Raw genomic sequence first — 57,671 nt, 5'->3', positions numbered from 1 at the left:
CCTCCTCCGATTGCTGTACAAAGCTCACATAATTGGTTATTGCTGCTTTGAGATCCGACTGGACCTCCAAAAATTCAATCTGTTTTCTCCGGATCAGATGAAAGAGATAGTGTATACCCCGTTTCAGCATATTCTCTCCTTCCTCCTCCCGACACAACTGTTGATACGTATGCGCCAGGTTATTACAGGAAATAAGAAACACCTGTATGAAAGGAATTTTCAATCGCATACAGTCCCCGATATGGTCATTAAGCACCTCAGCCCTGTACAGTGCGTCATTATACAGCGACAGTGCCCGTTGCCAATCTCCCTGCTCAAAAGCTCCGTTGGCCGATACGGTCAATGTCTGCCAATGCTCTTCCACATGCTTCATACAGCTATTCTCCATTTTACTTCAAGTTTTTATTTGCAAAATCCCAATTAACCACCTCCCAGAAACCCTCTACAAATTTTGGTCGTGCACGTGTCTTTGATCAAGCCATTCAGGTTATTGACATAAGTAGCATAGTGCTTTCCATAATGGTAGTCAAATGTTTCGGCCGTGATGACCGGATTCAGCGCTCCGTTATCATAAGGGAGTTCAGGCAGTGTTAACGTAATGTTCATTGTTGCCTATTTTTCTGTTTTAATATTTTTATTGCTCTTTTTAGCTGGCTGATCTGTTGCATACTGGCTGTAGCCGTTTTCAGATTCTTTCTCATCAGATCTTCATCGCGGATCTGTCGTTCCAGATAGTTTTTATTTTCTTCCAGCAGGTCTATTACAAAATCCATTCGCGCTTCCTTTTTACCAATTAGCTCAACAAACTTACAAAGTTAGAACTACCTAACAAAATAGTTTAAACAAAAAAATATCTCGAAAAATGCAAATTACATTATCATGGGATTAGCAAATTTAATACTGTCCGTCTACACTAACCGTCTTAAGAGCCTATTCGAGGGGGATTTTGTGGCATATTCCTATTTATTTAGGAATGAATTACTTTTCATTAGCGAGCCGTATTATAACTACGCGTAAAAATCCTACATTTTTTCGTTCAGTTTGCAGTAGTTTATTGCTAACTTACGGTAATCAACTTTTAAACTAAGCTATTAACTATTTAATTTAAGCCCTATTATGACTGCATTTCAGATTATTGAATCTACGGAGCATTACGACGCTATAGTGGTCGGTTCCGGTGCTGGAGGTGGTATGGCCGGATATATACTGGCACATGCGGGACTCAAGGTTCTCATGTTGGAAGCCGGCCCTTTCTACGATCCCGCCATAGATGCCCTGCAACTGCGCTGGCCCTGGGAATCACCTCGACGGGGTGCGGGCACGACACGCCCCTTCGGAGATTTTGACGCCGCTTACGGCGGTTGGGAGATTGATGGCGAGCCCTATAGTAGAGCAGATGGAACCGAATTTGAATGGTTCAGGGCACGTATGTTGGGTGGCCGTACCAATCATTGGGGCCGCATATCCTTACGGATGGGGCCAGATGATTTTCAGCCCAAAGATGGTGTTACTGATGCCTGGCCTATTACTTATGATGAAGTCAAACCTTTTTATGACCGTGTAGACCGTATGATTGGCATCTACGGCACAGTAGAAGGTATCCATAATGAACCCGACGGTATTTTTCTGAGACCGCCGAAACCCCGTCTTAATGAGCTCTATATCCGTAAAGGCGGTCAAAAAGCGGGGGTACCTGTTATTGCAGGCAGGGGTTCAGTACTGACCGAAGCCCTACCTGGCGTTAAGGGGCGGGGCACTTGCTTCTACTGCGGCCAATGTGGCCGTGCCTGCAAAGTATACGGAGATTTTTCTTCTTCCTCCTGCCTGGTAATTCCGGCAATGAAAACGGGTAATCTAAAAGTGATAGACAATGCTATGGTCCGCGAAGTGCTCACCAACGATGAGGGACTTGCTATCGGTGTCTCCTATGTCAACACCAAAGATCTTCAAGAATATAGTGTTAAGGCAAAAACAGTAATTCTTGGTGCCAGTGCCTGTGAGAGTGCCCGCCTGATGCTTAATTCCAAATCATCAGCCCATCCAAATGGCGTAGGTAACAGTTCGGGACTAGTCGGAAAATACCTGCACGATTCCACAGGTGCAGGTCTCAGCGGATTTCTCCCTCAGCTCCTCGATCGCAAGCGGTACAATGAAGATGGCGTAGGCAGTGTGCATATTTACTCACCATGGTGGTTAGATAATAAAAAGCTCGATTTTCCTAGAGGCTACCATATTGAATATGGAGGCGGGATGCGTATGCCGTCCTACGGAATTTTTGGCGGAACGGCCGAACTTGGCGACAAGATCCCGGGCAAAGATGGCAAACCTATGGGAGAAGCCGGTTACGGAAAAGCTTTAAAAGAGCAATACCGAAGATTTTATGGTGCAGGTGTAGGTATGGCTGGACGTGGTACAGCCATCGCAAGATTGGATAATTACTGCGAAATCGATTCCAATAAAGTCGACAAATTTGGAATCCCCGTGTTAAAATTCCATTACAAATGGGCCAATGAGGAAGTCCTACAGGCAAAACATATGCAGGAGACCTTCCAGTCGATCATGCATGAAATGGGTGCAGTCATCACCTCTAAGATCCATGGTCCCGAAACAGCCTATGGCCTAGAAGCGCCGGGCAAGATTATACATGAGGGTGGTACCACACGAATGGGTAACGATCCAAAAAAATCGGTGCTCAACAAATGGGGACAGGCCCATGATTGCAAGAACCTATACGTAGTCGATGCCGGCCCTTTTGTGCAGCAGGGCGACAAGAATCTAACCTGGACTATTTTAGCGCTCTCGATGCGTACAGCAGAATATATATTACAGGAAAACAAAAAAATAAACGGATAAACCTATGAACAGAAGAGAATCACTCAAAGCATTGGGATTACTTGCCTCCGGGACAGGTCTGCTTGCAGCTTCGTCCTGCGGTCCCGAAAAAAACAAGGCTATAGATCATAGCGACAAGCCTCTTGCCGAAAAACTCCCCGGAGTACAAGACTTTGAACATGAACGAAATCAAAAACTACAGGAGGAACAATTTTTTTCTACCCACGAGATGGCCACCATCACCTGTCTTGTCGACTATATTATTCCCAAAGATGAATTCTCTGGCAGCGCTTCCGAAGCCGGAGTTCCAGATTTTATAGAGTTTATAGTCAAAGATATGCCCCATTATCAAATCCCTATGCGAGGTGGTGTTAAATGGATGGATATCCGATCCCAAAAAAAGATGGGAAAGGTATTTATCAACTGCACAGCAGATCAACAGATCACATTATTGGACGAAATAGCATTTCCCTCGCGAAGTACAGCAGAGGTAGCGCCAGGGGTTAATTTTTTCAAAACGCTGCGCAACCTGACAGCCTCTGGGTTTTATACGTCAAAGGTTGGAATTGATGATTTGGGGTATGTAGGTAACCGACCCGGAGTTTGGTCAGGCGTACCCGCAGACGTATTACAGGCACATGGCTTTAAAACAGACGAGGGATAACAAAACACATTCCTGACTCCTGTTACAACCTCTCTTCATCTGTAATGTATCATTTCACCAAGTGCAATTGAACAAAGCCGTTATGGACTTCACAACCTGCTAAGCTAAACTTTGAATTAAGCGCATGATTGCTGACCAGGTGTCCACCATCGCCGGTAATAAGAGGACTGATGTTGAAATATATATCCGTTACGAGGTCGCGGTCCAAAAAAGCATTGAACGTACCGATACCGCCTCCGACAGCGATTTCGGCAACACCCTTAGTCGAGAAATAAGCGATGGCTTCTTCGGGTGTATGTACTACCGTATATTCAGGTGAAGCAAGAGGGGCAGCAGAAAGTACGACCATATCGATCGTTGCAAACAATGCTTTTACATGTTCGGGAAACTGCTGAAAGTTTTCAAAAGTCTTCGCACCAATTACCATACTCCCTACCCGTTCTGCCATCCCTACATAGAAATCCATTGCTTCCTGCGGAAGCGAATGGTGGGGATTGTCCGATACCAACGCTTTTCCGTTGGCTGAAATATTTGCGACAAGTATTACCTTCATTATCTTTATCTTTTAAAAATTCAACAGCAAAACTATGAGGTATTAAGTTTATATTCACTATTGATTACCTTTAGGAAAGTTACTTTATATGGGATGTACAGCGAAGAAACCTTCAAAAGAAAACATATTAGCATTAGGGGATGCCCTAGAATTACTTCGTGGAAAATGGAAAATCAGCATTCTCCGAAACCTATCGTATGGGGAAATGCGGTTCAAAGATTTGCTGGAATCTGTAACAGGTATTTCGCCTAAAGTTCTTTCCAAAGAATTACAGGTTCTGGAACAGCACTTATTGATTACCAGAACGGTTAATAATACGAAGCCTGTTACCGTTTCTTATGCCATTACAGAACATGCCAGCAAAACAATTCCTCCCATTATCAACGCTTTACTTGAATTCGGATTGAACCACAGAAAAAACTTTCATGATTCCTTTGGATCATAAACAGCGATGAACCGAACCCGATTATAGCGGGTGAGCTCTTGAATGCCTTCAAAAAAGAATAATGTCATGAAAAAAGTTCTTGATGGCCATTAAAAACATACACTTTCAGAAAAAAAATAAAAGAAGGGTGTTAGCCTCCTCTTTTATTTTGCCGTTTTGTTCTGATAACAGGGCTCGAACCTGTGTCCATCCGGTCCAGAGCCGGACGCTCTACCACTGAGCTATATCAGAAATCCGAGATAGGTGTAGGGCTCGAACCTACGTCCATTCGGATAAAGAGCCGAACGTTCTACCACTGAACTAACCTATCTAATTGCTTTCAGGATATAATGGTTTCGCATTTTTACCTGAATAATACCGATGTCTTTTTAGCACTGTTGCCAAAAACGGATTAGCAACAGTAACGCCGTGAACAAGTTCTGGTGTAGGTTTAAACTCCGCCACACCGTGTACTCTCGGGGCTATCCAACCTGATTTTTCCGGGTCGATTCCTGCCTGCTCACAATATTGAACTACCAACTCTTTGTTACATTGCGCTTTATTCTGGAATACTTCCCAAGGCAATGGTATCTTATTCCATACTTCCGTATTCGGATCGAGTTTTCCGCCTGTTGAAAAATGCCAAGCAACCACATCCGCTGCCATAAGTCTTAATACCTTACCAAAGCAAATCTCTTCGAGGATATAATCCAAACCTAAGGAATAAATCAAATTCATCCAATTATCTCTGGCTTTATTCCAAGCTCCTGCCGTATTATTCCAAGTTGTAGAGTCATTCCCCCTTCTCACAACCATTGTTTCTCTGTTAATATTACTAGCCGTCCAAACCTCGTCCAATAGTTCAGCGATATCCTGCAAAACAGTTGTCCACTTACCCAACAAAGTTCCTTTTTGCTCATCGGTCAAGTTGGATAAAACCAGCTGACCGGTATAAATATGTGATATCGCCCACCAGTTGGTACTATTGGGTTTTACTGTTTTGTCCTTTCTTAAAACATCCAAAAAATTGCTTTCTTCTCCAGTACATCTTTTCAGAAGTATGTCACTTATTTCGTCAAATGGTCTCTCTTGGCTCTGATTGGTGAAAACACTTCTAAGATTGCATCGTGAATTGTAATAAGCAATAAAGCAGGCCGTGTTAAGATCGGACGAAAAATCTTCAAAAGTAATCGTATGTGCTAAACCATGTTTTGCAATTTTCTGAAACTCATTTTTCTTACCCTCCCGGATAAACTTCAATAGTTTTTTTTCTATTCGGGTGAGCAGTCGCCATTTCTTGTTATAGTTACGTTTTGACAGGTCGAGTCCGCTTTCTTTTCGCTGCGATTTATTCAGTCGGTCGGTTTTAAAATCATTTTTCCCGACTGTTTTATGAATCATCGGCGAAACAAAATTGATAAAATCCGCTATATCTTTCTGATTATTGTAATCCGATTTACCATTGTCGTCCAGTTTGAAGATTTCTATGGCTTTAGTGATTTGCTTACCTGCTCCTTTCGCTTCTGCAAATACCTGCAACATCGACGTATAGCCAAACACATTTCTTGCCAATGAACCTTTGGCAGCTTTTTCCAAAAGAAGTCTCTCTTCAGTTGTCAGACCGTCTGCTGTCAATTCAATAACAATTTGCGCAACGTCCTCTGGTCGTCTCCGTTCGCTTAAAGTTTGATATAACTGTTCAATTGTCGCCATTTCGATTTGTCACGCTGTTGCAGCCGATGCTTGTTTTAGATAAACGAATTTAGCGAAAAAAATCTGCCTTTCCCTCTGCTTAGCTATAAACCTGTGATCCCTCCGGCTGAAAGCAATTACACAGCGTGTTTCGCAGAATCTGAGAAGTGGCTGGCTCCCAATTAAAACCAGATTTCGCCTGTTTCTCCTCCTTACCTTTCGTATATAGATAGGAGAAGCTATACTTCCGGGCCGGCACTCCAGAGAAAATCGGAAACGGCACACCGGATATGAGCTTGCTCTATAGCTAAATCTAGTTGTGCTCCATGACGTCATTTAACATGAATAGTAGTCTGCGTGAAGGAGCGACTTTTCGTTAATGTTTAAAAAATCAATATTTTTACTTTAGCTTTAAGCCGATTTTTGCGAAAGCAAATAGAGATGAGAGAGCCAAATACACATATAGATGAATTAGAGCTAGTCCAGCAGATAAACCTCGGAAACCACCGCGCTTTCGACACACTGTTTCAATGTTACAAAGAGCGTCTCTATCGTCATGCCTACCAAATGATACCCGATACTGACATCTGCAACGATATTATTCAGGATGTATTTGTCGCGATCTGGACCAAACGGAAATCTTTCACGATAAAATCATCCCTATTTGCTTACTTGGTCCAATCGGTCAAAAATCGAATACTCGACCATATCACACACGAGAAGGTCGTAGATCGCTATCTGGAAAGTCTTTATGACTTTGAGAAGAACGGTAAATGTTATACCGAAGAATCTGTACTGGAGCAGGAACTCCTAGCGACCATTGAAAAAGAGAAGACTCAATTGCCTGCGCGCACGCGCGAGATTTTTGAACTAAACCGCGAACAACAGCTCAGCTATAAAGAAATCGGTCAAAAGCTCAACATTTCCGAAAAAACCGCTAAAAAACAGGTCCACAATGCGTTAAGATACCTTCGAACCAAACTAACTACCCTTCTGTTTTCTCTAATTTTATTTTTTTCATTTTTTTAGTACTCCCTTTTATCAAGTTGTCCGTCTATCATTTACTAACCCTAAAAAAAGTGGTGGGTAAACCTAATTACAGATGGAGAAAAAAGATATACAACACTTAATAGATAAATATCGTTCCGGAGCGATCTTAACACCTCAGGAACAACTTTGGCTAGATAGTTTTTATTTGCACCAGGCAAAACAGGCAAAACACGAAATATCCGCGACGAGTCTGGAGGAAAACCTAAGTAAGGTAGAGGTGGCTTTATATAAACAGACTTCTAGTCGCCGGTCGAGAACAATGCGGACATGGTGGTATAGTGCTGCGGCCTCTGTGCTGATAGCCGCCTCGGTATCGCTGTTAATGTATAATTCTGTATCTAAATCTACTCACGATGTCGGACAACGTGCCCAATTTGAGTCTATAACCGCAGGAAGCGATAAGGCTTTGCTCGTCCTGGCAAATGGCGATCAGTTTGTATTAGATGGTGCCAATAACATCACCAATGGTCAGGGAGATATCAGTATCGATGGGCAGCAGCTGGGATTAAGTACTAGAGGCATAATTTCCTCCGCCTTCAATACCCTGCAGATTCCGAAAGGTGGACAGTTCAAGATCGTATTAAGCGATGGCTCTGAAGTGTGGCTCAATGCCGGATCCCAACTGCGATACCCGACTACTTTCGATGGGGATAAACGTGAAGTAGAACTGATCGGCGAAGCCTATTTCGAGATTACCCATAATCCTAAAAAGCCATTTATGGTACGTACCAAAGATCAATACGTGCAGGTATTGGGCACAGGATTTAATATCAGTTCTTATCCTAATACCACCACGACCACCACTCTAGCACATGGCAAAGTACGCGTGGCTAGTGCATCCCATAGCCAGAGCCCTGCACTAATCCTTAGCCCGGGCGAGCAGGCCTTTTTAACAGGTAAGACTTTGGAGAAAAAAACGGCGGATGTCGAATCCATACTCGCGTGGAAAAATGGCGTATTTAAGTTCAAGAAAAGCAGTCTAAAAGATATTACAGCACAGCTAGAGCGCTGGTATGATGTCGATTTCGTATTCCGTAACAAGACGATCCCGACGCATCAAATCACAGGAGAAATCCAACGTAAAGTAAATCTTTATGAGATCATTGAGATCCTTTCTTACTTCGGTATAGACTGTAAGATAGACGGCCGTACCGTATACCTCGATCAAAAAAAATAACTTAACCGCAACTATAATCATGAAGTACAAAAAAATCAACAAACACCTATGGAAGCTCTGGGCTGCCCCATTGATTTCCTCCGTCGTGTTATTCTCCTCCAATGCTTTTGCGCAGATCACGCTTAAGGTCAAACAGGCGAATGCGAAAAGCGTAATTAACGCTATTGAGCAGCAAAGTGGCTATCGCTTTGTATACGACGAGAGTAGTATCAAATTTCCGTCACTCAATGCAGATCTTAATAATGCTTCGATAGAAAAAACACTAGCTGCCGTATTTGCTAATACAGCGATTGAATACAAGATTGTCAAAAAAAATATCTTATTAAAAAACAGTAATACAGCGGCATCGTCCAATTCCGTTTCTACCACTGCTAATGAAGATATTGTACAAAACTATTTGTTTACAGGCCGAGTGATCAACGAAGCCGGGACAGCATTAAGCGGTGCAAGTGTAAAATTAAAAAACACTGCTATTGCTACTTCTACAGATGAAAACGGGGAGTTTAAATTGGAAAGTCCCGTACGCACAGGCACACTACAAATATCCTTTTTAGGTCATCAAACCATCGAAGTGGCAGCAAGAACACAGATGACCTCTATCACCCTTCCCCTTTTGCCTGCTGAAATTGAGGAGATAGCGGTCAACGTTAGTACGGGTTATCAGACTATCCCCAAAGAAAGAGCTACTGGAGCATTTGGTTCATTGCCAAAAAAAAGTTTAGAACAGCAGCGGCTTAATAATTTAAGCACGCTATTAGAGGGCCGTATTGCTGGATACCACAAAAATACCCTACGCGGCACCACATCCATGAATGGTATGACCACTCCGCTATATGTTGTCGATGGCTTCCCTATTGAGAATACGAAATCTTCCTCCTTTGGCAGTATCACCGAAGATCTACCAAATCTTAATTTAGAAGATATCGAGTCCATCACTGTACTCCGCGATGCGGCGGCGGCCTCAATTTATGGTGCACGCGCAGCAAACGGTGTCGTCGTGATCGTAACAAAAAAGGGAAAAAAATCAGGCATAGAGATTAATGCTTCCGCTGTAATGACCCATACCCCATACTACTTCAATACAGATCGTCTGACATCATCTGCAGATATCATCGATATAGAGCGTGAATGGGCGGCCCGCAATTCCAACTTCACAAATATGGATCCCGATTATCCAAAAAATGCGTTGGATAATATGTTGTATTATTCCCGTGGTATTCAAACGATTCTTCGTGAAAAAGCAGGAATGATCACTTCGGGCGAAAAAGAAGCTACCCTCAATGAACTAGCGAATAGTGGGTACCGATATTATGATGATGTTGCTAAATATGGCAAACGCAATCCTTTCTCACAGCAGTACAATATTAATCTCTCTACAGGTAGTGAAAAAAATAGCTTTTATTCCTCTGCTACCTATCAAAAAGACTTACTGGAGGACCCAAATAGTAGAAATGATCAGCTAGGGATAAATCTTCGTAATATTACACAAATCAACAGCTGGCTTTCGGCAGAATTGAGTACATTTCTACGTTACGGAAAAAACAATCAACAGACCTATAATCTGATGTCCCCTAGTTTTGCCTATCTTCCTTATGATGGTCTAAAAAATCCAGATGGCTCTAATTTCATTAGTACGGCGGCATCTCGACTGGACAGCAATCGTCTTGGGCAAATACAACAGTTTGGTCTCTACGACATGGATATCAACCCATTGGAAGAAATGAATAGAAATATCCGTGGTACAAATAGTTTTTCAAACCGGAGCTTTATTCGTCTTAATGCAAAAATAGCGGAATGGCTGAATTACAGCGCTGCATTTCAATATGAATATGGACAAGATGATAGTAAATTGCTATATGATAAAAGCTCCTATTATGTGCGCAATCGTGTCAATTCTATGGCCGAAGACAATAATGGAATTGCTAATTTCCTGATCCCTTACGGCTACATTTTTAACAGCTTGGATCAATCCCTGCATGCATATAATTTTCGTCAACAGCTAGATTTTGTAAAAACATTTAAAGACAAACACCACATCAATGCCATTGCAGGTTTAGAAATCCGTGAAAATAAAATCTATGCTTCGGATCAAACCTTGTATAACTACGACCCGGTATCTCTTCAACACGAAATGCTGGACAAAAATATAACGTCCGCCGGAACAATGTGGGGGGCGACTTTTACTCAAAACACGGACTTAGGGCGGATAGCACAAGATATGCCGAGATTTGTATCCGTATATGCAAATGCGGGTTACAGCTACGAAAACAGGTTTCTTTTGACGGGTAGTACTCGTTGGGATAGGTCTAACCTTTGGGGCACCAGTTCCAAATACCAAGATAAACCCGTATGGTCGCTAGGTGCCGGATGGAATATCCATAACGAACATTTTATGAACGTTAGTTGGATTAACCAGTTAAAAGTACGGGGGTCGTACGGTATAGGCGGTAACATAGATAGAAATACCTCACCCTTCATGACCGCTTATTATAGTATTAATCCCAATGTAGGTGGATTGCAAGGCAATCTAGCACAAAGACCAAACCCTTTATTATCTTGGGAAAGTACGACAACACTAAATATTGGTACAGACTTTACAATTTTGGACAACCGACTTTACGGAAGTTTAGACTACTATCAAAAACGTGGCAAAGATCTACTAGCCAACACCATGGGGGTTCCTACCGAGGGTTTTGGCTATGTGACATACAAAATTAATAACGGGCAAATGACCAATAACGGCTTTGAGGCTACTATAGGTGCAGATGTTATAAAAAAAGATGCCCTAAGATGGAATACAAATATGCTTTACGCTTATAATAAGAATAAAGTAACCTATGTCAATGTCAAAGCTCCTTATTACATATTACAACTTGATCAATCGCAAGCCTATCCACGCATCGGCAATCCTTATCAGTCTATTTATGCCTATTCATGGGCAGGCCTAACGGATACTGGGATTCCGCAAGTTTATAATGAAAATGGTGAGGCGGTAACAAGAAATCCTTCCAATTTAGAATCCATCGTATATGCTGGTAGCATGGTACCTTACCATACGGCATCTTGGACAAATAGCGTTAGCTACAAAAATTTTGATTTTTCCATCATGCTAAGCTATGAGGGTGGACATCGTATTCGTAATACAGATCTTCCTTACATCAGTACTCGAGACATCAATTGGACGGCACACACCAATGTGACCACAATGAATAAGGACATTGCAAATCGTTGGAGACAGGCTGGAGACGAACAAAATACAGATATACCAAGGTTGATTTTTCCAGAGGATCTAGAATTATATAATTACGATAGTAGTACATTGTATCACAATGCCGACATTAATGTAATCGATGCGAGCAACTTTCAGATCCGCAATATCAGTTTTGCTTATCGTGTGCCTACAGTATTTCTAGCAAACGCAAAGATAAAACAAGCGCGCCTCCAATTTAATGCGGAGAATGTGGCGATGTTTGCTAAATCCAAAAACGCCCGCTATATGTTAGGCGGTTACCGTGCTCCCAACTATGTGATGGGTGTTTATTTAACTTTTTAATTTGACAGCAATGAAAACGAATAAAATAATATATGCAATCATCGGAGCCGTTTGCTTGGTATCAACCTCTTGCAATGATTATTTGAACATATTGCCCACCGGCAAAAAGATACCGACAAGCTATAGTGATTTTGAAGCCCTACTTCGCGATGAATCCGGTGTACACAGTGTACCTGTACGACAAGCCAGTATGTTACTAAATGATTTTTTCGTATCTGCTTCGACATTAAGTTTTGAACGACTATCTGAAGTCAATTACAATTGGAAAGAATCGGATAACCGTATTGTCTTTAACAATGCTGACGAATCAACCTATTATCAAGGATATGCAAGTATATCTACCTGTAATCTATTGATTGAGTATGCGCCAAATATGACTGACGCCACAGAATTGCAAAAGAACCAATTAGTAGCGACAAGCAAAGTGATACGTGCACTCAACTATTATACACTTGCCAACTATTATGCGGCTACATACGACGTAGGTACAGCCGAGACTTTAAAATCTGTTCCATTAATTGAGAGCGCTAACATAGAAGCTCCTCATAAACAAGTTACGATTCAAGAATTATACGACTTTATGATCAGTGACATCGAACAGGCACTTCCTACGTTAAGCAACCAAGGACTTACCGTGCTACATCCCGGGAAAGGCGCTGCGCATACCTTGTTGGCAAGGATCTATCTGCAGATGGAAAATTATCCAAAAGCATTGGAGCATGCGCAAAAAGCTTTAGCCATAAAAAATGAACTCTATGACTGGAATGCCTATTACGAAAGTGAGAAGGCTCGTCTCGAAAACCCAACCCTGTATACACGCAAGTTGACTCCACTCAATCATAACTATGTTGAAACCTACTATTTCAGACATGGTACCAGCCCTAATTTTCCATCATCAGAAACTTCTGTCCGTGTTGATCGCGCCGCACGCTTTGAAACTAGAGATTCAAAATTTGCCTCTCGTTGGAAGCTACGTACCGTTGGTAATGACACCTATTACTATAGCATGATGACCGGCTACTACAATACCCATGGTCTTACTACGGCAGAAGCGTACCTTATCGAAGCGGAATGTCTTGCGCGTACCAATAAGGTAAGTGATGCGATGAACGTCCTAAATAAAGTCAGGAAAACGAGAATTCTCCCTGATGCTTATCAAGATCTTTCTGCTTCAACGATTGTAGATGCCGTAAAACTAATCCAACGCACCAAGCAAAATGAGTTTATTCAATCCATCGTACCATTTGCAGACCTCCGTCGGTTGAATAAAGATCCTCAGTACGCGACAACACTAACCAAAACAGAGAATGGTGCACAACTGAGCTTATCACCATCTTCGCACCTGTGGATCATGCCATTTCCTCAAGGGGCTATTGAAAATCCAGGCAATGGAACTATCGAGCAAAATGTAAACAAATAATATATGAAAAAAATACTAAGCAGCTTCGTCGCACTTGCTTTTGCTACGGCCGCATTTTCACAATCCTTCCAGGTCAATGGTATTATCCATGGACTACCTGACGGCAGCGTCCTCGAGTTAGTCCCTGCAGCGACACACCAGGATGAAAAACCTATTGCCAGTGCAACGGTAAATCAAGGAAAATTTAAACTAAGTGGCACTATCGATGCTCCACAATATTTTTTCCTTTCAGTCAAAGATACCTACGGTGGATGTTCTATTCTTTTGGACAAAGCAGATCATGCCGTCATTGAGGCTACGGTTAAACTAACCGGACAGCCGGACAACAAATTCTATAATTTTGAAAACAAAAAAATAACTGGTGCGCCCCTCAATGATCTTTATGAGGTAAAGATGGCCCCTCGTCAGGAGCTAGACAAACAACACAGTGCGATACAGGAAAAATTCGCTGCGATATCACAAAAGATGAGTTCAGCACGCACAGCGAAAGACTCGCTCTTGGCGGCACAGATTGAACAATCTGATGAATGGCAGGCTTATGAAAAAGCAGAGGGCGAGTTCTTTAAGAATGCGGAATCCGTCATCGGCAAAATCATCTCCGACAACAAAGAATCGTGGTGGGGTCCACTTTTGACGCTCAACGTGTATAACTTTTTCCCTCCGCAGAATGAGCATTTGTACGATAACTTATCCGAACAGGCCAAAAATAGCTATTACGGTCAGATTCTGAAAGAGCAGGTCCGTCCAGAGGGCTTTCTAAATAAATCGGCACCGGTAATATCAGCGAAAACAGAAACAGGACAAAAACTGGACTTGCCACAGGTATTGTCTAAAAACAAGGTAGTCCTAATTGATTTTTGGGCATCCTGGTGTGCTCCTTGCCGAAAAAAAATACCCGAATTGAAAGCTCTTTATGAAACGTATAAAGGCCAAGGGCTAGAGATCGTAGGGATTTCTATCGATAAGAAAGAAAGCGATTGGCGAAAAGCACTGGGTGAAGAACAACTTCCGTATCCCAACTATATCGATGCGGGTGAGACGGCCAATAACTGGAAGGTACGCGCTATTCCCGCACTCTTCCTGGTGGACAGTACAGGAAAGATCATAGCAGAAAACATTGCGCTAAGCGAAATAGCCAAGTATTTAAATTAAACACACTAGATCGTCATATTCCTAATGAAGAAAACACTAATCACCGCATTTGCATTATCAGCAAGTCTGGCATATGCACAGCAGAAAGAAACCGACAGGTTTCAACAATATCAGCCCATTTGGGAAAATGGTACCCTTGCACAGAAAGACTCGCTGGCCAGCGTCTTATTGAGTGAGGTCAAGACCTACAAAACAGAAGCCGAATACCGGACTACCCTCAATCTTTTGCACGCTTTGGGCCACGAGGATCAGATGGCTTCGATAGAGGCCGTAGCGAAAAAGAAATTTCCAAAAGGTAGCCTTACACGCGATGCCTACCTACATGAGGTGTATTATAAATTGGAGACTACTTCAGAAAAAGAAAAGGCCTATCGTGAGCTCCTTAAAAAATGGCCTGCAACTAAGTTTCCCGGTGATGAGCTGACCTATGATTATGCAATAGCCACGTTGGCAGGATCATACGCAAAAGATGGAAATGCATCGAAAGCTACAAGTTATCTAAGTGAAATGAAGGAACGTTTTTGGAGAGGCAATGGATACCTACCAGTAGCGCAGACTTTGCTGGCAGCGGGCGACACCAGCAGTGCCACTCCGATCCTCAAGACAGTCCTAGACGATGCTTACTATTATATCACGCTACCCGAAGAAGAAAAAGATAATAAAGCGCGTTTTGCATCTATGGGATATGCTGGCTCGATGTCTACATATGTGAACATTTTAGTCAATCAAGGCAAATACACCGAAGCATTGGGGCTCATTGAAAAAGCATTACAAATAGCTCCAGAACAAGGAGATGCCCTTTCTAATGTCTATTATAAATCCTTAATGGCTACAGGACGCAAGTTAGAGGCATACAACATTTTAACGAAGCTATATACCAAGGGACAATTCAATGTCGAACCTGATCTAAAAGCAGTCTATGCGGACTTAAATGGATCTATGCAGGGGTATGAAGGCTTCAATGCCCGTCTCAAAGAAGACCTTGTCAAATCCATCCAGGACCATATCAAAGAGATGGCCACCTTCAAAATAGCACCTGCTTTTGAACTGCTTAATTTAAAAGGAGAGAAAGTATCATTAGCAAGTTTAAAAGGTAAAGTCGTCGTTCTAGATTTCTGGGCCACTTGGTGTCAGCCCTGTATCCGTTCATTCCCAGGTATGCAGGCTGCTCAAGCCGAATATGCAAATGACAAAGATGTACAGTTTCTATTCATCAACACCTGGGAGCGCGACAAGGAGTACAAAAAAAATGTGGTGTCCTTTATTGAAAAAAACAACTATCCATTTGAGGTCCTATATGATGACCAAAAAGATGCCGTTACAGGGCAAGTCATGGCTGCTAAATATGGTGTAGAGGGAATTCCTGCTAAATTTATAATTGACAAAGAAGGTAATATCCGTTACTTTCTTACCGGTTCAAGTCCCAATGTAGATTACATCAAAATGGAGATGAAAGAATTGATCGAATCCGCTAAAAAACCGTACAAAGGGTAACAAGCTCTAGACGCACTACTGTTGGATATATATATCATTGATAAAAGCAATATCAGAAAATTAAGATTCAATAGAATCTGATCTTTACGATAATAAAAACGGGTTAACATTATTTTGTTAACCCGTTTTTGTACGTATCAGTTTTAAAAACTATTCATTTTTAACCAATTAGTGATAATTGTTAATACCTCCGGGGCAAGACCAATTTTCTCTCTGTTAGTCCCATCGTATTGCTTATTCAATTCCTCCGGTTGCAGCAAGTGATTAAGTCCTAATAACAGGTGAGTTTCTACCTGTTTGTTTTTTCCTCTCCCGGCATACTTCTTCCACATCTCAAGATTGTGTGGTACAACCATATTGTCTCTGTCACCGTTGATTGCCAATATAGGAGCCATCACATCACCGAGATACATCTCAGCATTATACCGAACGAAATACCTGTACCAAGGTGTTGCAACCTGTGGTGCATAGCGATGTATCGGAAAGCGAAAGGTATCGAACTTATCTTCTTGTAAAGCAAAAAATGCAGAATCTCTTTTCCTCCAGTTTTCATATACTTCATTCATTTTCTGCTCTGTATTTGTAGAATCAGCATATTGATAGGCTTTTGCGAACATCAAGGCATTGACCTCATGAAACCGCTTTTTTTCCCTATCTTTCAATGGTGCTGCATTGACCAAGGATTCATTCTGCGTGATTAATGCATCCAGTCCATTCATTGCAAGCCCAGATAGCGATATCAGAAATTTCACATCTTTACTTTGCGAAGCCGCAATAGAAATCGCTGCCCCCCCTTCACTATGCCCTAGCAAACCAATTCGCTCCGGATCTATCTCTGGATACTTTTTTAAAAATGCTACTGCCTGTAAGGCATCCTGTGCAAAATCATAGGTAGTTGCTACCTCGTATGCGCCGGTCGTCTGCCCGACACCACGATCATCCATACGCAATACGGCGTACCCATTTTTGGTCAGATGATCTGCCAAAATAGTAAACCATTTTGTTCCGCCCATCGTACCTTCCCTATCCTGAGGTCCGGTACCAGACACAATCACAATAGCGGCAAAATTACTTCCCGTGTTGGGTTTCGTAATAGTCGCACCATATTGCAAGGTATCAATTGAACTTTTAAACACAACCGAGTCAGCTATATATTCCTGTGCGTCCACTGTAAGGATCAATAGACTCAACACCATTGTTATAGTTAATCTAAGAAAAAACCTCATATTAATTCCCTTCTTTCAATACCCTTACCATTTCAATGATTTCATCTGCCAATTCGGAGGCACTTCCCATGTAACCCACCTCAGAAAAGCGCATCTTTCCATTGGGACCGACTACGATCTTGTGTGGAATAGCACCAACGCCGAAGCTCTTTGAGACTTTACTATCACTGTCCAAAAGCACTGTAAAAGGATAATTGTTCTCTTTCATATAATTTGTCACATATTCTTTGGCATCAGCACGTTTCTCTTGGGTGTCTACAAAGTAAAAGACAACATTGGGATCATTTTTAAAATGGTCGACTGCTAGTTTCATTCCTGGGAATGCAGCTTTGCAAGGCGCGCACCAAGAAGCCCAAAAATCAAGGATAACGACTTTCCCCTTTTGCTGTGCTAAAGAGACCGTATTACCAAACTGATCCTTAAGCTGAAAGGCCGGTGCGTCTTTGCTTATCAATAACTTTTGCACTTTGGCTTTTAATTCCTCTCCTTTGCTCGCATCTTTTAAGTTGCTCAAATAAACATCATAGCCTGTCTCCGATCCTTTGTTCGCAATGTAAATTGCTTTCATCAGATCCAACATATAGGGCGAACTCTGATTTGCCCGGTAACTTGCTTCTAGGCTCGATTTGAGTTCTTTAGTTTTCCCTTGTCCATGTAGAATCCGGGCATAGGTATCGTTTAAATCAGCATCTTCAAAACCTTTAGTATTCAATGCCGCTGCCGCGTAGACAAAAGCTTCGTCATATAGTTTATTATCTGTCAAAATTTTAGCAAACAAGGCCGCATTACCATAGTAAAGGCTCGAATACTCATCACCTTGATAGTTATCTTTATAATAATTTAACCGCTCCAATACGACCCGTGTATAAGGTAATATCTCCGCCGCTGTCATTGAATTTTGAGAAATATAAGGAACAGACAGCGTACGATAGATAACATTTGAGAGCGCCATATAAGGTTCTGCCTTAGAAATGTATTTCGTATAGGTCGCCAGGTCTTTCTGCATACTGGTGTACACAGAAATAATCCAATAGGCCGTGATATGACTGATCCGATGTGCATCGTCAAACTCCTTATTAGATTCACTGTATGGATGCCTGTCAATAAAATCTATCGCTGCCTTTAAACGGGAGGCATCGTCTTTTGCTTCATTTATCTTTTGAAAATCGGCCAATCGTTTTTCATTGCCTACCAACTGCCCATTTGGAAATTCCGCTTTGATGCGATCCTCTAACGCTTTTGTAGCTACTGTATCTAACAGCACATTTTTATAGACCTGCATAACCTGAAGAAGATCATCTTCTTTCACATTTGGCATCCCCTGTAAAGCTTTCAATTCATTATTTAACTTAGCCAAAGATTCAGGAGTATCCATATGCTTGAGCGCACTGGCTGCTGCGTACAGCACTTTAAAGCGATTTTCGGGATGCTGTTGCAATTCATACTTGACCCACATTAACAATATCTCGTCGGTCTTATAAGAAGCGGAATCTACCACATAAGGCACACCTTTAGCAATATGTGGCGTACGTAACAGCCCCCATCCTAGCATTCCGCCTGATACCTGTTTGTTGTCATTCGTTGACAGAATATACGAATAAGTCGGTTCACCGCCATTGTCCTGTACATCACCGGCATTGAATACAAAGTTAATCAAGGCCAATCCTGGAGGAATTACATAACTGGCGGTCCATACTGTATCCTGCTTCGTAAAATTCAAATTCTCCTGGATCCACTTAAAGTTTTGGTATCCGGTCATTATGCCCTTTATCTGTTGGGCATCTTTCAATGGGGTTTTGCGTGAATCATAGACAAATTTGACCGTATCATTTTCCTTTGGAAATTCAGGGATTACGCTAAATTGTTGTTCCTGCGCATGTACAGGTGCACTTAAGATAAGTACTCCTGCGATGACACTCAATGTTTCTTTTAATCTATTAATTAATGTATACATGTTCGGCTAAATATTATTCTGCTATAAAATTATTTTAAATCTCAAGTACGTTATAGAGTAGCTCTCGCTGCCATATCTACGACTTTTCCCGTTACTTCAAATACATTCAAAGGAGTCTGGTTGACAACACCTGATGTCTCATTGATTGCTAATTCGTAGACTTTAGCGCGGGTTCCATTCCATGTGGCTACGTACAAGACGCGCTCTTCCTTGTCAGCTACGCTGATGTTGGGTACAGGTTTGTAATATCGCATGCAGGTGATCTCCTCTCCAGCAGGCATTTGGAAGGCCACACTCGCGGTATTAGAACTACGATAAGCGTAATTATAAATTTTGTCCGTCGTGGCATAATAGGTATACCCACCAAATCCACTGACTTGAAACAACTTCGCTTGAGTTGCATCAGGAAGGTCTGTCATATCGTATGCACCTACCGCTAAATTCCCTGCATCGCTGGTTTTGGTAAAATCAACCACATATAACCAACGTCCGGCCCCCGTTTTGTCCTTGAAAAAGGCATAGGTATAGTTTGATGCGCCGTTTGTCATATAGAGCATATCTTTACCGACATTTCGTAAGTCGAAGGCTTGTCCTGCAGCTGGAGCAGCAAAATTGTCAATCATATTGGTCGACAGATAATAACGCACAAACCGACTGTTTTTTTGGTCGTATGCTATAGAAGAGTAACTGGAAGCATGCCTCGCTACCAGGTAAGGTGCAAGTTCATAATCCCCATCTGCGGGTCCTGGAAACTTGATATCACTTTCATAAAATCCATTACCAGTAGCGTGCAATTTTTTACCATTGATCAGTACATGTAGTGAACTCGTATTAAACACATAAGCCTGCGGATTAATCACCGTTTCCGGGCGACGGTACATATCTTCCTGATCTCGGATAAACGTAAAATCATCACCTTTAAATCGTGCTATATAATTGTCACTTCCCACCGTAATCCAATTCGTAATCTGATAAGCCTGAAACGCACTCCAGATAAATTTGGCCTGTCCAGAAATGGGTTTCCCCATTGTCAGACTGTACATATTTTTAATATGGCTGTTTCCACTGATTGTTGATGACAGTGCTGGCGTACGGATAAAGTCGATATCTCCTCCATGCGCACCTTGATAAAGTATCATCATTCCAAACTCCATATTTGCCGTTACGCTAACATTAAAAGTCACATTCGATGTAATACCCGTCGTTGCGTCAGTCACAATAAGTTCCGTCACATATTCGCCTACAGGCTCTGCAATCACGACGTCCAACACCGCCTTGTCCGAAATTTCCTTTGAGGAAGTAGATGCATTATTGGATGTTTGCTTTTTATAGATCAACCACTTATAAGTTCCCTGATGCCCCTCAGGTAAACGAATGCCAGGTGCTATTTTTAGCGGTGTCAAACGCAACAAACGATAGGTATTCCCCAATCCTGTTGTATCAATCTGAACCACAGGTGTATCGGTATATTCGTAATTTCCGATGTCTTTTTTACAACCCAGAAAAGTTGTAAAAAATAGAGCAATCGCTAGATATATTATTCCTTTCATGTTTCTATTCTATTTTAAAATACAACCAAAGCTCCATTCTCATCCCGCAGCGGATATCCCGGTTTACCTTCATTTGCCGCATTCTCCTCTCTCAGTATGATGCGTAGTCTGCTGGCCATATCCTGCAGATCGGCTATGGAGTACTCACCTGGCTGCGCCTCAATACGTGGACTCAATTGATGAGGATAATCGGCAATACCTAGGTGATCAATAATAAACTGATACTTTACATCACTATATGTACCAAAGTAAAATGGCCAGGTATCCGGCTGCACCAAGCGGTCTGACCAGCGCAAAGTGAAAGTCCCATCCTCAGTCACACCACCCTTAAAATCTGCCGATTCACCAATTGCCAAGTTGAGCAAAACCGTTTCATTCTTCAGCCTAGCTGTCCGATGCAGCACTACTGCTACATTGCCCTCAATCTGATTGGCGGCGACCAACCCCGGAATAAACTCATAGTCTATCCCTTCTGTCGCGGTGCTCCCTTCCGCTACTGTTTTTGCAATAGGATAGCGATCCACAGCCGAAACCTCCCCCATGGTCTTCACCTTAATATACAAGGTGTCTTTCATCTGTTGTTCAGGCACTGTCAGAAAGGTAAACGAGCGGTTCGATATACGTGTTTGGTTCAAATCATTGGATCGCTCAAAGAAATATACCCGAGCGTCCTGCACATACCCATCAATATCCTTCTCACAGCTTGACAAAACACTGATGCCTACAGTTAATAATGTTCCTGTAATTACTTTATATACTAAATTCATCTTACTATTCCTTTCTGATTATTGTCCAAAAGATATTTCCTTGTCCGGCAGTGGCAATACATACATGTCATCATTTACCGTGACAAACTTTCCGTCGATCTGACTTGCATTTTTACGTTTGTAGTAAAAAAACAATTGCCCCTCTCCGATCAGTTCTTTACGGTACTCTCTCTTAATCTCCTGTTCCACTTGCGTGGTATTTAGTAAGGATGACAATGCAGCTGTATTTCGATGAGCACGTACTTCATTAACATAAGCGATTGCTCCGGCAGGGTCAGTTTCAGCAAGACATTCTGCCGCTATGTAGTACAATTCAGATTTCCTGATCATGGGCATTCTATTCATAAATGCCGCCTGGGACGAAGTGGGTTGTACGAATTTGGTAGAGTATCGTATGTCCCATAATTTTTCTGCCGGCGTGGTTAAGTACTCGAAACGATAGTCAAACTTATCATCAAACAGTGCTACATAATCCGTTCCTGATCTTGAAAGTAGATTTCCAGACACCTCCTCATCATAAAACGGGCTTGTAATAGCAGACATACCATTAATGTATAGGCTAAAGATAAGCTCCTGTGTAAACACCCTATTTTTCTGACCTTCCACCGTTGTTGCAATTTGTGATGAAGGGGTCCAGTCGAATACATTACTTTCTATAACTGCTCTTGCGGCCACGAGCGCTTTCGCTTTGTCGCCAGCGTAAAGGTATACCCTAGCCTGCAAAGCTTTTACGGCATAATAATTAAGCTTTAGATTGCGGTCACGAAGGTAAGTGGTTGCGTTGGCCGAATGGGCCGGCACGATCGGATCGTATGTAGCTAGTTCTTGTTCGGCAACTTCCAGATCCGCGATCACTTTATTTAATAAAGCACGCGTGGTCAGGCGTTCTTTGGGCAGTGTACCTACAGCCTCCATATAGGGTATGGCCAAGGCTGTCTCTCCTTTTGAAGCTATAGAAGAACCGTACAAACGTACCAGATCAAAATGCAACAGTGCCCGCAGACCATAGGCCTCACCACGTATTGTATGATAATTCACCCCCGTAAACAAACCACTTCCCTTTTCATTGAGGTTCTGAATCAACAGATTGATATTCGCTATAATATTGTAACTGTCTTTGAAGACCGCTTCTGATTTAGCTATAAAATTTGCCTCATCATAGTCATAGTTTATGGTAGAATAGTACTGATTGGCAGATCCTAATCCGTAGAATTGCCCACCTAAGCCATCTACTAGACCAAATGTCAACTCCCTACCGTATAAGCTTTGACTTGTCATCTTGACATAGACCCCGGTCAATGCATCCTGAAAACCAGATTCTTTTTCAAAAACCTTGTCCGCTTCAATCTGGGTCTGTGGAGGTACATCTAACCATTTCTCGCAAGAAGAGAAAACCAGCGTCAGTACAAAAAGTCCTACATGTATATATTTTTTATATGCTTCCATATTCTCCTAATTATATTATTAAAAACTAGCGCCTAACGTAAAAGATATTGTACGTGCATACGGATAATCCAGTCCGCGCTCAATACGTACCGTACTCAATCTTCCGATATCGTTGAGATTACAGGTTGCCATCAAACTTTTGAAGGGCGAGCGCTGCACAAAATTCATACGGGTAAAGTTGTAGGATAAACTTACAGACGAAAATATAAGTTCGTTGTAATTCTGCACGAAACGCGATGTGGGCTTTGTCGCCGTAGAGTTTATCTGTGCAATACCTTTAAACAAAGACACATCACCGGGTTGCTTCCAGCGTTGCTCTAGCGCACGGATATCAACATTATAGTTGAAATCGGCATCATCGACCAAGCTGACTAACGAAGAGTTGTACATCTGTCCACCCCAACGGTAAGTGAAGGCAAAATTGACACTTAAATCTTTGTACTGCACATTCGCTCCAAAGGTGCCATTGTACAACGGCTGTGTATCCCCCAACACCTCCTGGTCTTCTGCCGCCCATTCATAGGTCATTGTACCATCACGCTTCAAGAAAATCTCCTGCCCATTACTTGGATCAATTCCCAAAGATTGGACTGCCCATATAGCAGACATCGAGCGGCCTACCTCATAGCGTCGTGCCGGTCTCTGCCGCTGGCTTTTATCGGCGATAATATTTCCACTCTCGTCAAATTTGTCGCTGTTCAGATTGTTTAATGCTTCCAATGAACTCGAAATACTGCGTATCTTATTCGTATTGCGCGCCACATTTCCAAAAACATTGACATTTAAACCTCTTCCTGCATCCTTTATCATTCTATAATTTAAAGTAGCCTGGAATCCTTTATTTTGTACATCACCAATGTTTTCCGCGTAGTTATTAAAGCCTAAAGATGGAGCGATCTCCATACTCAGCAATAGGTTGTTGGTATTTTTAATATAATAATCGAAACTGGCATTGAAGCGGTTTAAAAAACCAAGCTCCACACGGTAGTTGGTTTCAGCTACTTTCTGCCATTGCAGATCCGGATTGGCCAATGCCATTAGCTCCAAGCCCATATCGCCATTGTAGGTTCTATCCAAAATGTAATTGTAAGTCGCCAGTGCCTGATAAGCGTTCTGTCCAGGCGGTGTACCGGTTACCCCGGTATTGGCTGTGAGGCGGAATAGGTCAATCCATTTCAGATTTTTAACAAATTTTTCCTCATGTAGGTTCCATCCCGCGCCCAACGACCAGAAATTACCCCACTTTGCATTCCGACCATACTGTGACGATGCATTTCTACGGAAAGAGGCATCAACTAGATATTTGCGGTCAAATACATAGTTAAGCGCAGCCGTAGCAGCTGCTATACGTACTGTATTTTCAGTCCCGACAGCTTTCGTACCTTCCTGGTACTGCTTACCCATAGAAATTGCATTGAGATCATCATTAGGGAATCCAACCATCGTCATACCCGTCGCTTCATTCTGGTTTTCGTTGGCCGTCAAGATACCATTAAAGTAAAACTCATGTTTACCAATTACTTTATTGTAAGCGGTACTTAAGTCTACCGTATAAGCCTTTTGAAATCCATTATTCAACCGGTAGACACCCCGATTTAAATACTCAGGATTTACGGGAGATACATTGAGGTAATCGGTATGTAGTGCTGATCTGAAGAACTCTGTGGCTGTATTCTGCTGGTTATAACCCAAGCGCACATTAAACCGCAAATTATTACTATGACGGTAGTCAATCTGAAAATTCTCCGTGATCGCCGTATAGTTGGAACCGTCTTTCGAATTAAGGTTGCCGTTATACAGTGGATTTCCCACCACAATACTGGATGCCCCTGTACCTATGGTATAAGACTTCATAAAATTACCATTCTCGTCATGAATGCGCCAGTAGGGATTCATCTTGGCAAAATCACGGAAGGTTCCATAGGGGCTGTTAAAAGAGAAATTGCGGTCAATTGAAAAGTTATTGGTTGCCGAAATCTTCCCTTTACGATAGACCAATACCGACTGTCCGTTATACATATTCCGATCGGACCCTTTCATTACGCCTTTAGTATTATTATAGCCTACATTGACCGAATACTGAAAATTTTCTTCACCACCATCAAAGGTCAAGGTATGGCGCTGTCCAACGCCTACCTGCAGGGGCTGAGATAACCAATAGGTATCTACACCATCCAACGCCGCTTTCAGGTTTTGCGCATGTACTTTGGTTAATGCAGCCTGAGTCTCCGGATTAGATGAAGTGTATTTTCCGGACAGCACCTCTGCCTGAACCTTTTCCAGACTATTGGTCATATGATAACTGGTTAAGTCTGGTGCCTGAATATTTGCACTCGCATTGTAGGAAATACGCATTTGCCCTGCCTGAGGACGTAATGTCTCTATCACGATTACCCCATTCCCTGCTTTGGCTCCCCACATAGCTTTTGCGGCGGCATCCTTTAAGATGGTGACACTCTTGATGAAGTTAATATTTAGATCGAAAACACGTTCAATGGTGGATTCGAATCCATCCACGACAAAAAGCGGCTGATTCGCGACGTTGCTGTATTCAGTTCTTAAATCCTCTGAAAAGCCTGTCTGGCCACGTAACTGAATATCAGGGATCATATTCGGGTTGGATCCAAAATCGTTATTGGTCAGCATCTGAAAGGATGGGTCTAAAATAGCCAGTGCCGAAAGCACATTCTGATTAGAAACCTCTTTGATCTGCTTTTGCGTAAAAGTCGAAGCACTACCGGTAAATGTACCCGCTTTACGCTCATACATCCCCGTATTTACAAGCACTTCTTCGATGGTGTTATCTTGTTTTTGCAATACGATATCTCCCATACGGCCATCACCTATAGCGACCTTACGCGTCACATAGCCGACATACCTAAACTCGATCTCCTTTCCTCCCTCCGGTGGGACAATGCGAAAACTTCCGTTTTCATTGGTAGTACCTCCAAAACGGGTCCCTACAACCCAAAAAGTAACTTTAGGTAATGCTCTTCCATCAGGATCTACTACCCGTCCATTGACTTCTTTGTCCTGTCCTTCGCTTTCATCTGCTGTTTCGTTTTTGTAAATAGCATAGAGTGTGTTATTCACTTTTGACACGGAGATACCCTTACCGGCGAAAGCGTTTTTCAACACCTCAACTACCTCCGCATTATTCGCCTGTATTGAAATCTGAAGATTCTGCTTCAATATATCATCACTGTACACAAAACGTACATTTGACTTTTGTTCCATATCCTGCAGAAAAGCAGACAATGATGTGTTTCGATAACTTACGGAAACTTTATTTTGGGAATAAGCTCCTGCGCTTGCGCTAAGTATCCCAATACACACCAACAATACTGTTAGTTTCATATATAATACGACTTGAAGACAAGCAAAAGGTCGCTCAAAGCACTTCTGCTTTAAAAAAATATTCATAAATTTAGCATGGATTTAATAGTTGATCAATAAAGAGGTAGTCGGACGCCAATCTACACTAACCCCTTGACGATTAAAACCGCAGTGCGCAAGATCGTTCTAAACGTATTTTGTGCACTTGTTTTTATAACAGTTAGTAAATTACAATTCTATCTCCCTCCTTTCTGTACGAAAATGATTTTACCAGATTAAGTGCATGGAGTATTTCTTCAACAGACTCTTGCTCAAAAGATGCTGAATACTTATACGCTGCCACTTCTTTGTTTAAAAAGACAAGCTCGACGCCATACCGACGCTTTATCTCGCGCGCTACATCAGTAAATGTCGTCGAGATAAAGGCGAATTTGCCTTCTTTCCAGGCGACATCGACCGGAGCCGTATTAGCCTGGTCAATAAATTGCACAGGCAACACTTCCATCTGTGGCTTTACTTCCGTTAAACCGGCCTTATCGACGGACACTTTTTCAAAAACAAACTTTTCAAGAGGCTCCAAAGTAGAATAGGTATATTTTTCATCTTTAGACAATACTTCCACCTTTCCATGCAGAAGGGAAGTTTCTACCAGAGGATCATCCGCGTATGCCTTGAGGTTAAACGCTGTTCCCAGCACCCGTACTTTCATCTGTGGTGTAGCTACTACAAAAGGGTGCATTGAATCCGACTTTACTTCAAAAAATCCCTCCCCTTCAAATATGACATCGCGGCGATGGTTTTCAAACCTTTTAGGATAAGACAATTTACTATTCACGTTCATCGTCACTTTGGTACCATCTGGTAGCACCACATCCTTCGTCTCCTTACCCGTTTCTACAATAAGGTATGTTGGAGCCTCGAAAAAAGCGGTATATACAACCCAAGAGAGACAAAAGAAGAGGATAGCCGCCGCCGCAACACGATATAATGGTTTCCAAAAACTTGCATTTTTAGTTGGAGTGGCTAACGGAGTTCCAATATCCATTTTTTTGAATAGACGATCTCCTATTTCATCAGGATTTCCCATCACAGTGTTATCCCACTCTGTTGAAAACTGATATGAATTGTAATAATTCATCAAAATTTCCTTTTCTTCTATAGTAATAGAATTATTACTCCATTTATCAATTAGATTATCTAACGTTTTTTTGTCCATTTTGGATTTCTGGGTTAGTAAATTACATATGATGTCCCACATGCTATCTATATGTAAGTAACGCAGACACAGAGTTACCCCCAAAGTAGAATTACTTTTTTGTTAAAAAATCATAAAAACAGGATGAAGAGCCAATAAAAGGCGGTAGATTATCTAAGAAAGAGTAAAGGTAGCAGAAAAGCCAGGTCGCGAAGGGAGATTCGTAACTTTTTCAATGCGATTCCAATCTGATTCTCTATGGTTTTTTCAGACAATTCCAGTCGTTCGGCTATCTCTTTATAACTTAGATATTCGAAACGACTTAACAGAAAAATCTCTTTACAACGAGGGGGCAATTCATCCAGACTCGCCATCAAACGGCGTTGAATATCCTCCCTGTCAAGTTTAATTTCTGCAATGTTGGAAGAGAACTCTTCAATTACATGTAGGTTTTCAAACTTATTCCTAACCTTACCCGAACGTATAACATTAAAAACCTGGTAGCGTACCGATGTAAACAACCAAGCTGTAAGATTTTTAATTTCAAGCGTAGGGGCATTATTCCATAAATAACTAAATACTTCCTGGACGACATCTTCGGCCTGTTCTTTGTCCCGCAATAGATTAAATGCTGAGATATACAACCGAGCCCAATAGAAATCATATACCGCTTTAAATACAGCAGGATCACTACGTTTTAGACCATCAATATGAACTCGTTCAACACCTAAATCTAATTTTGTCATCTATCCAAAATTTTTAAATCTGTTGTACCCTAGGTTACAAATATATTTTTTTTCGACAATTAATAGCCAACAATCGTAGAAAAAGCTATCATCGTATCATCCAACATTCCAAAAAGTGGATTTGAGATCCTCAGGAACACCCTATCACCATTCTACTCATTTGATGAAAAAAAATCAAAGTTTGTATCTCGTAAAATATTTTACTACAATTGTGGGAACTAACTAATCAATTATCGTTTTTAAAAAAAACATAATAGATCAATACAAAACAGAATAAATTCTACTAACTTTGTAGTCTTTAAGATATTTACCCTAAACCATAGCTATTGATGCCTGTGTATCCGAACATTGAGAAGAAACTAGTTACTCAGCTAAAATTGGGTAATGAGGAAGCTTTCATAGCGATATACAAACATTACTCTCCTATTCTCACTTCATTTCTAGCACGCATGAACATTCCTTCTGCGGATATCGAAGATGTTGTACAACAGAGCTTTCTTAAACTTTGGGAAGCAAGAGACAGAATAGATACCGAGGCTTCTTTCAAAAACTATATTATTACCATTGCCAAAAATGATATTTATAATAAAATCCAACGAAATATTACAGCGCAGACATACACAGCCCATACTGTAGCACAATCCTATTCCAGCGAAGAATTACAGTCCACCGAACTAGAAGAGGTCTTACAAAAGATACTTTTGCAATTGCCTGAAAAAAGAAGAAAGGTTTTCGAAATGAGTCGGCTTCAGGGATATAGTAATAGTGAAATAGCAAAAGAACTTGAAATTACTAAAAGCACCGTAGAGAACCACATCAACAATTCATCTTCTTTGGTAAAGCGGATATTAAAGAGTTTGGGGTTCAGTATATGTATTTTTATTTTTTTTTAAATTAACTTAGGTGTAAAACCTTTTTCATCTGTATAGTATACGATAAACAGCAAAAAGTGAACAAAGACATTTTAAATAGGTACTTCGAAAAGCAATGCTCTGTGGAGGAGGTGAAAATCGTCGAAGCTTGGTTGTTGGATCCAAACAACCGAACCGAATTTGATTTGTTTTTAGAGGAAAGATGGGATTCACATTACTATCAAAGACAAGAAGCGCCTATTGTGGCCATTAAGAAGTCAATGCCTATGCAGTTGTGGAAAGCAGCAACGGCAGCAGTGGTTTTAATCGCTCTAGGGTTCTATTTTTTTAGTATAAGTCAATCACCAGTGGTCGAAAGCAGCTCCGCTATTGTACGTCATAGTGGTGTATCATCAGATAGCTCCCCTGCCCACTTATCCTTATCGGACACTGCTCCTGTTGTCACTAACCCTAAAAACTTTAAGCAGCATGAAAAAAAACCGACAAAGATCCACAAATCAAATCAGACAGTAGCAGCACTCGATACTTCTGCTCAAAAAAGAGGAACAAAAACAGTCAAGGCAACCAAACTGGGTAATTTTATGGTCAACGAAGTCTTGTTAAGTCAACTGAGGCACAAGATAGATTCTAATCAGCTCGTACTCAATATTGATTTACACGAAGCTACCCTAGCCGAAATAGCCTACAGATTACGTAAAAATTACGGAATCATACTTGAACCCTGTAGCACAGGAACATCTTCCAAAACCTATACGGCACGATTTGAAAAAATATCGATCAATGACCTGCTCCATGATATGTCTCAAAAGATGTTGTTTTCCTATACTGTAAAAGATAGTATCATAAAAGTCTGTTTTAATTAAGCTTTCTCATTACATAGTATGATCGACCCTAAATAAAGTTAGGCTCGACGGGGATCTCTATGTCTCATTCAGAGAGCAATTCATTGAATTAACTAACATTTAATAATTCCTAACAAAATTATGAACAACAAGTTAACGTGTAATGGTGGCTTGCTTGCATTAGCACTTAGCCTAGGTCTTGCAGTACCTATGCCCCTTCTTGCGCAGGTGCAAATGACACAGGTTAAGTCTACACCCAAGGTAATCGGAAAAGTAGTCAATGCGGAGAAGAAGCCTATTGCCAATGTCAGTATAAGTATCAAAGGTAAGAGTAAGGTTACTGCAACCACAAGTAATACCGGTGAGTTCATTCTCTCACCTGATACAGAAAATGAAACACTAATTGTTAAAAACGTAGGTTACAAGACAGTAGAAATCGTCCTGCACCAACGCATTACCATGCCCCTTATTATTGTACTGGAAGAATTGGTCGATGAAATTGAAGAAGTTGTTGTGACCGGATACGGTAACCGTTCCAAAGAAAGCTTTACCGGGAGCTCTACCACATTCAGTAAAGAAGAATTACTTCGTGTAGGTAACAAAAACGTTCTTCAAAGTTTACAGAACCTAGATCCGTCTTTTGTCCTTACAGAAAATCTATCCTTAGGGTCAAATCCCAATATGTTACCGGACATTCAATTGAGAGGTCAAGCCGGACTTGGCGATGTACGGGGAGACTACGCCGGCAATCCCAACCAACCGTTATTTATCTTAGATGGCTTTGAGGCTAGCCTCCAAAAAATATTTGACCTTGATATGAATAGAGTAGCCTCTATCACGCTGCTCAAAGACGCTGCTGCCAAAGCTATCTATGGTTCCAAAGCGGCCAATGGAGTGGTCATTGTAGAAACTCTTATTCCTGCCGAGGGACAGATGCGTATTTCGTATAATGGGAATCTTAACATCGAAGCGCCCGATCTGAGTTCTTATCATTTGGCAAACGCTAGAGAAAAATTGCAGATCGAACAAAATGCCGGTCGTTACACATCATCGCAACCTCTTTACCAACAGTTTCATAATGAGCAATACAATGAGATTTTAAAAAACATAGAACGTGGTGTGGATACCTATTGGCTATCCCAGCCCTTACGCACTGGAGTTGGCAACAAGCACACCTTACTTTTGGAAGGTGGCACTTCGTCCTTACGTTATGGCGTCGATGTGACTCATAATAACGTAGCTGGTGTGATGAAAGGCTCAAACCGTGCAAATACAGGTGGTTCCATCAACCTATCCTATCGAGCAGGAAAGGTCAATTTTCGTAATATTTTAAACATCACTTTCAATCAGTCAAACAATTCTCCCTTTGGCCAGTTTTCGGAATACAGTGCCCTCAACCCCTATTATTCGCCTTATGACGAATATGGCAATCTTGTTAAACTCTTAGGTACATATAAGAATAATAGCTCTAGTTCTGCTACTACTACCTACTATTTCAATCCACTCTACAATGCCAGCCTGCAGACCAAAAATCTATCCAAATACCAGGAAATAACAGAAAATTTCTACATCGAATGGCAGAGTACACCTAGCCTAAAATGGACCGCACGTCTAGGGTATACCTTCAATGGTAATTCTGCAGAGCGCTTCCTGCCCGGAGACCATACCTCTTTTGCACTTTGGCAGGGTGAGAACTTCTATAAGCGTGGCTCCTACACCATGAGTGATGGCGAGAGCAATAGCCTTAGTGCAGATCTTTTCGGTAATTGGTCAAAAAAAATAGGCAAACACCTGTTCTTTGTCAATGCAGGTGGAAACGTAGCTTCCTTCCGAGATCAAACACATGGTATGACAGCATGGGGGTTTCTCAACAACCGAGTAGACTACATCACATTTGCAAAGCAATATGAAGATAATGGAGTACCTTCCGGAGGTGAATCCATCAAAAGAGAATTGGGTTTAGTGGGGTTCGCTAATTACTCCTACGACAACCGCTATTTGGCCGACCTAAGTATCCGTAGCAACGCTTCTTCGGTATTTGGATCTGACAACCGCTGGGGTACATTCTGGTCGTTAGGATTAGGCTGGAACATGCATCATGAAACATTTTTAAAAGAAAACAACATTATCAACCAATGGAAATTCCGAGGTTCAGTAGGTACCTCTGGAAATCAGAACTTTGATCCTTACCAGGCTATGACTACCTACAAGTTTTTTAACAGTAGCACCTATGATAATATATCCGGGGCATACCTCTATGCTCTAGCGAACAATGGATTAAAATGGCAGGAAACCATGGACTACAATCTAGGAACCGATATCCGTTTATTTGATAAGCTGAATGCGAGATTCGATTACTACATAAGTAACACCTACAATCTATTAATTGATTTTACATTACCCCCTTCTACGGGTTTTTACTCCTTCAAAGAGAATTTGGGACGCTCACAAAACAAAGGATTAGAGGCAAACCTAAACTATCAGCTGTATTCAAATCCACAGCAACAATCCTACTTTTCCATATTTACTTCATTGGCCCGCAATACCAACAAACTTATTGAGATTGCCGATGCACTTAAGCAGGTCAATAAAGAACGAGACGAAGATGACAATCAATCTTCTTTAAATATTCCTAAAATACGCTACGAGGAAGGCCAATCCATCAATGCGATATGGGCAGTTCCCTCTTTAGGTATCGATCCAGTAACGGGTCGCGAGCTGTACCTCTCTAAAGATGGTAGTAGCACTTATGTCTGGAATCCTGACGACCAGGTTGTCGTGGGCGTGACCGACCCTAAATTGAGAGGAAATTTTGGTTTCAACATGGAATACAAAGGTTGGGGGTTGAGCACCTCATTTCGATATACTTTGGGCGCCGATTACTACAATAGCACATTGGTGAATCGTGTCGAGAATGTTAATATCGCCTATAATGTGGATACGCGGGTACTTCACGATACCTGGCAAAATATTGGGGACATGGCCTATTTCAAAAAGATAACGAGCACTCCAACGACCACGCGTCCCACAACACGTTTTCTCCAAAAGAAGTCAGATTTGACACTATCATCTGTAAATGCTTATTACGACTTTAAATGGAAAAATCTATCTAGATACCACCTAAAGAACCTCAAACTTGGACTATATATGTCCGAAGCATTTGTGTTATCCACCGTTAGGACAGAACGTGGTACCGACTATCCGTTTGCTCGCTCATTTTCTTTCACTTTACAAACGACATTTTAGACTATGAATAAGTTAACATTTACGCTTTCGCTACTATGCATTCTAACCCTGTATACTTCATGCAACAAATGGTTGGATGTACAACCCAGTTCACAGGTAAAATCGTCTGAACTTTTCAAAACCGAATCGGGTTTTAAAGAAGCTCTGGCAGGTATCTATACCATACTGGGCGAAGATGGCCTATACGGCAAGGAAATGACCTATGGCATGATGGGCGTACTCGCTCAGGAATGGAAAAACTACCCTTCCTCCTACAATGACGACCACGCTTATAACTACAACGGTACACTATTAGAAAATAGAATAGAAAAAGTATGGAGCTCGTTATACAATGCGATCAGCAACACCAACCATCTATTGTCAAAAATTGATGACGGCATACCATTTACGGGCAAAAACCATTCAATAATAAAAGGGGAAGCTTTAGCCTTACGTGCATTCCTACACTTTGAACTCCTACGGTGCTTTGGTGTAAGCTACGCTGTCAATCCCACTCAACCTGCTATTCCTTACATCACAGAATATAGTGCCAAACAAACCAAACAGGATCAGGTACAGAATGTATTAGCACAAATATTGACAGATCTAAAGACTGCAAAGGAACTACTTCGCAATGATCCTATATTCACCGGCGAAATCATCACAGAAATGAATGACAACGGCTATCTGATAAACAGACAGCTTCACTTGAATTATTACGCTATTGAAGCTTTATTCGCACGAATTTATCTATACTCGGGCCAGCTTGACCTAGCGATCAAATCAGCTCAGGAAGTAATTAATTCCCACAAATTTACATTTGCCAGTCAACAGGATTTTATTGACCGCTTAGACAAAAGTGGCGCTATAGAACAGATTTTCGGCTTACAGATCAATAATCTCACTCAAAAAAGTGTAAACTTTCTATCCCAGGAGGGCGAAAATCAATTTTCATTGGACCTAACGACCAAAAAGTACTATCTCAATGACGATCCATTGGACTACAGAGAAACGCTATTTGCACAAGGTACGCTTTCAACATCCAATGAAAATTACTACCTGACCAAGTACATGGCGTTAAGCACCGATTTGACCAACAAAATCAGTAATCCTTCCTATTATCAAAATAAGATGCCTTTGATCAAGCTATCTGAGATGTACCTCATCTTGGCTGAAGCACAATGGAGACAAGGACTCGACGCCCTACCGGCCTTCAATGCGCAACGTAAAGCACGTGGTCTGACGCAACTTACTGCTATACCTGTAGATTTCAGATCAGAACTGACCTCCGAGTTCCGGAGAGAATTTATCGGCGAAGGCCAGCTTTTCCATTATTATAAGCGAAATAACCAAGCTACGATCTATGGTACAGATGTGAATATGGTCTCGACCAAAAGCTACACCTTTTCTATCCCTGTAAGCGAATCCACCAGTGCCAACCGTGAACCTAATAAATAAACTTTATGAAAAAAATAGATTACTTACTCTTTGGTTTACTTCTATCCTTTACAAGCTGTAAAGAGAATGAGCCTCTATTTTTCGATCCAAATGATACTGCTTTACAGATTTGGTTTGGCACAAGTTCGTCCATCCAGGATAGTCTAACCTATAACTATGCGTATAGCCTTACGGAAGTAGACTCTATCATCTTTAATGCGAGGCTGACCGGATATCCTTTGGATCGGGATATTACCTTTGAACTTGAAGCTGTCGAAGGCGATATCCAAGCCGTCGATTACCACTTTCCGAAATATGTTCTCAAAGCCGGACAGGTTGAATTGCGCAGTGCAATCTACATCGATAGGCCTAAACGTGAAGATCTATTTAAAGAAACGCCTGGACATATCACTTTCAAACTGAAGTCTACCACAGATCTCCTCGGGGGTAGTAAGGAAATGTCAAGTTTAAAAGTATCGCTTCGGAACAATATCTCCAAACCGGACAACTGGGACAGTGCTCCCTTGTATTACCGTCCGCTCAACTATTATTTCGGCAGCTATAGCGATGTCAAATACAAGTTTATCATGCAGGTCATGGGCCTTACCTATTTTACGATCTATGTCATTTCAAATAGTGCTACCGAAGCTGACCCATACGGGATCAGTACATCCGAAATGGCCAATTACATTAAAGAATGCAAGATAGCACTGGAGGTTCACAATCAGGAAAACGGAGCCCTGCTTGATGAGAACAATCTCCCTGTGGTATTCCCTTAAATCACGAAAAACATGAAACTGATTATCAAACACATCATCCCTATCTGCCTTCTCTTCCTTATTATAGGTTGTTACAAAGACAAAGGCAATTACGATTATACCATACTGGATCAGATCCGTATCGACACCTCGCAGAGCAATATCCTTGCGGAGTACGCTATCGATCGTACGGACACCCTGCACATTGTTCCGAAAATATACTATAACGGTACATTATTGGATAACAGCAGCACGCTGGCAGACAAGGTATCACTAACCTGGTCCATCTATCAAAACTTTGCAAGCACCAATATCTATACCGTCGATACCCTTGGGCATACCATCGGTCTGAAGGCCGCAATGCTAAAGCCTGCCGGCAACTGGGTCGTCAAGCTTACCGTCAGAGATTTAAAAAACCAGACAGAAACATATCAAAAATTTGCGGTAACAATAAATGAGACCATTTCTGACGGGTGGATGGTACTGTATGAGCGCGAAGGCAACAGTGATGTGGGACTCATCGTGGACAGTCGAGTCAAAAACAATATCGTTAAAGAACGCTTATTTATTGATCTTATAAAAAACTCTAATGGCAGTCCCCTATTGGGCAGCCCGGTAACCATCTTACATCCTACCTCCAACCTGACTCGTGGCGGTGATTTAATAGTAGCTTCCAAGCATGATTTGGTAGGTATCAACAAATCAAATTTCGAAATCAGTTATCCTTTTAACAAACTGTTTTGGACGATTCCAAAAAATCGGAATTTGATAGGCTATACCACAAACGGCAGCAAAGAATTTGCACTCCATGATAACAGTCTACACAACATCAATTTTGCAGTAACTACGAGCAACCGTAATAATACCACCTTAAGTCCAGCTATTGGTAATGCCGGCATTCAATTGGCGCCTTGGCAACCCAAAAAATACCTAGCGGCTTTAGATGGTCTTGTTTTCGACAGTGCTGCCAAGCGCTTTCTGAAATTAACCAGTGGTGCGATCAGCTTTACGACTTTTAGCAACCAACCCAGTACTCCATATAGCTTAGACAATATTGACTTAGACTATGTAATGGCTGATTGGGGGTATGGTAACGGCACACCTGCCCTTGCTCACGAATACCTCGTGATGAAAAACAATAACCAAAACTACTATCTGCTACGTGCGAATTTCAACTCTGCCGTAGACAACACCATCCCAGTCAGCAAACTAGACATCAGCCATAACCCTGATATCCAAAATATTAATAGTCTAGCCGTGGCTTACGTCGGTCAATATTTGCTTTACGGAGCACGCGACAAAGTTTACCGACAATATTTCAGTACCAATCAAGTAGCCGAACCACTATGGACAGCTCCTACCGGTGAAGTAGTCACATCGGTTGCTTTGCAGAAGTTCTTCTTCCCAAGCTTTCATCTCGCCAATATTCTTCCAAATGGGAATCAGGTCGTTTACTTCGCTACTTGGAATGAAAGCACAAAAAATGGAAAAGTTTACTCCTACAAAATCGATCAGATCAATGGGAACCTCGATCTTTCTTCCCAAAAGGTTTATGAAGGTTTTGGCCGGATTAAAGAAATGTCTTACAAATGGAACATATAAATAATTTTAGCAACAAGAACATGAAAACAATTCGATTATTGGTATCCCTGCTCTGCCTCCTTCCAGTTTTAGCCTTAGGCCAAAATAAGAAAGTGAAAATTACAGGTCAATTCAAAAAAATAACAGGAGATTTTGACAAATTATACTTATTCTATAAGTACGATGGCGAACAGTTTCTAGACAGCTCAGCACTAAAAAATGGCAAGTACAGCTTTGAATTTGACCTCGCACAACCTGTGCAGGTGCGTATTATCGTATTTAAAGCCATTCCTGGCAGACCTGGCGCAGGCATTAGCAACCCAGACAATACGTTGTCCATTTTCCTAGAACCCGGGAATATCAAGCTCGAGAGTGAAGGTAAATTTTCAAATGTCAAAGTCAGCGGTTCAAAAAGCCATGCCGAATTTGAAAAACTCAACGCCTTAGCCAGTAACTATCAGGCAAAATCCATGGACCTCATGCGCAAGAGTCAGGATAAAAACCTGTCAGAGTCCGACAAGAAAGCCATTCAGGAAGAAGTCAAAGCTCTGCAGACACAATTGAAGGAAGATGTTTATGGTCGCTATATTCAAGATAATCCTACATCACCGATGCTTTTCTATGCCCTACAGCGTTATGCCGGGAGTTCACGGGAAGAAATGATGAAAGTATTGGAAATGTATAAAAAGCTTCCAGAAGAACAGCGGGATTCACGGGAGGGTATCGCCTTTGCAAAGAGGTTACAAGGTCAACTGGAAATCATGATCGGAAGCATCGCGCCAGACTTTACCCAAGCGACCCCTGATGGCGAGATGGTTTCTCTCTCCTCCACCCGTGGCAAATATGTATTATTGGATTTTTGGGCCAGCTGGTGTGGTCCATGCCGCAAAGAAAATCCACACGTCGTACAGGCATTTAATAACTATAAGGATAAAGGATTTACCGTATTCGGCGTTTCTTTAGACCGTGAAAGTGCTAAAGCCAACTGGATAAAAGCGATCGCAGATGACGGCTTAGGTGGCTGGACCAATGTATCCGATCTAAAATATTGGAGCAACGAAGCCGCATTAAAATATGGTGTCACCGGTATTCCACAAAACTACCTTATCGATCCCGAAGGAAAGATTATTGCCAAGAACTTAAGGGGTGAAGCGTTAGAAAAAGAGTTGGAAAAACTAATCGGAAAAAACTAGTCAAGTGGACTTAACGCAATAACAATTAATGGGGGAAATTCCCCCATTAATTTCTTCTAAGGAGTTTTACTACGCCATTCTAGGCTAGCAAAGCAGTCTCCGACACAGTCGGTGACTGCTTTCCAAAGTCAATAGCCTTCCGTCTCAACTTTAAACAGCTACTTTTTCTTTCGCTCTAGTAACCGTGAGATCGTATAGCTCGCCAGCGTACCGAGAGCCGCCATCACCATCGTCATGGCCCATGCCCCTTTAGCTATTAGACTGTAGTTGCTCACTAATAAAGTCCGCATTGTATATCCGATTTTGTATTTCTTTTGGTAGCGTAATCGTATCATTAATATATTTCTCGACAAGCATACTTGCAATCGGACCTGCCCAGGTACCTCCATATCCGGCATTTTCAACAAATACAGCTATAGCTATTTTAGGGTTGATACGTGGAGCAAAAGCAAAGAATACAGCATGGTAATTTCCATGGGGATTCTGGGCTGTTCCCGTTTTACCGCACATTTCTATCTCATCAATACGCAATCGATATCCTGTACCTCCAGGCACATTTACGACCCTACTCATCCCTTCGATCACGGGCTCATAGTGTTCTGCGTCCACGCCAGCACTCAACTTCTCTTGGTATATGGGATCTATTGTCTGTTGTTCGCCAATTGCCTTAATCAAATGTGGTCTGTAATAATGGCCTCTATTTGCTACAATGGCCATTATATTTGCCATCTGTAGCGGTGTGATCCCCAGCTCACCCTGTCCAATCGACAAGGAAATATTATAGCCCGATCGCCATTTATTACTACCATAGCGTTCAGTATAATAGTCTGAAGTAGGTATTAATCCTGGCTTCTCTCCAGGAATGTCAATTCCTAGCTTCTGCCCTATACCAAATTTTTGCAGCCCTTCGCGCCAAAGGTCATATGCCTTATATCCGGGCATCCCCCGACGATCTATCATATGCGCATAGGTATAGGCGTAGTAAGTATTGCAAGAGCGTTGTATAGATTTTATCAGATCGGTAGGTCCATCAACATGCTCACATCCCATTACGGCCTTTCCGGGACCGTATCTATAACTGCCTGGACAATAGAAAATGGTATTCTTATCGATCAGCCCGGCCTGCTGTGCAGTGAGTGCGGCCACGATCTTAAAAGCAGATCCTGGTGGATAATAGGCCTGTATGGGGCGTACGAACAGCGGGTGCGTAGGATCATTCAATAGTTTCATATAATTATTCCCACGGTGCCTTCCGGTCATCCTATTCGGATCAAAAGAAGGTGCACTTACAAAAGTTAATATTTCGCCGGTTGATGGTTCTATAGCCACGACTGACCCCATCTTGCCCTTCATAAGACGCTCGGCCAGAATTTGAAGATCCCGGTCTATCGTGCATTGTAGGCCATCACCACTAACAGACAGTGTATCGTACATCCCATCCATAAAGGATCCCATCGGCCGATTGAATACATCTACTACCTGCATCTTGACGCCACGTTGTCCCCGTAGTACTTTCTCATAAGTGCGTTCGATACCTGATGCTCCAATATAATCTCCAGGTCGATAGAATCCGTCTGATTGATCTATATCCCGTGAATTTACTTCTTTAATATATCCAAGTAATTGGGGAGCTATACTATCCGGATAGCTGCGTATGGTTCTTCGCTGTACATAAAATCCTTTGAACTTATCAAGATGTTCCTGTAAAGCAGCATAGTTGCGCGCGGATAATTGCCCCTCAAAAAGTGATGCCCGATATGATGAATATCTTTTAGCTTTCTCAAAACGACTTTTATATCCACTACTATCAATCCCTAAGAGATCACAAAATAAGGTTGTATCCATCTCGCATGTTTCCCTTGGCGTCACCATCAGGTCATACACGATCCTGTTCTGCACCAAAGGCCTACCGTTCCTGTCGTAAATCATGCCTCTCGCGGGATAGATCATTTCGGTACGTAATACATTGTTTCTGGCAGCTACTAAGTATGATCTATCTAATATCTGCATATAAAAGAGTCGGGCTACAATAATTAAGGCGCTTAATAAAAATATAAATTGTATTGCATACTTACGCTTGAAATAGTTATTCATTGATTATTTGAGTAATGTTAATGAGTTACCTATGCCCCGATCTGGAACATTTTTTTGATATATTAAAATATGAGCTTATAGCAGCTATTACAGAACGTATGCCGCTACGGTTGATATGCTACAAAAGTAGGGTTACCACTTTAGAAAAAAAAATTTAATTGGTATTAGTGCAATTGACTTTCATTCCTTTCTGTCGACCGTCCTGATTTAGTCACCCAATCGAGAGCTCCCAGAGGGATCATCTTAGATAATCTGAATTTGAGGCAAAAAAAAGCACAGCGAAAATCACCAGCATCTAACATCCGTAATGGTTATATTTTTGTACGTTTATCCCTTTAAAAAGTTTCCATATTACAATGTTAGGAGAAAAAAATCTTTTAAACTTCCTCCGTTCGCTTACTTCATTTTCAGAAGAAAGCTATGCATTGCTTCAACCTGCACTTGAAGAAAGAGAGCTTAAGAAGAACGACTTTCTTCTTAAAGAAGGAGAAGTATGCAGTTCATTGTTTTACATCGTGGACGGATATTGTAAAAGCTATTATGAAATTGATGGAGAAATTAAAAACACCGGTTTTTTCTTCGAGAATGAAATAGCTACTAATATCCAAAGTTTTGGGTCTGGAGAAAAATCTAAATTTAATATTATCGCCTGTGAAACTATGACAGTAGTTCTTTTTGCAAAAGAAAAGCTGTTTGAGATTGCTAAACAGTCACAGGAGGTTGAAGCTTTAGGAAGGAGTTGTATCCGTTTATATGCCACTAAGCAAGAAGAACTATTAACAGTCTTCCAACTCTATTCCGCACAGGAACGTTTAGAATATTTAGAAAATAAAAGGCCAGAAATTCTAAAAAGAGTATCGCTTTCTCAAGTAGCTTCATTCTTGGGCGTCAAAAGAGAAACATTAAGTCGTATTAGAAGACGTCGAATGTCACGATAACCAGATTATGTGACTATAGTCACAGGTTAATAATCCTTAAAATGTCTTTTTTTGCATAAAACATTTTAATATGCAAAAGCTACAAAAGATTGATGAACAGACCAATGTCCTAACTTGGTTTGAAATACCTGTATCAGATATTGATAGAGCGAAAAAGTTTTATGAGACAATCCTCGATATCGAGATGATCAAGCGAGGTGATGGTGAAGATGAGGGCGTCTTTTTTCCCTTTAACCCGAATATTGTTCAAGCCACATCGGGCAGAGTGACGGGGGTATTAGCCAAATCCGACAAAAACAAGCCATCCGATAATGGAACCGTGGTTTACATTAATGCTAGTCCAAGTATACAAACTGTCCTCGATAAAGTCGTGCCCGCCGGAGGAAAAATTATTGACCATAAACAGTTATTTGGTCCCGTAGGATATATTGCGGTAATTTTAGATAGTGAGGGGAATAAGATAGGTCTTCATTCAGAACTGTAAATACGAGCAAGTTGCCCTATCTATCGCTTTATTCAAAAGGTTGCTATAAGGCTACATACAGGAAAGAGCCTAAAGTTTTAGTTAGGCTCTTTCTGTCATGTAAAAGTGTGTACGTCCTACAAAAACTTCCTCCAACACCAATAAACCGCACCTCCAGCAGGAATCGCGAGTAATAACCATAACCATTTTAATAGCAGATTACTAGACTTCTTACTAAAGATCTGGTCCACCGTGCTACTCTTTTCTCTACTTACATCGTCATAATCATACGCCAATTCTGTTATTTGTTTGTGTACAGCGACCTGTTCGCCGTAGATTAGTTGATTGCCCAATAGGCACAAGTGTAAATGCTTTATAGAACAGCATTTTATAATAGCAATCCCTATGGACAGGCCATGTATAATAAAAAGAATAATTTTCAGCAGAATACGCTATAGTAAGGATAAGTATCGGAATATGAGGATCAAATGAGATGTAATAGCAAAATATTCGGAAGTTCAGATTTACTTTAAAAATATAATTTCTGGCCTGTACATTTGTATTAGAAAATCACGTTGCAAAACTGAATGATTGAGGTTTATATTGGTTAGTTCAAAGCGTCCAAGGTTCCCCACCGAGGACGCTTTTTGTATACCGTTGTAAAAGGTGACTATAAAATGGGGTAACCGGTTTCGAATTTCGCTTCTGACAGGACGAAAAAGGTCTGTACCTTATCTACATTCGGCAGTACAGCCAGTTTATTTCTTAAAAACATATGATAGCCTTCCATATCCCGGGTGACTACACGTAAGAGGAAATCATAGGAACCCGACATCTGAAAACACTCCATCACTTCGGCAAACTCCGCTACACTATCTTCAAATTTTTTGAGCGATTCTGCGTTATGCTCAACAAGGAATACCTGTGAGAAAGATATTAATCCTATTCCAATTTTTTGCCTATCTAAGATGGCGACCACTTTCTTGATGTAATTACTTTTTTTCAATCTATGCACGCGTTCATGTACAGTGGTAAGCGACTTATTAACCTTCAGTGCGAGATCTTTATTGCTCAACGCTCCGTTCTCCTGAAGTAAACGTAGTAGTTTAATATCTGTCTGATCTAAGTCCATGCGGTAATAAGTCTATTTTTGAATATTTGGGGATTTCAATTTCAATAAAATCTTATCATCTGAATGAACCGTGCGAAATATTCTGTCTTTTTTTTCCTCCAAAAACAGTGTCCGCTTTTCCCCACTTTCACTGTCGGGATAGAGGATAAGTTTATATATTTTGCTGGTCTTAACGGAATCCATCAATTGTCGTCACAATGACTTACTGCTTCATAAGAAATTATTCTACAAAAATCAAAAAAACCAGTAAAAACAACAATGGTAACACCGATAATTCGTAAAACATTCGCAAATGTTTTAAAAAAACAGGCGTTATTTCAGTATAAACGCAATCGATTGCGTAGATTTATTTATTTTTTCAGAAAGCTAAATCTCACACTTCATAGATGGTTTTAGCCCTCTCTTTATTCTCATCGACTTCTGCATAGCTTTCATCAATTTATGCATAATCGTTATTATCGAAACAGGATATATTTAAAGAAAGCTAACACCTCTTCAAACAATCATTAAAAACATCGCTTTCAAAATTTGAAACAGCCTTTTTCAATGCAAAAAAACGTTGATTCATAATATTTCTTTCATTAAAATATCGCGTTAACAAAATTGATTTATCAAGGAACATATCTCTGATCTTAATTATGTTATGAGTACATAAGTCCTTCCTAAGTTCTTCATTCATACTTGATCGAATAAATAAGGACATCTGCCGATATTCTTCTTTCAACACCATAATTAACAATCCGTTGACCGTTCCAAAATAAGCATAAAACTTTGTTTTCGAACAAGCGATACGCAGTAGCAATTCTTCCAGTTTTAAAGACTTGAAACCCACATCTAAAACATACGCTTTAGACTCTACTAAAGCATTTCGGATGAAATCGGCTTCTTTAGACATATTAAGATAGGGTTATAAAATAAATTTCACGATCAATGCCTAGTGTACATTGATCAATAGCAAAGGTTCTTCCATGTACAGTATACCATAACGGTGCAGTCCTTTGGTCGTGTCCAATGTGTCTTCCAAAAAATAGACTTCTTTACCTTCATTTTCCAGTCGCATCGCGACCCGATCTAATAGATCAAGGTCCCCCCCTACCAGTACAAATAGGTGATAGAGATCCACCAATTCGGTAGGCATGTACTCACCTTGCGAAGCATTTAGCAACAGAGGCAATGTATTTATTCTTTTTCTCATAATTTAATTGATACAAAAGTAATTATAACCGATTAATAGATCATGTGGGCGATCGGAAAGAGCTCCGATAGCCCACATGATCTGCTACCAATTACTGCCAGCCGCCCCCTAGAGACCGATACAGTGTCGTGATAGCACTTAGTTTTTGTGCCTTGATTGCTGCAAGATCCAACTCGGCCTGCAGTTTATTATTTTGTGCTACGATGATGTCCAGGTAGCTCGCCATGTCCTGGCGAAATAGTTTGTTTACCGTCAATACCGACTCCTGTGCACGCGTAGCCAAACGTTTTGTTATCTCTTCCTGATCTCCCAACAGCTCGATTGCTGCTAGCGAATTCGAAACTTCGCCTACCGCACGGAGCACGGTCTGTTTGAAATCAATTTCTGCCTGCTCAGCCATAATCTTATCCTGCTCATACTGCGTTTTCAACTGCTTACCATTCAGAATAGGTTGCGTTATAGAACCAGCAATTGTACCAAATAACGACCCGGGAATACTAAACCAATCGCTGGCTTTAAAAGCGTTTAGCCCACCTTGAGCAGTAATACGCAATGACGGATACATGTTTACTTTGGACACATGCACCTGTGCCAGTGCCTGCCGTACATACAGCTCACCACTTTTCACATCCGGCCTAAACCTCAGCATTTCCGCCGGCAGTCCCACCTGTTTGAATTCCGGAGTAGGCATCTCCGACAGTCGCGTCCGGTTAGCGATTTCACCTGGCATTTTACCTGTCAGTAGGCTCAAACCATTTTCCTGCGTGACGAGCGCCTTCTTCAGTAATGGGATAGTCGCTAAAAGTTGATCTTTTGCATTTTCTTGTTGCTGTACAGACAGACTCGTAACTATACCCATTTTTTTCTGAATATGGATCATGCGCAACGTGCTGTCGATCAGTTCTAGATTACGATGGCTTACATCCAGCTGCATATCCAGCATCAACAAGTTATAGTAGCCCTCTGCGATCTGTGCTACCAACTGTGTCTGTACCGCTTTAGCAGCTTCCTGCGTTTGCAAAAAACTAGCTAGGGTAGCTTCCTTACGACCTTTTATTTTGCCCCAGACATCGATTTCCCAAGAAATATCCAGGGCGGTATTATAATCTTCGACATAACTCTTGCCTGTAAACTGTCCCATCATGCTACCGTTCATACTGTTGTTGGATGGTCTATTAATGGCTGCCGTACCTACATTCAAATTTACCGTAGGCACATAGCCCCATTTGGATTGCGTATAGGCCAGTGATGCAATATCGATCTGTTTGAGCGCAATCTGCAGGTCATTGTTATGTATCAAGCCCTGTTCGATAAGGCGGGTCAATGTACTGTCTACAAAAAACGTATCGTAAGGGATCTGTGCAATACTGCTACTATCCGCTGCCATCACAAAAACCGTATCTTTGATCGATCGAAACTGATCGGGAACTGCTGCAGCCTCCATTGTAGGCTTGTGGACTGCACAGCCTGCCATTGCCGTCAGGATCGCCCCTACGCCCACCCATCTAAATAATTTACTTTCTATATTTGTCATCATTGTCGTTTGCTCTTAATTATCCGATACTGCTTCGTCATACTCCCACACGTTTTCATCCAACTTTTTGCCACTTAAGCGTTCCTGTAGGTATTGAAATACAACAAATAAAACCGGCGTGATAAACACCCCTAAAACGGTTCCGAACAACATACCGAATACGGCGGCATAGCCTATAGAATGATTACCGATAGCCGAAGGCCCTGTTGCAAATAACAGAGGCAACAATCCCGCAATAAATGCCAGTGAAGTCATCAGAATAGGACGCAAGCGCGCTTTGGCCCCCTCTACCGAAGCCGCTACCAGACTTTTCCCGGCACGGCGACGCTGTATTGCAAACTCCACGATAAGGATCGCATTTTTGGCCAATAATCCGATCAACATGACCAAAGCTACCTGCACATAAATATTATTTGAGAGATCTGCAAGCGTAATACCCACAAACACTCCTACTAGTCCCGTAGGAATCCCCAACAATACTGAAAATGGGAGCAGATAGCTCTCATACTGTGCGGCTAATAAGAAGTACACAAATACCAGACAGAGCCCAAATATCACAACTGACTGTCCGCCCGAATTTTTCTCTTCTCTACTCATCCCTTTGAGATCGTAAGAAAACCCATTAGGTAGGTTTTGTACGCTTACCTCTTCTACTGCCTTCATCGCCTGCCCCGTACTATATCCTGGTGCTGCCATCGCTGTAATACTGATCGCATTAAATAAGTTATGATGATCTACAACCTCCGGTCCGGATGTAGGTTTTAGGGTTGCGATCGAACTGATCGGAACCATCTCGCCCAGTTTGTTTTTTATGCGGATCACATCCAGTGAAGACGGATCATTACGTGCTTCCGGAGCAGCTTGCATTACCACACGGTAATATTTCCCAAACCGGTTAAAGTCCGAAGCCTGTGTACTACCATAGTACCCCTGCATCACAGCCATCACATCGGATACATTGATCCCTAACTGTTTTGCTCTCACCTCATCCAACAGCAATTCATACTGCGGATACGAGGCGTTAAATGTAGAAAAAGCCATCATGATCTCTGGTCGTTGCATCAAACTTCCCATATACTCATTAGCGATATCGTTAAATTTGGTCAGCGATCCAGCTGTACGATCCTGCAACACCAGTTCCATACCCGAAGTATTCCCAAATCCTGGTACCGTAGGCATGCCTAACACAAAAAATGAACCTTCTTTCACCACGCCAAGTTCGCCTTGAAGCTGCCCTGTGATCTGGTTGATATCGCTCACCTCACCTCTGTCCTTGCCCTTCTTAAGACGGATCATCAATACGGCACTCGATGAGGAGGTACTGAAGTTTAACATATTCAGTCCTGTTACCGATACCGTTGTCTCTACCGCAGGATGCTTGTCGACAATGGCACTGGCTCTGTTGACCACTTGTGTAGTACGGTCCAGCGAGGCACCTGGAGGCAAAGTCACCGTCGCCATCAAAAACGACTGATCCTCATCCGGAATAAAACCAGTAGGTGTCGTCGTAAACATCCATGCACACAACGCTACGATAGCTCCCAGTCCAATAAATGCCACAGACTTACGCTTGATCAAAAAAAGCACAGAACGCCCATAACGGAAAGTCATCCGATCAAAGGCAGCATTAAATCCAGTAAAGAAGCGCTCTTTGAAGCTCATTTTCTTGTGCTTATCATCCTGATGCTTATCGTGCTGTTTCAATAGTATAGCACACAGTGCCGGGCTTAGCGTCAGTGCATTCACGGCAGATATCACAATAGCGATCGCTAGAGTTAATGCAAATTGCTGGTAGAACACCCCTGTAGGTCCCTCCATAAAACCCACTGGCACGAATACTGCGGACATCACCAGCGTGATAGAGATGATTGCCCCTGTAATCTCACTCATAGCTGACATCGTAGCTGCACGTGCGTTGAGTCTTCTTTTTTCCATCTTGGCATGCACCGCCTCGACGACCACGATAGCATCATCCACCACGATACCAATCGCCAGTACCAATGCAAACAGTGTCAACAAGTTGATAGAAAAGCCAAACAACTGCATGAAGAAAAATGTACCTACAATAGACACCGGCACAGCAATGGCCGGGATCAATGTCGATCGGAAATCCTGCAAAAAAATGAATACGACAAGAAACACGAGGATAAATGCTTCGATCAAGGTTGTGATGACTTGATCAATAGACTGATCCAGCGACTCCTTTGAACTGTGCATGACATCATATTTCACCCCACTAGGGAAAGAACTAGCAAGCTCTTCCAAGCGCTTGCGCATGGCGATCTCGATCTCATTGGCATTGGATCCTGCCGTTTGAAAAATCGCTACCATGACCCCCTGCTTGCCATTGTACAAGGTCGATATCCCATAATCGTAGGAACCAAACTCAACTTTTGCTACATCTCTCAAGCGCAACGCACTGCCGTCACTATTGGCACGCAAGAGGATTTCCTCATATTCAGACGGTTCACTGTATTTTCCTTTATAACGGATCACGTAGTCAATAGCTTCCTTGCTACGCTCACCAAAACGTCCCGGAGCGGCCTCAATATTCTGCGCCTGGATCGCTGCTCCCACTTCTTGCGGGCTGATATTGTACGAAGCCATCCGTTCAGGATCCAACCATACCCGCATCGAATAATCTTTATTACCAAATATCATAGCATCTCCTACCCCCTTGATACGTTTCAGTTCGGGTACCACGTTGATCTTCGCATAATTTTCGATGAATAGGTCATCAACCTCACCATCCTCACTATAAAACGATACCATGGCCAAGATACTATTCTGTCTTTTCATGGTAGTCACCCCGATCTGATTTACCTCTGCCGGCAGTTGACTCGTCGCCTGTGCGACACGGTTCTGCACGTTAACGGCAGCCTGATCTGGATCTGTGCCCAGCTTAAAAATAACACTCAGCATCAGGTTGCCATTACTTGAGGTCGAGGTGATATAATCCATATCCTCGACTCCATTGATGGCATTCTCCAAGGGCGGAGCTACCGATCGCGCGATGACTTCGGCGCTTGCCCCGGGATACACCGCTGTCACCGATACACTGGGAGGAGCGATATCCGGAAATGAGGTGATCGGTAGTGAATTTATACCTACCACCCCTAATATAACCAATAATATGGATATGACCGTAGCGAGTACAGGCCTTTTAATAATCTTTTTTAACATGTATTCCTGATTTTAACGGCCCTGTAATTGTGCATTTACCTGATCTACCTTCGTTTGCTGAGGTAATACGGTCATACCAGGTTGCAACCTTTCAAATCCTGCTGTGATATATCGATCACCTGCGCTAATGCCGGATGAAACCATATAATTCGTTCCCGATTTACCGAGGACGGATATTCCTTTTTGGACTACTTTATTATCCTTTTCCACACCAAAAACATATATTTTATCTTGGATACTCATTGTCGACGCAATAGGAATCAATAGTACTTTGTCGTACTGTTGCTCGATTACGATCTTGCCTGTATTTCCTGCCCGCAAGGCACCTTGCTGATTATCAAATTTGGCACGGAAAGTAACCGACCCCGTCGTCTCGTTAAAACGACCTTCCACCGCATCAATACGCCCTTTATGCGGATAGACGCTACCATTAGCCACCATAAGATCGACAGGTGCAGCATGTTTCAGTTTTTCCTGTACCGAGCTACCTGCATGTTTTTCCTGAAATTGAATAAAATCAATCTCACTCATATTGAAATACACATTGATCTGCCGTGCATCCGACACGACCGTCAATGGTTCTACACTACTCATTCCGATCAAACTACCTAAGCGGTACGGAATACGCCCTAGATAGCCGCTCACTGGTGCTTTTATTGTACAGAAGTCATAGTTTATCTTAGCAGACTGTGCTGCTGCCTCGGCCTGCGCAAGTGCGGCGGCAGCAGCATCATAACTCGCTTGCGCCTGGTGCAATTGCAAATCAGATACAATCCCTTCCCGCACCATTTCCATTTTTCGATCGAGGTCAATTTTGGCTGTTTTCTGATTTGCTTTAGCGACCAATATCGCCGCTTTAGCCGTATTGTACTGTTCCATATAAACGCGGTCGTCGATTTTAAAAAGGCTCTGGCCTGCCTGCACATATGCACCTTCATCAACCAATATCTTATGGAGATATCCCGACACCTGAGGTCGGATCTCAACATCAGACACGCCTTGTATGCTTGCTGGATACTCCCTTCTACTAAGCCCTAGACCTTCCTTTACTTGTTCCACCGGCACTTCAGCAGGCGGGATTTCAGCTTGTTGCTGATTATTTCCACAGGATGAAAGGAACACTAGCATTCCCGTTACCAAGATGGACGATTGCGAAAAAAAAGTTTGCTTTACCTTCATTAAATTTTTCATGTTGTCTGCAAAAAAGCTTTTATCAGTTTTAAACCTGTCAAAGGTAGGCCAGAACAACATCGGAGAAAATGCTAAAAGATGCAATAAATTGCCTAAAAGACTCTTTATGAAGATAGTTAAGGGAAAGGTAAACTTAAACAGATGGTCACACCTCTTTAAGGGATAAATAGTAACAGTTGACAAAACCGTCAAACAAAACAAGAAACTGTATATCAATCAATTTCGTTTCAGTTGTCAATATGACGTCTATATATCAACGGAGAAAAACCCGTGTTTTTTTTAAAAAATTTGCTGAATGTAGGCTGATCCTCAAAGGACAATTCGCGCATGATTTCTTTAATATTCAACTCATTCTTCTGCAGAAGCACCTTTGCTTCTGCAATGACCTTTCCATCGATAATCTGCTTCGGCGTGAGTCCATACACGGTCTTGATAATACGAGTCAGATGTTTACGGGAGACATGCAACTGATCTGCATAATAATTCACTTCGCGCTGTATCCGAAAATCTTTAGCAACTATGCCTACAAATCGAATTGCAAGATCCTCTTTCCGTGGGGAGTTTGACACCGGAGTCTTGTACTGCTTATAACTTCTTTTGGCAAAGGTGGCTAGTTCATAAAAAAATAGTGTCACATATTTCCATATGATCTCTGTCGAATAATACTTGTCCATACCATTAACATTGATCTTGGCTAGACGTTTCAAAATATGAATAGCAGCAGCAAATATTTCCTCATCCAGCTGCATAAATTTAGAATAGCTGTCGGACAAAAATACGAGACTATCTTCAGCATCCATACGCATCTCCACTTTAGCCATACTTTCTACTGATTGCAGAATACCTATAATATGGCAATCCAATGATAGCGTCTGGAATTCAATAATATTATTGGGAAAAGTACTGATGAGACTTCCCGCTTCCAAAGTTGCAGTCTCAAAATCAACCTTCACCTGGGCTGTCCCTGCCATAACCAACATCGTCGTCACAAAGTTACCCTTACAAGGATAGTTCATACGCAGTTCCACTATTTCATTGTGCATAATCTCAAACACAAAGATATCATCGTCCAATTGCTTTTCGGCCTGCACCGCTACAATTTCTTCTAGCGTAAGCGTCGACAATGTTGCAGTCTTCATCAAATATTTATATTTAAGTAATCCCCTAAGTTACACCGTTAGCCGCTGGATCAGATCACTGGCCTCTTTAAAACTTCGAACGCTAAAACCAGCTGCCGACTCATCCGCTAGATGCGTCTCTTCTCCCCAGAGCTTCCCTTTGATCCACAGCGTTCGACATCCAAACGTATTTCCCGGAACAATATCCTTATGATAGGAATCGCCGATTACAAGAATATCGCGCTCAGGGAATTTTAAAAAATCTACTGCAAGCTGAAAAATACCGGGATCAGGTTTGCGTATGCCTACCCCAGCAGATTCTATCACCTGTTCAAAATAACCTGACAGATCAAAATCGCTCAAAACCGTTCGGAGATATTTTTTTTAGACTATTTCCCATATTTTCTCGAATAATTCTATCAGACTGATCAATAACCTATCAGTCATTGTGAAACACAATATTAAGTCTTAGACCTTAATAGTAAAATAGTCAAAAGTTAAAATGGCAAAATATGACAGATTCATTACAAACTATTTTTTAGATAACAAACTATAAGAGAGGGCAAAACTTACATCAAACCTTTTTGGTGTGTTCTATCCATTTGAACATCACCTTTCACGAATACTACAAGCTCTAAAAGAAGCTACGTGCATCTACTAATGAACCTGTAGAAAAAATCGGATCCCAATAAAAAAACGATTAGATGCGCCCTGCCTTCTTTACTTTTATAACCATCCAACATGTCGCTACTAATACACCTAACAGCAGGATCCAAGGCCATTGTTTTAAGAAGTGTGATTCCGATCGATAGTAGGTATCCAGCTGTGACTCAGCTTTAACAGTCCTGAGACTATCCTGTTGGAATACCATTTTTTCATCCTTTGCATCGGAGCTTTTTTGCTCGATATAGGTAAACTGTCCTGAGCGGCTCCACAAGCCTCTATCAGGATGAAAGAAGAATATACTGTCGCCTGTATAGTGCCAGTAGCGGTATGTGCTATCCTGTCTATTGAGCTGCATCCATGAGGTATTTGTCCTGGACACGCTTTGTGCCTTTGTGTTCATACGTAGCAGTTCGCTTTTTTCCTTTGCCGTACGGCAACTGAGAATGATGCAGAGAAGGATCGATAAAACATTGATCCTGAAGTAAATTTGTGATACCGTATTCTTTATTTCCATAATATTCATGTTTTGTTGTCTTCTATGCCAGAATTCTTAGTTCTTTTTTCATAAACAAATTGCTTTTCAATGGCATTCAAGAGCCTCTTCCAGGGTTTTGCTTGACCAAAAAGAACGAAAAAGTCAAGACTGTTTAGCCTATGTTCAGTACGGCTTCGTAAAGCTACTAAGGCGGTTTCCAAGGTCCGCCATCCCCTTGTGTCCCTTGGACTGGAAATCCTTATCCATTGCAAAATGCAAGGAAATACAACAGGCAGCTTTACGGCCTTGACCTCCATATGCTAATAGGTCGTCTTTAAAAAGTGATTATTGCACGGGTTCCTTAATTGTAAACTCTTTAGTTTTCTATAATCCCGATGTTCGGGACAGGCTTTCTTAACCTCATAACTTCACTCAACCCAATCGGCTATTGCATAAATTGACTTCAAATGTCTACGCCGGGATTCGACACGATTGTTGCTATTACCTTCTATTGTCACGAGATACTGGCCTTGTTTTTCTTTAACCAGTCCTACATGGATGATTCGTTTGACGGCCGAACCATAAATTCCGAATACATCTGCTGATCGACATTGGTCTTTCCTAATCTGTCTTGCTTTGGGAAATAACGCGGGAGACCATGGGTTACGTGGAAGATCCAATCCGGCCTGGCCATAGCTCCAAGATACGAAAGCCGCGCACCAGTCATAGCCTTTACCGAGATTGGTGTAGCGAAGATATTCCTCGACACGAGGGCCGTCGTTATTGCCCGTGGCTTCGCGGGTGCCTAGTTCTTTTGAAGCAATAACTATTATTGATTGACGAATGCTAGCAAAAAGAATCTTATCATCTTTAATCTTCATGTCTTCATCGCCAGACGGGCTCCTTCTTTTTCCCAAAAAGAAGCAAAAATCGTCGCTCGAACATTCTGACCGTACGTTAGTGCCTCCCATTGCTATTGTCAGAATCTTCACAGGCGACATTAATCCCGATTGTATGGAACTACTAGCAACAACCGAATAAGATGGCCTAGGTTGCGAAACCGTTAAAAATTTAAATGGTGATCTCGTTAAGAAAATCAAACTGTTTGAACCTAGTGAGTTTAGCTTCGCTGAGCTCCACTCCGTTACGGTTTTGCGTACTTTTTGCGGAAAAAAGCACGAGCCACTCGCGGCTTGAGCGAGAAGATTAATACCTGTAAAGTGTTTAGATCTCTCTATTCCGCTATGCTCCAATCGAGATGACGGGTGGGAGTGTGCGGAAAAAACTAAAACACTACTACCATCGCCATTAACACTGCATACAGCAGTAAAAAGAAAACCGAGAAATAAAGAATAGATTGTTGCCATGATGTTAGTTGGTTAAAATGTTGACTAAACTGTTTACGAAAATATTTAAAGGGATGCCATAGTAGCTCCTGTAACCATATACTGATATAAATTGCCAGCCAACCTACGAGCAGTCCAAAGACCGCAACGGTAAATATCCCGAAATCGAGTATGCCTATAGCGGGATCGAGCAGCTGCAATACGGTAGAGACCATAACCCAAGCGATGACCAAAAATAAAAAGCCGAAGAATAGCTTTTGCTTGAGTGTTAGTTCCTCTGACCAGCCCTGGGCCAGCCATGAGGGATTGATTGTTATTGTTTGCATGATATTTTGTTTATAGGGTTGAGAAGGTTATGAAGGTTATGACTGTTATAAGGTTATAAAGGGACGGAGTCTAGCTCCGCCCCTGTTTTTACGGCTTAATTACGGATTCATGTCTTCACCATATGCCTTTTGCACCGTCGTAATTTTCTTTGGTGTATCGAGCATCGTGATGTTAAACTTTGCATTTACATAATCAACATTTGCCGCTGTGGCTGTATAGGTCCACTCTGAATTGGAACTATCGGTAGGTATTGCCAATCCTGATTCTACGGGTGTGTTACTTTGATCCAGAATCTCCACACTGACTTCTGTTACCTTCATGATATCTTTAATATTAATATTTATGATATCTCCGATTTCTCCTTTGTAGGCCCGATCGTCCAATCTGCGTACTTCGGGATCGTTAAAGTGATCCTTAAACGCGACATTGTACGCACTTTGATTGATGTTTGCCTTCGCGGCATATGCCTCTTTTAATAAGGGATCGAGCATTGCACGCTTTGCATATTGCGATGCATCGTAAAATCTAATCTGCACCGCTTTTTGCTTTTCGGTCGCGATGCGGCCGGTTACTTTACGCGGTGTCTTCGCGATGATCGTCTGATCACCTTTTTGACGAAACACTAGGTTTCTTCCGATTTTTCCTGATGCTCCCTGCATCACTACGTTGTCTCTTGACTTTGCCATTTCTGTTAAATTTAATTTTATTAAAAAATCTGTTTGTGTAATGCTGTTCCGGGGCGCCTTCCGTCATCGATTACATGACAAAGGTTTAAACAAAAACCTATAAAACAATGGCTACCAAACCCTTGCGAAGGATTAGGAAGGAATAAGATGAATTAGGAAGAAAAAGGAAGTGCATCCGATTATGAAAAATAGTGCGTTGGACCGGATATAACTAAAAAATCCCTAAAGCTGTCTTGTTGCTTTGTTGTTTGCTTCTTGTCTGTTTGTTGTGTATAAGCCGTATATAGATAGTCTCGTCGAAGTCTAATCGTTGGGTCTAGCTAGGCCTGTCCTTGTATCTACCTTGGGTTCTTCTTGTGTGAAGCTAGGCTTATCCTAGGGTCGCGCTTGGGTTGGGCTAGGCTGATCGTTGTGTGTTGCTTAGAAGTTTATTGGGTCGCGCTTGGGGCAAGCCCTAATAAGGCGTACCGAAGTACGCCATCTCTAGCATCTTGTTGTACCGGTGTCTTCTTTGTCACCCACCGCGCTCATTCTTTTTCATTACTTCAAGAATTTCATCGGCAAGATAATAGTCCTTGGTGTCCAGTTCGTAAGTGCGAAAAAGTTTTTTGATACGGTAGAACTTGGTGTCGGCCACTTTGAAGATTTCTTTTAGGTCGGCATTGTCCATTATGGTGCTCTTTAACCTTTCTTTGTCCGTAGGCTTCAATACGGCGATTAACATCGTGATGAGTTTGTTTTGATTTTTGTTTAGTTTGATGTGCTTTTTCTGTTGTTGAATCAGTACGTGTAATAATTGTTCCATAGGGTAAGATATTATGTGCTTCTATCCCACCAGCTGATGTATATTGTCACCCTTTCTGCAAGCTATATTCCATCATTGTAAAAACTAATAATATACATTCCAAACTCCATTCGCGAAGCGATTTATCAAATTGGTTAACGGTTTATTTAGTGCGATTATTTTTTCAATGCTGTCGTCTTGTATGCAGATAGCTTGATCAGCATTTTTTCCAGCAGATGTTTGACGTCTTTTAGGGTACGTTCATCCAGTTGGCTGTATTTTTTACGAATGCTTTCATAGGATAGTGACTCCTGATATGTGGTACGGAAATTAGCCCTTAAAAAGTAGAAATAGGGTTTCAGCTGCTTTTCGGACAGCAGCTCCATATCACGCGCCAGCCTTAGAAATAGCAACACCTGACGACTTGTGAGCCCCATGGTACACTTACCAGAGGCGTGCGTCAAAAGCTGATCAAAGTGATTGAGCCATTGCCTGTAAAACTGGAGCTGATCTTTAAAAAAAGCTTCATAGGCCTCAGACTTAAGTAATGAAAGATCTATAGCCTCCTGCATGCCAGCGCGTACGGTGATCTCTTGAAATAACTGCTGCAAAAACTGTTCAAACTGCGCCGAAAATTCTAAGATCTCCTTATTAAAATGCGCTAACCTGGTCTTCTGTTCCTCTTGCGGAATATCATGCCCCTGCAAATGAAGGAAAGCGCTCCATAGCTCCTGATAGGATTTTTGTAAGGTACCATTTTCCATATCATATGTTTTTTAATTCTTTTCCAACAAATACTTCTCTCACCTTCTTCCTGTATGTGGGCCCTATGGGTATTGTTGTTCCCGATGAATTACGAAGCTTGATGATGCCATTCGTATAATCAATATCGCGGATGTTTTTAAAAGCTACCATAAACCCTTTGTGCACCCTAATAAAGTTTTTGGCCGGAAGTAGCTTTTCGAACAATCCTAACCCGTAGCAAACTTCGTCCTTACCATCGGTATGGGTTATTATACAATTGTCGCCACTGGACTCTATACATTCCATATCTATCAGTTCGATACTTATATGTTTGCCATCCGTCTTTTTAAGCATTATATTTTGATGCAGATCCAGCGGAACCACCCTGTTGGCATAATCTTCCTTTGTTTTCGTAGCTCTTATCTCCCATACCCTTTCGATGGCAGTTGCAAATTTCTCTTCTTGTATGGGTTTAAAGAGGTAGAATGCCACGCCTAACATAAAGAGCTTCTCCCCATAGAGCTGGTCTGCTGAGCAACAGATAATTTCAGCGCGTCCGCGTAGCTGTTCTATTAAATCAATGCCGTGAACATGCGGCATATGGAGGTCTAAAAAGACCAATTCAATGCGGTGCTTTTCGACAAGGTCGACAACCTGACGGGCATCCGTCGTTGTATCCGTGCATACCAGATCGTGGCGTCTATTAATTAAATCTTTCATGGCGTCTACCGCCATCTGTTCATCATCTGCCACCAAACATTTTAATCGCTTCATATGTCTATAATTTGTTTTTTATCTGTCATATGGAATATCTAAACTTTATTGTTTCTGCTCTATGATCAGTTTAACATGGTACTTGTTCCGTTCCGTCTTTGAAGCCTCAAAGCTATATCTCTCCCCGTAGACAAAATCAAGGCGGGTGCGCATTATCTTATGCCCCAACCCCATTGATGGTCTATCCTGCTTTGATTGATCTATGGTATTGGTACATTGGAATACAATCTGATCTTCCGTTATGTCTAGTCTAATCTTAATGGGATTGTACGAATCGGTATACAGCCCATACTTAAATGCATTCTCAACTAACGTAATCAAGGTCGTCGGTACCATTTTGTGGTGTGAGGCCTTGCCGGTAATCTCGAAATCTACAAAGCATTCTGTAAACCGGCTGCGTTCTAAGGCCAAATAAAGCTGCAAAGCATTTATTTCTTTATAGAGCAATACCTGCTTTGTACCCTCATTGGATGCTGAAAGCTGGTAGGTGACTAAAGTCGCTGTCTGTCCGATATGTTCGGCGACGTCGGGTAAAACCTGCGCCGCCCGCTGCTTTAAGTTGGTCAATACATTCATCAAGAAATGTGGATTGTTCTGTAAGGTTCTAAAAGCAAACTCCATTTCCTTGGCTTCTATTTCTTTGGCATGCCGCAAGCGGGCTTCCTCTTCTCTAAGCCTTGCATTAATCGTGGCCTTGATGTGAAATACCAACACAGCAGCCATTGTCCACGCCCCAATATATTTGTTCAACATATTCCAATAATAAGTTTCCGTTTCATTCGAATGGATATCCTCTTTGAGATCGATCCACACCCCGCCCATGAAATGGATGGATTCGGTCATCAACAGGTAAAGTAGGATCACCAAGAGCACAGATTTCCA

At 41.7% G+C, this 57,671-nt stretch carries 49 protein-coding genes, 2 tRNA genes and 1 pseudogene (2 of these 52 cut by a window edge); 18 read left to right on the top strand and 34 right to left on the bottom strand.

Annotated features, from left to right (window positions below):
• From JKG64_RS00655 to JKG64_RS00645, 4 genes and pseudogenes are all read right to left on the bottom strand, one after another.
• On the bottom strand, nucleotides 1-388 hold the 5' portion of the coding sequence (locus JKG64_RS00655) for a hypothetical protein (RefSeq protein WP_210352409.1). It extends 80 nt beyond the left edge of the window; the window shows 388 of its 468 coding nt (coding positions 1-388); its start codon is at nucleotides 386-388; its stop codon lies off the left edge, out of view.
• Between the two features lies 1 nt (nucleotide 389).
• Nucleotides 390-434 (bottom strand): annotated as a pseudogene (locus JKG64_RS23300) (hypothetical protein); the annotation flags it as partial.
• Nucleotides 421-606: a hypothetical protein gene (locus JKG64_RS00650; RefSeq protein ID WP_317195816.1), complete on the bottom strand. Its 186-nt coding sequence runs from the start codon at nucleotides 604-606 to the stop codon at nucleotides 421-423. The gene JKG64_RS00650 and the pseudogene JKG64_RS23300, both read right to left, overlap by 14 nt.
• A complete protein-coding gene (locus JKG64_RS00645; RefSeq protein ID WP_210352408.1) occupies nucleotides 603-773 on the bottom strand; it encodes a hypothetical protein in 171 nt (56 codons plus the stop codon). Before JKG64_RS00645 ends, JKG64_RS00650 begins: the two co-directional genes overlap by 4 nt.
• A 343-nt stretch (nucleotides 774-1,116) precedes the next feature.
• On the opposite strand from JKG64_RS00645, the gene JKG64_RS00640 reads away from it, so the two are divergent.
• The gene (locus tag JKG64_RS00640; protein ID WP_210352407.1) at nucleotides 1,117-2,853 is read left to right on the top strand and encodes a GMC oxidoreductase; all 1,737 of its coding nucleotides are present in this window, start codon (nucleotides 1,117-1,119) and stop codon (nucleotides 2,851-2,853) included.
• 4 nt (nucleotides 2,854-2,857) lie between these two features.
• Entirely contained in the window at nucleotides 2,858-3,496 is a 639-nt protein-coding gene (locus JKG64_RS00635) for a gluconate 2-dehydrogenase subunit 3 family protein (protein ID WP_210352406.1), read from the top strand.
• Nucleotides 3,497-3,545: 49 nt separating this feature from the next.
• On the opposite strand, the gene JKG64_RS00630 is transcribed toward JKG64_RS00635, so the two are convergent.
• Nucleotides 3,546-4,049, bottom strand: coding sequence for a dihydrofolate reductase family protein (locus tag JKG64_RS00630; RefSeq protein ID WP_210352405.1), 504 nt, complete (start codon nucleotides 4,047-4,049; stop codon nucleotides 3,546-3,548).
• A gap of 88 nt (nucleotides 4,050-4,137) precedes the next feature.
• Between JKG64_RS00630 and JKG64_RS00625 the strand changes: the two genes are divergently transcribed.
• Nucleotides 4,138-4,494, top strand: coding sequence for a winged helix-turn-helix transcriptional regulator (locus tag JKG64_RS00625; RefSeq protein WP_210352404.1), 357 nt, complete (start codon nucleotides 4,138-4,140; stop codon nucleotides 4,492-4,494).
• Nucleotides 4,495-4,653: 159 nt separating this feature from the next.
• Here the strand turns inward: JKG64_RS00625 and JKG64_RS00620 are convergent.
• The 3 genes from JKG64_RS00620 to JKG64_RS00610 form a co-directional block, all read right to left on the bottom strand.
• Nucleotides 4,654-4,725: transfer RNA gene (locus tag JKG64_RS00620), tRNA-Gln, on the bottom strand.
• A 6-nt stretch (nucleotides 4,726-4,731) separates the two neighbouring features.
• Nucleotides 4,732-4,804, bottom strand: a tRNA-Lys gene (locus JKG64_RS00615).
• Nucleotides 4,804-6,186 (bottom strand): hypothetical protein, encoded by a 1,383-nt coding sequence (locus JKG64_RS00610; protein WP_210352403.1) that lies wholly within the window; start codon nucleotides 6,184-6,186, stop codon nucleotides 4,804-4,806. The genes JKG64_RS00615 and JKG64_RS00610 overlap by 1 nt, the downstream gene beginning before the upstream one ends.
• Before the next feature lie 420 nt (nucleotides 6,187-6,606).
• Here JKG64_RS00610 and JKG64_RS00605 point away from each other — a divergent pair, with 420 nt between their 5' ends.
• The 6 genes from JKG64_RS00605 (at nucleotide 6,607) to JKG64_RS00580 (ending at nucleotide 16,011) form a co-directional block, all read left to right on the top strand.
• Complete coding sequence (locus tag JKG64_RS00605; protein WP_210352402.1) at nucleotides 6,607-7,194, top strand: RNA polymerase sigma factor; 588 nt, start codon at nucleotides 6,607-6,609, stop codon at nucleotides 7,192-7,194.
• Nucleotides 7,195-7,267: 73 nt separating this feature from the next.
• Nucleotides 7,268-8,392 carry a FecR family protein gene (locus tag JKG64_RS00600; RefSeq protein ID WP_210352401.1) on the top strand — a complete coding sequence of 375 codons (1,125 nt, stop codon included), beginning with the start codon at nucleotides 7,268-7,270 and terminating at the stop codon, nucleotides 8,390-8,392.
• A gap of 19 nt (nucleotides 8,393-8,411) precedes the next feature.
• Entirely contained in the window at nucleotides 8,412-11,945 is a 3,534-nt protein-coding gene (locus JKG64_RS00595; RefSeq protein WP_210352400.1) for a SusC/RagA family TonB-linked outer membrane protein, read from the top strand.
• 10 nt (nucleotides 11,946-11,955) lie between these two features.
• The gene (locus JKG64_RS00590; protein WP_210352399.1) at nucleotides 11,956-13,365 is read left to right on the top strand and encodes a RagB/SusD family nutrient uptake outer membrane protein; all 1,410 of its coding nucleotides are present in this window, start codon (nucleotides 11,956-11,958) and stop codon (nucleotides 13,363-13,365) included.
• Between the two features lie 3 nt (nucleotides 13,366-13,368).
• Nucleotides 13,369-14,517 (top strand): TlpA disulfide reductase family protein, encoded by a 1,149-nt coding sequence (locus tag JKG64_RS00585; protein ID WP_210352398.1) that lies wholly within the window; start codon nucleotides 13,369-13,371, stop codon nucleotides 14,515-14,517.
• 24 nt (nucleotides 14,518-14,541) lie between these two features.
• Complete coding sequence (locus tag JKG64_RS00580) at nucleotides 14,542-16,011, top strand: TlpA disulfide reductase family protein (RefSeq protein WP_210352397.1); 1,470 nt, start codon at nucleotides 14,542-14,544, stop codon at nucleotides 16,009-16,011.
• 143 nt (nucleotides 16,012-16,154) lie between these two features.
• Here JKG64_RS00580 and JKG64_RS00575 read toward each other — a convergent pair whose 3' ends face one another.
• The 8 genes from JKG64_RS00575 to JKG64_RS00540 all read right to left on the bottom strand — a co-directional run bounded on the left by JKG64_RS00575 (nucleotide 16,155) and on the right by JKG64_RS00540 (nucleotide 28,231).
• Entirely contained in the window at nucleotides 16,155-17,237 is a 1,083-nt protein-coding gene (locus JKG64_RS00575) for an alpha/beta hydrolase family protein (protein WP_210352396.1), read from the bottom strand.
• 1 nt (nucleotide 17,238) lies between these two features.
• Complete coding sequence (locus tag JKG64_RS00570; RefSeq protein WP_210352395.1) at nucleotides 17,239-19,191, bottom strand: TlpA family protein disulfide reductase; 1,953 nt, start codon at nucleotides 19,189-19,191, stop codon at nucleotides 17,239-17,241.
• A gap of 50 nt (nucleotides 19,192-19,241) precedes the next feature.
• Nucleotides 19,242-20,741: a PKD-like family lipoprotein gene (locus JKG64_RS00565; RefSeq protein ID WP_210352394.1), complete on the bottom strand. Its 1,500-nt coding sequence runs from the start codon at nucleotides 20,739-20,741 to the stop codon at nucleotides 19,242-19,244.
• A 14-nt stretch (nucleotides 20,742-20,755) separates the two neighbouring features.
• Entirely contained in the window at nucleotides 20,756-21,508 is a 753-nt protein-coding gene (locus tag JKG64_RS00560) for a DUF4843 domain-containing protein (RefSeq protein ID WP_210352393.1), read from the bottom strand.
• A gap of 18 nt (nucleotides 21,509-21,526) precedes the next feature.
• Nucleotides 21,527-22,954 (bottom strand): RagB/SusD family nutrient uptake outer membrane protein, encoded by a 1,428-nt coding sequence (locus JKG64_RS00555; RefSeq protein ID WP_210352392.1) that lies wholly within the window; start codon nucleotides 22,952-22,954, stop codon nucleotides 21,527-21,529.
• 18 nt (nucleotides 22,955-22,972) lie between these two features.
• On the bottom strand, nucleotides 22,973-26,311 hold the full coding sequence (locus tag JKG64_RS00550) for a SusC/RagA family TonB-linked outer membrane protein (RefSeq protein WP_210352391.1): 3,339 nt from the start codon (nucleotides 26,309-26,311) through the stop codon (nucleotides 22,973-22,975).
• A 199-nt stretch (nucleotides 26,312-26,510) separates the two neighbouring features.
• The gene (locus JKG64_RS00545; RefSeq protein ID WP_210352390.1) at nucleotides 26,511-27,506 is read right to left on the bottom strand and encodes a FecR family protein; all 996 of its coding nucleotides are present in this window, start codon (nucleotides 27,504-27,506) and stop codon (nucleotides 26,511-26,513) included.
• 149 nt (nucleotides 27,507-27,655) lie between these two features.
• Nucleotides 27,656-28,231 (bottom strand): RNA polymerase sigma-70 factor, encoded by a 576-nt coding sequence (locus tag JKG64_RS00540; protein WP_210352389.1) that lies wholly within the window; start codon nucleotides 28,229-28,231, stop codon nucleotides 27,656-27,658.
• Nucleotides 28,232-28,560: 329 nt separating this feature from the next.
• Between JKG64_RS00540 and JKG64_RS00535 the strand changes: the two genes are divergently transcribed.
• From JKG64_RS00535 to JKG64_RS00505, 7 genes are all read left to right on the top strand, one after another.
• Nucleotides 28,561-29,124 (top strand): RNA polymerase sigma factor, encoded by a 564-nt coding sequence (locus JKG64_RS00535; RefSeq protein ID WP_210352388.1) that lies wholly within the window; start codon nucleotides 28,561-28,563, stop codon nucleotides 29,122-29,124.
• A gap of 56 nt (nucleotides 29,125-29,180) precedes the next feature.
• Entirely contained in the window at nucleotides 29,181-29,966 is a 786-nt protein-coding gene (locus tag JKG64_RS00530; protein ID WP_210352387.1) for a hypothetical protein, read from the top strand.
• A 120-nt stretch (nucleotides 29,967-30,086) separates the two neighbouring features.
• Nucleotides 30,087-33,191 carry a SusC/RagA family TonB-linked outer membrane protein gene (locus JKG64_RS00525; RefSeq protein ID WP_210352386.1) on the top strand — a complete coding sequence of 1,035 codons (3,105 nt, stop codon included), beginning with the start codon at nucleotides 30,087-30,089 and terminating at the stop codon, nucleotides 33,189-33,191.
• Between the two features lie 3 nt (nucleotides 33,192-33,194).
• Complete coding sequence (locus JKG64_RS00520) at nucleotides 33,195-34,628, top strand: RagB/SusD family nutrient uptake outer membrane protein (RefSeq protein WP_210352385.1); 1,434 nt, start codon at nucleotides 33,195-33,197, stop codon at nucleotides 34,626-34,628.
• A gap of 5 nt (nucleotides 34,629-34,633) precedes the next feature.
• Complete coding sequence (locus tag JKG64_RS00515) at nucleotides 34,634-35,386, top strand: DUF4843 domain-containing protein (RefSeq protein ID WP_210352384.1); 753 nt, start codon at nucleotides 34,634-34,636, stop codon at nucleotides 35,384-35,386.
• 12 nt (nucleotides 35,387-35,398) lie between these two features.
• On the top strand, nucleotides 35,399-36,967 hold the full coding sequence (locus tag JKG64_RS00510) for a PKD-like family lipoprotein (protein ID WP_210352383.1): 1,569 nt from the start codon (nucleotides 35,399-35,401) through the stop codon (nucleotides 36,965-36,967).
• 20 nt (nucleotides 36,968-36,987) lie between these two features.
• Nucleotides 36,988-38,139 carry a TlpA disulfide reductase family protein gene (locus JKG64_RS00505; RefSeq protein ID WP_210352382.1) on the top strand — a complete coding sequence of 384 codons (1,152 nt, stop codon included), beginning with the start codon at nucleotides 36,988-36,990 and terminating at the stop codon, nucleotides 38,137-38,139.
• A gap of 249 nt (nucleotides 38,140-38,388) precedes the next feature.
• On the opposite strand, the gene mrdA is transcribed toward JKG64_RS00505, so the two are convergent.
• Complete coding sequence (gene mrdA, locus JKG64_RS00500; RefSeq protein WP_210352381.1) at nucleotides 38,389-40,233, bottom strand: penicillin-binding protein 2; 1,845 nt, start codon at nucleotides 40,231-40,233, stop codon at nucleotides 38,389-38,391.
• Between the two features lie 356 nt (nucleotides 40,234-40,589).
• On the opposite strand from mrdA, the gene JKG64_RS00495 reads away from it, so the two are divergent.
• Both JKG64_RS00495 and JKG64_RS00490 read left to right on the top strand, forming a co-directional pair.
• Complete coding sequence (locus JKG64_RS00495) at nucleotides 40,590-41,171, top strand: Crp/Fnr family transcriptional regulator (protein ID WP_210352380.1); 582 nt, start codon at nucleotides 40,590-40,592, stop codon at nucleotides 41,169-41,171.
• A gap of 70 nt (nucleotides 41,172-41,241) precedes the next feature.
• Nucleotides 41,242-41,655, top strand: a complete 414-nt coding sequence (locus tag JKG64_RS00490; RefSeq protein ID WP_210352379.1) for a VOC family protein — start codon at nucleotides 41,242-41,244, stop codon at nucleotides 41,653-41,655.
• A 116-nt stretch (nucleotides 41,656-41,771) separates the two neighbouring features.
• Here the strand turns inward: JKG64_RS00490 and JKG64_RS00485 are convergent, their stop codons facing one another.
• From JKG64_RS00485 to JKG64_RS00405, 17 genes are all read right to left on the bottom strand, one after another.
• Nucleotides 41,772-41,987 carry a hypothetical protein gene (locus JKG64_RS00485; protein WP_210352378.1) on the bottom strand — a complete coding sequence of 72 codons (216 nt, stop codon included), beginning with the start codon at nucleotides 41,985-41,987 and terminating at the stop codon, nucleotides 41,772-41,774.
• 317 nt (nucleotides 41,988-42,304) lie between these two features.
• Complete coding sequence (locus tag JKG64_RS00480) at nucleotides 42,305-42,766, bottom strand: Lrp/AsnC family transcriptional regulator (protein WP_210352377.1); 462 nt, start codon at nucleotides 42,764-42,766, stop codon at nucleotides 42,305-42,307.
• Between the two features lie 484 nt (nucleotides 42,767-43,250).
• Complete coding sequence (locus JKG64_RS00475) at nucleotides 43,251-43,661, bottom strand: hypothetical protein (RefSeq protein ID WP_210352376.1); 411 nt, start codon at nucleotides 43,659-43,661, stop codon at nucleotides 43,251-43,253.
• A 39-nt stretch (nucleotides 43,662-43,700) separates the two neighbouring features.
• Nucleotides 43,701-43,961, bottom strand: coding sequence for a hypothetical protein (locus tag JKG64_RS00470; RefSeq protein ID WP_210352375.1), 261 nt, complete (start codon nucleotides 43,959-43,961; stop codon nucleotides 43,701-43,703).
• A 91-nt stretch (nucleotides 43,962-44,052) separates the two neighbouring features.
• Entirely contained in the window at nucleotides 44,053-45,498 is a 1,446-nt protein-coding gene (locus tag JKG64_RS00465; protein WP_210352374.1) for a TolC family protein, read from the bottom strand.
• A 12-nt stretch (nucleotides 45,499-45,510) separates the two neighbouring features.
• Nucleotides 45,511-48,678 (bottom strand): efflux RND transporter permease subunit, encoded by a 3,168-nt coding sequence (locus tag JKG64_RS00460; protein WP_210352373.1) that lies wholly within the window; start codon nucleotides 48,676-48,678, stop codon nucleotides 45,511-45,513.
• A 12-nt stretch (nucleotides 48,679-48,690) separates the two neighbouring features.
• On the bottom strand, nucleotides 48,691-49,869 hold the full coding sequence (locus tag JKG64_RS00455; protein ID WP_210352372.1) for an efflux RND transporter periplasmic adaptor subunit: 1,179 nt from the start codon (nucleotides 49,867-49,869) through the stop codon (nucleotides 48,691-48,693).
• Between the two features lie 227 nt (nucleotides 49,870-50,096).
• Nucleotides 50,097-51,008: a helix-turn-helix domain-containing protein gene (locus JKG64_RS00450; RefSeq protein WP_210352371.1), complete on the bottom strand. Its 912-nt coding sequence runs from the start codon at nucleotides 51,006-51,008 to the stop codon at nucleotides 50,097-50,099.
• A 30-nt stretch (nucleotides 51,009-51,038) separates the two neighbouring features.
• Entirely contained in the window at nucleotides 51,039-51,350 is a 312-nt protein-coding gene (locus JKG64_RS00445) for an HAD family hydrolase (RefSeq protein WP_210352370.1), read from the bottom strand.
• Nucleotides 51,351-51,687: 337 nt separating this feature from the next.
• Entirely contained in the window at nucleotides 51,688-52,167 is a 480-nt protein-coding gene (locus JKG64_RS00440; protein WP_210352369.1) for a hypothetical protein, read from the bottom strand.
• Nucleotides 52,168-52,556: 389 nt separating this feature from the next.
• Nucleotides 52,557-53,495, bottom strand: a complete 939-nt coding sequence (locus tag JKG64_RS22970) for a hypothetical protein (RefSeq protein ID WP_246512444.1) — start codon at nucleotides 53,493-53,495, stop codon at nucleotides 52,557-52,559.
• Nucleotides 53,414-53,800 (bottom strand): hypothetical protein, encoded by a 387-nt coding sequence (locus JKG64_RS00430; protein ID WP_210352368.1) that lies wholly within the window; start codon nucleotides 53,798-53,800, stop codon nucleotides 53,414-53,416. The genes JKG64_RS22970 and JKG64_RS00430 overlap by 82 nt, the downstream gene beginning before the upstream one ends.
• Nucleotides 53,801-53,899: 99 nt before the next feature.
• Nucleotides 53,900-54,487, bottom strand: coding sequence for a hypothetical protein (locus JKG64_RS00425; RefSeq protein ID WP_133584402.1), 588 nt, complete (start codon nucleotides 54,485-54,487; stop codon nucleotides 53,900-53,902).
• A gap of 514 nt (nucleotides 54,488-55,001) precedes the next feature.
• Nucleotides 55,002-55,292, bottom strand: coding sequence for a hypothetical protein (locus tag JKG64_RS00420; protein ID WP_133584401.1), 291 nt, complete (start codon nucleotides 55,290-55,292; stop codon nucleotides 55,002-55,004).
• A 155-nt stretch (nucleotides 55,293-55,447) separates the two neighbouring features.
• A complete protein-coding gene (locus tag JKG64_RS00415) occupies nucleotides 55,448-56,035 on the bottom strand; it encodes a hypothetical protein (RefSeq protein WP_133584400.1) in 588 nt (195 codons plus the stop codon).
• Nucleotide 56,036: 1 nt separating this feature from the next.
• A complete protein-coding gene (locus JKG64_RS00410; protein WP_133584399.1) occupies nucleotides 56,037-56,789 on the bottom strand; it encodes a LytR/AlgR family response regulator transcription factor in 753 nt (250 codons plus the stop codon).
• 45 nt (nucleotides 56,790-56,834) lie between these two features.
• A protein-coding gene (locus tag JKG64_RS00405; RefSeq protein ID WP_133584398.1) for a sensor histidine kinase crosses the window boundary here: on the bottom strand, nucleotides 56,835-57,671 show its 3' portion. It continues 204 nt past the right edge of the window; the window shows 837 of its 1,041 coding nt (coding positions 205-1,041); the start codon falls outside the window, past its right edge; it ends in the stop codon at nucleotides 56,835-56,837.

It is taken from the genome of Sphingobacterium tabacisoli (genome assembly GCF_017908035.1).
Lineage (GTDB): Bacteria > Bacteroidota > Bacteroidia > Sphingobacteriales > Sphingobacteriaceae > Sphingobacterium > Sphingobacterium tabacisoli.
The sequence above is the reverse complement of the archived record's forward strand: the minus strand, read 5'-3'. Positions and strand labels throughout refer to the sequence as shown.

Excerpts from the sequence above, each read along its gene's own strand:
- JKG64_RS00650 (WP_317195816.1), bottom strand. The coding sequence starts at position 606 with ATGAACATTACGTTAACACTGCCTGAACTCCCTTATGATAACGGAGCG.
- JKG64_RS00645 (WP_210352408.1), bottom strand. The coding sequence starts at position 773 with ATGGATTTTGTAATAGACCTGCTGGAAGAAAATAAAAACTATCTGGAA.
- JKG64_RS00640 (WP_210352407.1), top strand. The coding sequence starts at position 1,117 with ATGACTGCATTTCAGATTATTGAATCTACGGAGCATTACGACGCTATA.
- JKG64_RS00635 (WP_210352406.1), top strand. The coding sequence starts at position 2,858 with ATGAACAGAAGAGAATCACTCAAAGCATTGGGATTACTTGCCTCCGGG.
- JKG64_RS00630 (WP_210352405.1), bottom strand. The coding sequence starts at position 4,049 with ATGAAGGTAATACTTGTCGCAAATATTTCAGCCAACGGAAAAGCGTTG.
- JKG64_RS00625 (WP_210352404.1), top strand. The coding sequence starts at position 4,138 with ATGGGATGTACAGCGAAGAAACCTTCAAAAGAAAACATATTAGCATTA.
- JKG64_RS00610 (WP_210352403.1), bottom strand. The coding sequence starts at position 6,186 with ATGGCGACAATTGAACAGTTATATCAAACTTTAAGCGAACGGAGACGA.
- JKG64_RS00605 (WP_210352402.1), top strand. The coding sequence starts at position 6,607 with ATGAGAGAGCCAAATACACATATAGATGAATTAGAGCTAGTCCAGCAG.
- JKG64_RS00600 (WP_210352401.1), top strand. The coding sequence starts at position 7,268 with ATGGAGAAAAAAGATATACAACACTTAATAGATAAATATCGTTCCGGA.
- JKG64_RS00595 (WP_210352400.1), top strand. The coding sequence starts at position 8,412 with ATGAAGTACAAAAAAATCAACAAACACCTATGGAAGCTCTGGGCTGCC.
- JKG64_RS00590 (WP_210352399.1), top strand. The coding sequence starts at position 11,956 with ATGAAAACGAATAAAATAATATATGCAATCATCGGAGCCGTTTGCTTG.
- JKG64_RS00585 (WP_210352398.1), top strand. The coding sequence starts at position 13,369 with ATGAAAAAAATACTAAGCAGCTTCGTCGCACTTGCTTTTGCTACGGCC.
- JKG64_RS00580 (WP_210352397.1), top strand. The coding sequence starts at position 14,542 with ATGAAGAAAACACTAATCACCGCATTTGCATTATCAGCAAGTCTGGCA.
- JKG64_RS00575 (WP_210352396.1), bottom strand. The coding sequence starts at position 17,237 with ATGAGGTTTTTTCTTAGATTAACTATAACAATGGTGTTGAGTCTATTG.
- JKG64_RS00570 (WP_210352395.1), bottom strand. The coding sequence starts at position 19,191 with ATGTATACATTAATTAATAGATTAAAAGAAACATTGAGTGTCATCGCA.
- JKG64_RS00565 (WP_210352394.1), bottom strand. The coding sequence starts at position 20,741 with ATGAAAGGAATAATATATCTAGCGATTGCTCTATTTTTTACAACTTTT.
- JKG64_RS00560 (WP_210352393.1), bottom strand. The coding sequence starts at position 21,508 with ATGAATTTAGTATATAAAGTAATTACAGGAACATTATTAACTGTAGGC.
- JKG64_RS00555 (WP_210352392.1), bottom strand. The coding sequence starts at position 22,954 with ATGGAAGCATATAAAAAATATATACATGTAGGACTTTTTGTACTGACG.
- JKG64_RS00550 (WP_210352391.1), bottom strand. The coding sequence starts at position 26,311 with ATGAAACTAACAGTATTGTTGGTGTGTATTGGGATACTTAGCGCAAGC.
- JKG64_RS00545 (WP_210352390.1), bottom strand. The coding sequence starts at position 27,506 with ATGGACAAAAAAACGTTAGATAATCTAATTGATAAATGGAGTAATAAT.
- JKG64_RS00540 (WP_210352389.1), bottom strand. The coding sequence starts at position 28,231 with ATGACAAAATTAGATTTAGGTGTTGAACGAGTTCATATTGATGGTCTA.
- JKG64_RS00535 (WP_210352388.1), top strand. The coding sequence starts at position 28,561 with ATGCCTGTGTATCCGAACATTGAGAAGAAACTAGTTACTCAGCTAAAA.
- JKG64_RS00525 (WP_210352386.1), top strand. The coding sequence starts at position 30,087 with ATGAACAACAAGTTAACGTGTAATGGTGGCTTGCTTGCATTAGCACTT.
- JKG64_RS00520 (WP_210352385.1), top strand. The coding sequence starts at position 33,195 with ATGAATAAGTTAACATTTACGCTTTCGCTACTATGCATTCTAACCCTG.
- JKG64_RS00515 (WP_210352384.1), top strand. The coding sequence starts at position 34,634 with ATGAAAAAAATAGATTACTTACTCTTTGGTTTACTTCTATCCTTTACA.
- JKG64_RS00510 (WP_210352383.1), top strand. The coding sequence starts at position 35,399 with ATGAAACTGATTATCAAACACATCATCCCTATCTGCCTTCTCTTCCTT.
- JKG64_RS00505 (WP_210352382.1), top strand. The coding sequence starts at position 36,988 with ATGAAAACAATTCGATTATTGGTATCCCTGCTCTGCCTCCTTCCAGTT.
- mrdA (WP_210352381.1), bottom strand. The coding sequence starts at position 40,233 with ATGAATAACTATTTCAAGCGTAAGTATGCAATACAATTTATATTTTTA.
- JKG64_RS00495 (WP_210352380.1), top strand. The coding sequence starts at position 40,590 with ATGTTAGGAGAAAAAAATCTTTTAAACTTCCTCCGTTCGCTTACTTCA.
- JKG64_RS00490 (WP_210352379.1), top strand. The coding sequence starts at position 41,242 with ATGCAAAAGCTACAAAAGATTGATGAACAGACCAATGTCCTAACTTGG.
- JKG64_RS00480 (WP_210352377.1), bottom strand. The coding sequence starts at position 42,766 with ATGGACTTAGATCAGACAGATATTAAACTACTACGTTTACTTCAGGAG.
- JKG64_RS00475 (WP_210352376.1), bottom strand. The coding sequence starts at position 43,661 with ATGTCTAAAGAAGCCGATTTCATCCGAAATGCTTTAGTAGAGTCTAAA.
- JKG64_RS00470 (WP_210352375.1), bottom strand. The coding sequence starts at position 43,961 with ATGAGAAAAAGAATAAATACATTGCCTCTGTTGCTAAATGCTTCGCAA.
- JKG64_RS00465 (WP_210352374.1), bottom strand. The coding sequence starts at position 45,498 with ATGATGACAAATATAGAAAGTAAATTATTTAGATGGGTGGGCGTAGGG.
- JKG64_RS00460 (WP_210352373.1), bottom strand. The coding sequence starts at position 48,678 with ATGTTAAAAAAGATTATTAAAAGGCCTGTACTCGCTACGGTCATATCC.
- JKG64_RS00455 (WP_210352372.1), bottom strand. The coding sequence starts at position 49,869 with ATGAAAAATTTAATGAAGGTAAAGCAAACTTTTTTTTCGCAATCGTCC.
- JKG64_RS00450 (WP_210352371.1), bottom strand. The coding sequence starts at position 51,008 with ATGAAGACTGCAACATTGTCGACGCTTACGCTAGAAGAAATTGTAGCG.
- JKG64_RS00440 (WP_210352369.1), bottom strand. The coding sequence starts at position 52,167 with ATGGAAATAAAGAATACGGTATCACAAATTTACTTCAGGATCAATGTT.
- JKG64_RS22970 (WP_246512444.1), bottom strand. The coding sequence starts at position 53,495 with ATGGCAACAATCTATTCTTTATTTCTCGGTTTTCTTTTTACTGCTGTA.
- JKG64_RS00430 (WP_210352368.1), bottom strand. The coding sequence starts at position 53,800 with ATGCAAACAATAACAATCAATCCCTCATGGCTGGCCCAGGGCTGGTCA.
- JKG64_RS00425 (WP_133584402.1), bottom strand. The coding sequence starts at position 54,487 with ATGGCAAAGTCAAGAGACAACGTAGTGATGCAGGGAGCATCAGGAAAA.
- JKG64_RS00420 (WP_133584401.1), bottom strand. The coding sequence starts at position 55,292 with ATGGAACAATTATTACACGTACTGATTCAACAACAGAAAAAGCACATC.
- JKG64_RS00415 (WP_133584400.1), bottom strand. The coding sequence starts at position 56,035 with ATGGAAAATGGTACCTTACAAAAATCCTATCAGGAGCTATGGAGCGCT.
- JKG64_RS00410 (WP_133584399.1), bottom strand. The coding sequence starts at position 56,789 with ATGAAGCGATTAAAATGTTTGGTGGCAGATGATGAACAGATGGCGGTA.